Source organism: Pectinatus frisingensis (genome assembly GCF_015732285.1).
GTDB lineage: Bacteria > Bacillota > Negativicutes > Selenomonadales > Selenomonadaceae > Pectinatus > Pectinatus frisingensis.
Map to the genome: position 1 here is coordinate 57,672 of NZ_WIQU01000040.1, position 42,892 is coordinate 100,563.

Annotated in this window: 34 protein-coding genes, 1 tRNA gene, 1 pseudogene, 1 riboswitch and 1 other annotated feature; of the genes and pseudogenes, 21 read left to right on the top strand and 15 right to left on the bottom strand. The window is 38.9% G+C overall.

Annotated features, from left to right (window positions below):
• The first annotated feature begins 18 nt into the window (after positions 1–18).
• From glyQ to pheT, 5 genes are all read left to right on the top strand, one after another.
• Positions 19–897, top strand: a complete 879-nt coding sequence (gene glyQ, locus I6751_RS07095) for a glycine--tRNA ligase subunit alpha (protein ID WP_182187101.1) — start codon at positions 19–21, stop codon at positions 895–897.
• Positions 897–2,942 (top strand): glycine--tRNA ligase subunit beta, encoded by a 2,046-nt coding sequence (gene glyS / locus I6751_RS07100; RefSeq protein ID WP_196590991.1) that lies wholly within the window; start codon positions 897–899, stop codon positions 2,940–2,942. The genes glyQ and glyS overlap by 1 nt, the downstream gene beginning before the upstream one ends.
• Before the next feature lie 79 nt (positions 2,943–3,021).
• Positions 3,022–4,506 (top strand): amino acid permease, encoded by a 1,485-nt coding sequence (locus I6751_RS07105; protein ID WP_330998618.1) that lies wholly within the window; start codon positions 3,022–3,024, stop codon positions 4,504–4,506.
• 52 nt (positions 4,507–4,558) lie between these two features.
• Positions 4,559–4,760 (top strand) — a binding site (T-box leader).
• Positions 4,761–4,823: 63 nt separating this feature from the next.
• On the top strand, positions 4,824–5,852 hold the full coding sequence (gene pheS, locus I6751_RS07110) for a phenylalanine--tRNA ligase subunit alpha (protein ID WP_196590791.1): 1,029 nt from the start codon (positions 4,824–4,826) through the stop codon (positions 5,850–5,852).
• A gap of 26 nt (positions 5,853–5,878) precedes the next feature.
• On the top strand, positions 5,879–8,311 hold the full coding sequence (gene pheT / locus I6751_RS07115) for a phenylalanine--tRNA ligase subunit beta (RefSeq protein ID WP_196590790.1): 2,433 nt from the start codon (positions 5,879–5,881) through the stop codon (positions 8,309–8,311).
• A 93-nt stretch (positions 8,312–8,404) separates the two neighbouring features.
• On the opposite strand, the gene I6751_RS07120 is transcribed toward pheT, so the two are convergent.
• Positions 8,405–8,611 (bottom strand): SAP domain-containing protein, encoded by a 207-nt coding sequence (locus I6751_RS07120; protein WP_182187093.1) that lies wholly within the window; start codon positions 8,609–8,611, stop codon positions 8,405–8,407.
• 206 nt (positions 8,612–8,817) lie between these two features.
• Between I6751_RS07120 and I6751_RS07125 the strand changes: the two genes are divergently transcribed.
• Positions 8,818–9,531: a phosphatase gene (locus I6751_RS07125; RefSeq protein WP_196590789.1), complete on the top strand. Its 714-nt coding sequence runs from the start codon at positions 8,818–8,820 to the stop codon at positions 9,529–9,531.
• Here I6751_RS07125 and I6751_RS07130 read toward each other — a convergent pair.
• From I6751_RS07130 to I6751_RS07180, 11 genes are all read right to left on the bottom strand, one after another.
• A complete protein-coding gene (locus tag I6751_RS07130) occupies positions 9,528–10,199 on the bottom strand; it encodes an energy-coupling factor ABC transporter ATP-binding protein (RefSeq protein WP_196590788.1) in 672 nt (223 codons plus the stop codon). The genes I6751_RS07125 and I6751_RS07130 overlap by 4 nt on opposite strands.
• 1 nt (position 10,200) lies before the next feature.
• Positions 10,201–11,043, bottom strand: a complete 843-nt coding sequence (locus I6751_RS07135) for an energy-coupling factor transporter transmembrane component T (RefSeq protein WP_196590787.1) — start codon at positions 11,041–11,043, stop codon at positions 10,201–10,203.
• Positions 11,021–12,013, bottom strand: a complete 993-nt coding sequence (gene cbiM, locus I6751_RS07140) for a cobalt transporter CbiM (protein ID WP_196590786.1) — start codon at positions 12,011–12,013, stop codon at positions 11,021–11,023. Before cbiM ends, I6751_RS07135 begins: the two co-directional genes overlap by 23 nt.
• A gap of 137 nt (positions 12,014–12,150) precedes the next feature.
• Positions 12,151–12,366, bottom strand: a complete 216-nt coding sequence (locus tag I6751_RS07145) for a DUF2905 domain-containing protein (RefSeq protein WP_182187083.1) — start codon at positions 12,364–12,366, stop codon at positions 12,151–12,153.
• A gap of 27 nt (positions 12,367–12,393) precedes the next feature.
• Positions 12,394–14,826 carry a DNA gyrase subunit A gene (gene gyrA, locus I6751_RS07150; RefSeq protein ID WP_268233969.1) on the bottom strand — a complete coding sequence of 811 codons (2,433 nt, stop codon included), beginning with the start codon at positions 14,824–14,826 and terminating at the stop codon, positions 12,394–12,396.
• A 270-nt stretch (positions 14,827–15,096) separates the two neighbouring features.
• Positions 15,097–15,627, bottom strand: a complete 531-nt coding sequence (locus I6751_RS07155) for a beta-class carbonic anhydrase (RefSeq protein ID WP_182187081.1) — start codon at positions 15,625–15,627, stop codon at positions 15,097–15,099.
• A gap of 14 nt (positions 15,628–15,641) precedes the next feature.
• Entirely contained in the window at positions 15,642–16,115 is a 474-nt protein-coding gene (locus I6751_RS07160) for a YcxB family protein (protein WP_182187079.1), read from the bottom strand.
• 11 nt (positions 16,116–16,126) lie between these two features.
• Positions 16,127–16,645 (bottom strand): YcxB family protein, encoded by a 519-nt coding sequence (locus tag I6751_RS07165; RefSeq protein ID WP_182187077.1) that lies wholly within the window; start codon positions 16,643–16,645, stop codon positions 16,127–16,129.
• A 48-nt stretch (positions 16,646–16,693) separates the two neighbouring features.
• Positions 16,694–17,980: an adenylosuccinate synthase gene (locus tag I6751_RS07170; RefSeq protein ID WP_182187075.1), complete on the bottom strand. Its 1,287-nt coding sequence runs from the start codon at positions 17,978–17,980 to the stop codon at positions 16,694–16,696.
• A 98-nt stretch (positions 17,981–18,078) separates the two neighbouring features.
• Positions 18,079–19,371 (bottom strand): adenylosuccinate lyase, encoded by a 1,293-nt coding sequence (gene purB / locus I6751_RS07175; protein ID WP_196590785.1) that lies wholly within the window; start codon positions 19,369–19,371, stop codon positions 18,079–18,081.
• A gap of 261 nt (positions 19,372–19,632) precedes the next feature.
• The gene (locus I6751_RS07180; protein WP_196590784.1) at positions 19,633–20,820 is read right to left on the bottom strand and encodes an LCP family protein; all 1,188 of its coding nucleotides are present in this window, start codon (positions 20,818–20,820) and stop codon (positions 19,633–19,635) included.
• A 421-nt stretch (positions 20,821–21,241) separates the two neighbouring features.
• Here I6751_RS07180 and I6751_RS07185 point away from each other — a divergent pair, with 421 nt between their 5' ends.
• Positions 21,242–22,507, top strand: coding sequence for a diaminopimelate decarboxylase family protein (locus tag I6751_RS07185; protein WP_196590783.1), 1,266 nt, complete (start codon positions 21,242–21,244; stop codon positions 22,505–22,507).
• Positions 22,508–22,587: 80 nt separating this feature from the next.
• Here I6751_RS07185 and I6751_RS07190 read toward each other — a convergent pair.
• A tRNA-Pro gene (locus I6751_RS07190) sits at positions 22,588–22,664 on the bottom strand.
• Between the two features lie 126 nt (positions 22,665–22,790).
• Between I6751_RS07190 and I6751_RS07195 the strand changes: the two genes are divergently transcribed.
• From I6751_RS07195 to pflA, 10 genes are all read left to right on the top strand, one after another.
• Positions 22,791–23,573, top strand: coding sequence for a sulfite exporter TauE/SafE family protein (locus tag I6751_RS07195; protein WP_182187067.1), 783 nt, complete (start codon positions 22,791–22,793; stop codon positions 23,571–23,573).
• A 39-nt stretch (positions 23,574–23,612) separates the two neighbouring features.
• Positions 23,613–24,527, top strand: a complete 915-nt coding sequence (locus I6751_RS07200; protein ID WP_196590782.1) for a Ppx/GppA phosphatase family protein — start codon at positions 23,613–23,615, stop codon at positions 24,525–24,527.
• Positions 24,528–24,556: 29 nt separating this feature from the next.
• The gene (locus I6751_RS07205; protein WP_182187065.1) at positions 24,557–25,903 is read left to right on the top strand and encodes an amino acid permease; all 1,347 of its coding nucleotides are present in this window, start codon (positions 24,557–24,559) and stop codon (positions 25,901–25,903) included.
• Positions 25,904–26,160: 257 nt separating this feature from the next.
• Entirely contained in the window at positions 26,161–27,117 is a 957-nt protein-coding gene (locus I6751_RS07210; RefSeq protein WP_196590781.1) for a YybS family protein, read from the top strand.
• Positions 27,118–27,131: 14 nt separating this feature from the next.
• A complete protein-coding gene (locus I6751_RS07215) occupies positions 27,132–29,165 on the top strand; it encodes a DHH family phosphoesterase (RefSeq protein ID WP_196590780.1) in 2,034 nt (677 codons plus the stop codon).
• Positions 29,116–29,562, top strand: coding sequence for a 50S ribosomal protein L9 (gene rplI, locus I6751_RS07220; RefSeq protein ID WP_182188755.1), 447 nt, complete (start codon positions 29,116–29,118; stop codon positions 29,560–29,562). Before I6751_RS07215 ends, rplI begins: the two co-directional genes overlap by 50 nt.
• A gap of 147 nt (positions 29,563–29,709) precedes the next feature.
• Positions 29,710–31,659, top strand: coding sequence for a Lon family ATP-dependent protease (gene lonC, locus I6751_RS07225; RefSeq protein ID WP_196590779.1), 1,950 nt, complete (start codon positions 29,710–29,712; stop codon positions 31,657–31,659).
• Between the two features lie 46 nt (positions 31,660–31,705).
• Positions 31,706–33,049, top strand: coding sequence for a replicative DNA helicase (dnaB, locus tag I6751_RS07230; protein ID WP_196590778.1), 1,344 nt, complete (start codon positions 31,706–31,708; stop codon positions 33,047–33,049).
• A gap of 72 nt (positions 33,050–33,121) precedes the next feature.
• A riboswitch (ZMP/ZTP riboswitch) is annotated at positions 33,122–33,200 on the top strand.
• A 107-nt stretch (positions 33,201–33,307) separates the two neighbouring features.
• Complete coding sequence (gene pflB / locus I6751_RS07235) at positions 33,308–35,539, top strand: formate C-acetyltransferase (RefSeq protein WP_196590777.1); 2,232 nt, start codon at positions 33,308–33,310, stop codon at positions 35,537–35,539.
• 73 nt (positions 35,540–35,612) lie between these two features.
• The gene (pflA, locus tag I6751_RS07240) at positions 35,613–36,344 is read left to right on the top strand and encodes a pyruvate formate-lyase-activating protein (protein WP_196590776.1); all 732 of its coding nucleotides are present in this window, start codon (positions 35,613–35,615) and stop codon (positions 36,342–36,344) included.
• 215 nt (positions 36,345–36,559) lie between these two features.
• On the opposite strand, the gene I6751_RS07245 is transcribed toward pflA, so the two are convergent.
• The gene (locus tag I6751_RS07245) at positions 36,560–37,576 is read right to left on the bottom strand and encodes a LacI family DNA-binding transcriptional regulator (RefSeq protein ID WP_196590775.1); all 1,017 of its coding nucleotides are present in this window, start codon (positions 37,574–37,576) and stop codon (positions 36,560–36,562) included.
• Between the two features lie 444 nt (positions 37,577–38,020).
• Positions 38,021–38,308, bottom strand: coding sequence for a hypothetical protein (locus I6751_RS07250; protein ID WP_196599062.1), 288 nt, complete (start codon positions 38,306–38,308; stop codon positions 38,021–38,023).
• A gap of 322 nt (positions 38,309–38,630) precedes the next feature.
• Between I6751_RS07250 and I6751_RS07255 the strand changes: the two genes are divergently transcribed.
• From I6751_RS07255 to I6751_RS07270, 4 genes and pseudogenes are all read left to right on the top strand, one after another.
• Entirely contained in the window at positions 38,631–39,293 is a 663-nt protein-coding gene (locus tag I6751_RS07255) for a ribulose-phosphate 3-epimerase (protein ID WP_196590773.1), read from the top strand.
• A 30-nt stretch (positions 39,294–39,323) separates the two neighbouring features.
• Positions 39,324–39,770 carry a ribose 5-phosphate isomerase B gene (rpiB, locus tag I6751_RS07260; protein WP_196590772.1) on the top strand — a complete coding sequence of 149 codons (447 nt, stop codon included), beginning with the start codon at positions 39,324–39,326 and terminating at the stop codon, positions 39,768–39,770.
• Between the two features lie 18 nt (positions 39,771–39,788).
• Entirely contained in the window at positions 39,789–41,621 is a 1,833-nt protein-coding gene (locus I6751_RS07265; RefSeq protein ID WP_196590771.1) for a beta-glucoside-specific PTS transporter subunit IIABC, read from the top strand.
• Between the two features lie 317 nt (positions 41,622–41,938).
• Positions 41,939–42,892, top strand: a pseudogene (locus tag I6751_RS07270) (IS256 family transposase); the annotation flags it as partial.

The following is a 42,892-nucleotide window of genomic DNA, read 5'->3' on the forward strand; positions in this document are numbered from 1 at the left end:
AGAGGAGGTTTTTATTTTATGACATTTCAAGAAATTATTTTGGCTTTGCAAAATTTTTGGTCTGAGCAGGGCTGTATATTAATGCAGCCTTATGATGTAGAAAAAGGAGCCGGAACAATGAATCCGTCGACTTTTTTGCGCGTATTAGGACCTGAGCCATGGCATGTTGCCTATGTTGAACCATCACGCCGCCCGGCTGACGGACGTTATGGGGAAAATCCCAATAGGTTGTTCCAGCACCACCAGTTTCAGGTTATTATGAAACCATCACCTGATAATATTCAAGAACTTTATTTAGCCAGTTTAAAAAAACTTGGGGTTCATCCGGAAGACCATGATATTCGGTTTGTTGAAGATAATTGGGAATCACCGACTTTGGGTGCCTGGGGTCTTGGCTGGGAAGTCTGGCTGGATGGTATGGAAATAACACAGTTTACATATTTTCAACAAGTGGGCAGTGTGGATATAAGACCGGTGGCTTCAGAAATTACTTATGGATTGGAACGTCTGGCTATGTATATCCAAGGCAGGGAAAATGTTTTTGATATAGTTTGGTCAGGCGATTACACATACGGTGATGTATTTAAACAAAATGAATTCGAACAGTCTACGTATAATTTTGAATTAGCCGATACAAAGATGTTATTTGATTTATTTGACAAATATGAAAAAGAGGCTTTGCGTATAATTAAACTGGGATTTGTCCATCCTGCGTATGATTATGTTTTGAAATGCTCACATACATTTAATTTGCTTGATGCCAGAGGTGCAATCAGCGTATCTGAACGTACGGCATTTATCGGCAGAGTCAGGAATTTGTCACGGCAATGTGCAAAATGCTATCTAAAGCAGCGTGAGGAGCTTGGCTATCCAATGTTAAATCGAGGTGTTAAATGATGAGTAGGGATTTACTATTAGAAATAGGCACGGAGGAAGTTCCGGCACATTTTATGCCTGGGATTCTGCAGCAGCTTAAAGTAAAAGCAGCTGATAAGTTTGACCAGCTGCATATTGATGTGTCTGGAATAAGAACGCTGGGAACGCCGCGCCGTATTACTTTACTGATAAAAGGCATGGCGGAAAAACAGGCGGATATTTCTATAGAACACAAGGGACCGTCGACTAAAATAGCTTTTGATAAAGCGGGAAATCCGACTAAGGCTGCGGTAGGATTTGCCCGGGGCAAAAATATTCCGGTGGATAAATTGACGGTGAAAGACGGATATGTATACGCTGTCGTTCATGAGCAGGGAAAGGCAACAGCAAAATTACTGTCAGTGATTTTACCGGAACTTATAGAAAATTTAAATTTTCCTAAAACCATGCGTTGGGCTGATTTGGATTTTCATTTTGTCCGGCCGATTCGTTGGATCGTGGCATTGTTTGGTGATGAAATAATTAATTTTACTATTGCAAATGTGAAATCGGGTAATAAAACACGTGGACACAGGTTTTTAAGCGATGGTGAGCATATTATCCCTAATGCTTCAGAGTATGAAGAAGTATTGAAAAATCTCCATATTATAGTTGATCAAATTGAACGTCGGACAATGATCGAAAAGCAAATTAAAGAACTGGCGGAAAAAAATAATGGCATTGCGCAAATAACAGATGAATTGCTGGAAGAAGTCACCTATTTGGTTGAATATCCCACAGCGTTATGCGGCAGATTTGAGGATAAATATTTACAGCTGCCTAAGGAAGCTGTAATTACACCGATGCGTGAACATCAGCGGTATTTTCCGGTTGCAGATGCTGCTGGGAAGTTGTTGCCTTTATTTATTACGGTGCGAAATGGCGGCACTAAATCATTGCCAACAGTGCAGCATGGCAACGAACGTGTGCTGAGAGCAAGATTGGCTGATGCACAATTCTTTTTTGATGAAGACCGGAAAAAGAAATTAGCTGATTATCTCGAAAAATTAAAGGCTGTTGTTTTTCAGGAAGGACTTGGCAGTGTTTATGATAAAACCCTGCGCTTGGAACAGTTGGCACAATATTTGGGCAGGGCAGTTGATGCGACTCCGGTTGATTTGGATGCGGCCAAACGGGCAGCTTTTTTATCCAAGGCTGATCTTGTTACCGGAATGGTTTGCGAATTTACCGAACTGCAGGGAATTATGGGGCGTGAATATGCGCTGTTGGATGGTGAAAGTGGTGCTGTGGCAACGGCGATAGATGAGCAATACATGCCGCGATTTGCCGGGGATAGATTACCGGGAACAGTAGCCGGCCGACTGGTCAGCCTGTCCGATAAAATTGATAATATTACGGCAACTTTCAGCCGCGGTCTTGTTCCGACTGGGTCGCAGGATCCATTTGCCTTGCGCAGACAGGCGCTGGGAATTGTCAATATATTGATTGAGGGACAGATAAATATATCTTTGACAAAGTTCATTGATAAGGCAATGAGTCTGCTTGATATTAATTCTAATAAAAAAACCGGATTATTGAATAGTATTGTCGATTTTATAAAATCACGGTTTAATACTGTACTCACTGCGGATGGTATTTGTTACGATGTTATTGATGCTGTCAGTGGAACTATTGATGATATTTATGCAGCATATAAAAAAGCCAAGGTAATCAATACTAAGGTGCTCGAAGGAGACTTGTCGGCAGCAATACAGGCTTTCATCAGAGTCAGTAATATTGCAAAAACGGATAATTTGCAAATGGATGCGGCCTTGTTTACCTGTAGGGAAGAAAAAGCGCTTTATGACAGTTATATTACGGTAAAAAAAGCCGTCGCCGAATACAAGTATGATTATGCGGGAGTAATTGATGAGTTAACAAAATTAACGGCACCGATTGATATGTTTTTTGATAAGGTAATGGTAATGGATAAAGATGAAGTGATAAAAAATAATCGGTTGGGTTTGTTGAAAAATATAGATAATTTAGTTAAAAAAACAGCTGATTTCAGCAGGATAGTCCTTTAAATAGAAGATACAGCTACGCTTTTAAGGCCGTTTTTTCATTTTCCCCAACCTGAGATAAATTTACAGTCTGCATTATTCGGTGAATAGGATAAAAACGGCTGCTATTGATAAATATAGTGGTACAGGGCATGGCTATATCGGCTTAGTCCATGCCTATCGAATAATAAGAGAAGGAATAAAATATATGGAAGAAAAAAATTTACAACGTAATTTAAAGGCACGTCATGTCGAAATGATAGCATTGGGAGGAACGATCGGCGTAGGCTTGTTTATGGGGTCAGCCAGTACTATTCAGACAGCCGGGCCGTCAGTTTTGCTGTGTTATGGTGTGGCCGGACTGGTGATTTTTTTTGTAATGCGCATTATGGGGGAAATGCTGTATCTTGAGCCGGTGACAGGTTCTTTCGCTTCATATGGATATAAATATATTCACCCGTTTGCTGGTTATCTTACAGCATGGTGCTATTGGTTTTTGTGGGTGACTGTGGGCTTGTCGGAAATAACGGCAATCGGTATTTATGTAAAATATTGGTTTCCCTTTATGCCGCAGTGGATTTCAGCTTTTGGCGGCCTGCTTGTTGTGACACTTGCCAATATGGCGGCAGTAAAATATTATGGTGAATTTGAATTTTGGTTTTCTATTATAAAAATCACAACAATTGTTGTGATGATAGTCGTTGGGTTTGGTCTTATATTATTTGGTATAGGAAACGGGGGACAACCGATAGGGTTTTCCAATCTTTGGACTCATGGCGGTTTTTTCCCAAATGGATTTAGCGGAATGCTGGCAGCATTATGTATAGTGACGGCATCTTTCCAAGGGGTGGAGTTAATCGGGATAACTGCCGGTGAAGCTCAACATCCACGGGAAACATTGCAAAAAGCGATTAAGGGAATTGTTTGGCGTATACTCATTTTTTACATCGGGGCGATTTTTATCGTAATTACTATTTATCCTTGGAATCAACTGGGTATGCTGGGTAGTCCGTTTGTGACAATATTTGCTAAAATAGGTATAACGGCAGCGGCCGGTATAATAAACTTTGTTGTTTTGACCGCGGCCTTATCGGGATGCAACAGCGGTATTTACAGTGCCGGACGGATGCTGTATACTTTGTCGGAAAACAATCAGGCGCCTAAATGGCTGGGAAAATTGTCAAAAACCGGAGTGCCGCGTAATGCAATATTTATTACAATGGCACTATTGAGTTTAGGTGTTGTTTTGAATTACTTGATTCCGGATTCAAAATTATTTTTGTACATTTATAGCGCCAGTGTATTTCCTGGAATGATTGCGTGGTTTGTTTTAGCAATAGCACAGAAAAATTTCCGCAAAAGTTATGGTAAAAAAATAATGGATCAACATCCTTTCAAATCACCACTTTATCCTTACAGTAATTACTTTTGTCTGATATTTCTGGTCTTTGTGACGGTCGGTATGTGGATCAATGATGATACCAGAACATCATTGATTATTGGCTGGATCTTTTGTGGTATTCTGGCAGTTTATTATTACCTGCGTCTGTCGGGAAACAGTTCGGTTTTACCTGAGAAGCACAATTGATAATGAAGATATTTTATGCTATACTTATCGGTGCTTAAAATTATATATTGTTAAATTAATGATGAAAAAGAGAGTATGTTCATTCTTTTATACAGAGAATATCGTTTAGGCTGAGAGGGATATTAAAAGTATGGGCAGAAGTTCACTTTTGAGTTCCATTGTGAAGGTTTTCTGTGTAACTGTGGCGTTGGCTGCGTTAAAGTCATATTGAGTATCAATTAGGGTGGTACCGCGGATTTTACTTCGCCCCTTGCAGGGGCGGAGTTTTTTTATTTTTGGGTGGATTTAATCATTTGATTTTATCGGAGGTATTTATTGTGGAACAGGAATTAATACAAATTAAAGAAAAGGCATTGGCAGCCATAAAAGCAGCCGATGATTTGACAGTTCTTAATGAACAAAGAGTAAGATATCTTGGTAAAAAAGGTTCGCTCACGGCTATACTGCGCGGTATGGGAAAATTGGCACCGGAAGAACGGCCGCGAATCGGGCAGCTTGTCAATAAAGTGCGTGCAGATATTGAATCATTGATTGAAGAAAAGCAGACAGCATTGAAGGCGCGTGAACTTTCCGACAGATTGGCCACGGAAAAAATTGATGTGACTCTGCCTGGACGTAAACGGGAATTGGGTCATTTTCATCCGTTGACATTAACACTGAATAAATTAAAGGATATTTTCCGCAGCATGGGATATTCTATAGCGGAAGGACCGCAGATAGAAACAGATTATTTTAATTTTGAAGCATTGAACTTACCCAAAGATCATCCGGCACGTGATATGCAGGATTCATTTTATATTACTGATGAAATTCTTATGCGTACGCAGACTTCACCGGTGCAGGCCCGCACAATGCAGTCACACGAACCGAATAGTCCAATAAAGATAATAGCACCCGGCCGTGTATATCGTCGTGATGATTATGATGCGACTCATTCACCGATGTTTACTCAGGTGGAAGGATTATGCATTGACGAAAATATTAAATTCTCCGATTTGAAGGGAACTCTTACTATGGCCATGCAGCAATTGTTTAATGATGATCTTAAACTGCGTTTTCGTCCCAGTTTTTTCCCATTTACCGAACCAAGTGCTGAAGTAGATATAAGTTGTGTAATGTGTCATGGCAAAGGATGTCGGGTATGCAAGGGCACTGGCTGGCTGGAAATATTGGGAGCTGGAATGGTTCATCCGCGTGTATTGGAAATGAGCGGATATGATCCCAAAAAGGTCAGCGGGTTTGCTTTTGGTCTGGGAGTTGAACGCGTAGCTATGCTCGCTTACGGAATAGAAGACCTGAGGTTATTTTTTGATAATGATCTGCGATTTTTAAAACAATTTTGCTGATGTTGTTATAGGAGGAGAGTATTTGTATGCAAGTATCTATAAAATGGCTTAAGGATTATATCAATTTTACTCAAACACCGGAAAAATTGGCTGACATGCTTACAATGGCCGGGATACCGGTCGAAAGCATCATTGATCCTGGTGAAGGACTGCAAAAAGTAATAACCGGACGAATAGAAAAAATAGTACCGCATGAAAATTCTGATCACTTGCAGATTTGTACGCTAAATGTAGGAATGGCAGAAAATTTGATTATAGTGACCGGAGCAAAAAATGTCGCCGAGGGGCAAATAGTGCCGGTGGCAATGGTTGGGGCGCATTTACCCAATGGTATGAAAATTTCTAAAGGAAAATTGCGCGGTGTGATGTCGTGGGGCATGTTGTGTTCGGCCCAAGAGTTAAAACTGGATTTGGAAATGTTGCCGGAAAAACAAAAGATTGGTATATATATATTGCCAGATGACACACCGGTGGGAATAAATGTAAAAGATGTACTGGGGCTTAATGATGTCGTCTTAGAATTTGAACTGACAGCCAATCGCAGTGATTGCTTTAGCGTATATGGATTGGTGCGTGAAGTGGCAGCTTTAACCGGTAATCCGATAAAATGGCCGCTTATCACAGTACAGGAAGATGATCCGACGGCAATAAAAGACGTACTTTCCATTGATATAAAAGCTGCGGATTTATGTCAACGGTTTTCTGCCCGTATGTTTAAAAATGTAAAAGTGGGACCGTCACCGGAATGGATGCGACAGCGTTTGGATGGCGCGGGCATACGGTCGATAAATAATGTTGTAGATGTAACAAATTTTGTTATGATTGAATTGGGGCAGCCGCTGCATGCTTATGATTATAATATGGTGGAAGGGCATAAACTGACGGCCCGCCGGGCGATTAGAGGCGAATTGCTGCACACACTGGATGATACAACCCGCAAAGCCGGTGATAATATGCTGGTTATTGCTGATGAAGAAAAAGCAGCCGGATTGGCGGGGATAATGGGTGGCATGGAAACAGAGATAACCGCTGGAACTACTGATGTAATCTTGGAAGCCGCCAGATTCTACGGTCCTAATATTCGTCGCACAGCACGGGCCTGTGGTTTGTCCTCAGAAGCTTCGGGACGATTTGAACGTGGTACGGATATTGAAAATACCACTCGTGCTCTTGATCGTGCAGCTCAATTGCTGCAAAGCATGGGAGCCTGTACTGTATGTAAAGGTATTTTGGATGTTTATCCAACTAAAAAAAATCCGGTTACGGTGAATTTTACTGTTGAAGCGATAAATAGACATTTAGGGACAAACATCGGTAAACAAACCATGCTGGAGATTTTGCAGAAACTGGAAATAAATGCAGTTGACAGAGAAAAATACATCACAGTGGATGTTCCGTCCTGGCGTAATGATATAAATTGTATGCAGGATATTTCTGAGGAAATTGCCCGTATATATGGATTTGATAAAATAGATGCAACTTTACCGTCTGGTACTGCTTTACAGGGAAAGCAGTCGGAGCGGCAGGATTTTGTTGATAAAATCAAGCAGATCATGGTAAGCCAGGGCCTTTGTGAAACAGTGTCATTTAGTTTCACGCATCCGTCAGTTTTTGATAAATTAAATATGCCGGCAGATCATCATGCCCGTCAGGCAATTCCCATAATGAATCCGCTTACTGATGAATATCCACTAGTGCGGACTTGTCTGCTCAGTTCCGTAATGGAAAACCTGACACGTAACTTTTCTCGTAAGAATAATGATATAAAAATATTTGAAATTGGCACGGTATTTCAGCCTAAAACATTACCTGTCACCGAACAACCGCTTGAAAAATTAAAAATTGCTGGTGCTGTTTCCGGCAGAAGGGATGTTATTGGCTGGAACCAAGATGCGGAACCTGTCGACTTTTACGATGCAAAAGGTATTATTGAAATATTATTAGACAGATTATCGATAAAACATTATACAGTGGAAAACGGTGAGCATTTTGTTATGCATCCGGGCAAAACGGCATTTTTTAAAAAAGGCCGCGATACAATATTTATTGTAGGTGAGTTACATCCTTCAGTTGCAGCTGCATTTGATATTACAAAACCGGTTTATATTTTCACAGCTGATGTGGCAGCGCTGATGAAATATGCGGGCAGGGGATTAAAGAGTAAAACTTTACCCAAATATCCTGCAGTTACGCGAGATTTATCAATAATTGTAGATCGTGATACAGCTGCTGCGGCAGTTGAAAAGACGATAAATAAGGCGGCCGGACAATATTTGAGCAGGCTGGACTTGTTTGACGTATACGAAGGAAAACAGGTTGATAAGGACAAAAAAAGTATGACTTTTGCCCTAATTTTCCAAGCAAATGAAAAGACTCTTACCGACCAGGAAGTGGATGCTGGTTTCGCAGAAATTGTGACAGCGCTGCAAAAAAATTACAATGCTGCATTGCGTTCCTGATATAATGGGCATAAATAAAACGGCTTCACAAAATCTTTTGATTTTCGTGAAGCCGTTTTATTCAATAATATATATTATTGATGGTCTTATGGATTAAAGTTTTTTTGTATTGTGGGGTTTGGGTTTAATGCAGTCAGAGTGCCAGCAACAAACCGCATTATTGCATGACTCATTTGAACCATAACATTCTTGATTACCCTCAAGCTTTTGAATAGCGTGAATGACATCTCGTTTAGTACGTAATCGCTTTGTATCGATGCCCTTTTCAGCAGCAATAATTTTTATATCTCTGAGCAGCATAAGATTACCTCCCCGTTCGTACCCTATAAAAAATTATTATAACATTTATGCTTATTATACCATATCTGTGTGCAAAATATGTGTAAAATTGTTAATAAGTCTTTAATTATACAATAAAAGTTATCAGATTTGTGAACATTGACATCCAGTGATATCTATATCAGAATAAAAGCATAAAGAAATTAAATAAAAAAGGAGTAAACATAATGAAAGATGTGTTGGATATGCATATGCATACAATTATGAGCGGACATGCTTACAGCAGTCTGTCTGAAATGATTGCAGCAGGCAGGCAAAAAGGCCTGTCTATTATCGGAGTGACCGAACATGCACCGGCATTACCAGGAACTTGTCATGATATGTATTTTCATAATTTTAAAGTTATTGATCGAAATCAATGCGGTATGATGCTGATGATGGGGGCAGAAGTTAATGTAATGAGTTATGATGGCAGTGTTGATATGCCTGTGACAACATTAAAAAAACTTGATTATGCCATAATAAGTCTGCATGAACAATGTATAAAACCAGGAAATGTTGCAGATAACACCCGAGCACTTTTGCGGGCGATGGAAAATCCTTATGTCAGTATAATCGGACATCCGGATAATGGAATGTATCCGATTGACTTTTTGGCTGTGGTGCAGGCAGCAAAGAAAAATAATGTATTGCTGGAACTTAATAATAGTTCCTATAAGCCTGATAGTGGACGCATTCATTCACGGGAAAACGCATTGATAATGCTGGAGCTTTGTAAAAAATATGAAGTCAGTGTCATCATGGACAGTGATGCCCACATTGATGCTGATGTAGGAAATCATAAATACGTTTATGAGATTTTGCAGCAATCTGGTTTTCCAGAGGAGTTAGTGGTGAATACTGATGCGGATAAATTTAGACGGTATTTAAAGCACCATTAAACCAATTGGTGTTGTTCGTTGAATTGAATTATTCGGCTGTCTTTTATATTTAATAAATCCCGCTCGTGATTAGTTATAAGCATGGTTTTCCCGACAGCGGAGAAAGCAGAGATAAAATCTTTTATCCAAATCTGCGATTTCTCGTCGAGCCCATTTAATGGTTCATCCATCATCAAGACATCAGGATTGAGTGCTAAAACTGCCGCGATAGATACTTTTTTCTTTTCACCGCCGCTTAGATGATAAGGAGCCCTGTTTTTTAGATGGCTTATTTTTAAAAAGTCAAGCAGTTCGGTTACCCGTGCAGCTGTTGCAGATTCGGTAAAAGCCATTTGCCGTGGCCCAAAGGCAACTTCATCGTAAACAGTTGGGTTAAATAATTGGGTATCGGGATTTTGGAATACATAACCAATGCGTTTGTGGAATTTTTTGGCAGTCAGATTGTCCTTTAAGGACAAAGGGGTGATTGGCTGTCCGTCAAAAAAATATTTACCACTGGAAGGGAATATCAGGCCATTCAATAGTTTAAATAAAGTTGATTTGCCGCATCCGTTAGGTCCGGTAAGTAGGATGAATTCACCAGATTTAATTTCAAGAGAAATATCATGGAGGGCAGGAATCTTTTCATAACTGTAATTTATATGAGACAATTTTATTAGAGCGGTCATATTATAGATATCCCTCTGTAAAAAAATATATACTTGATAAGATAATAATTATCATAACATAGACAATATAGCGTATTTCCATATGGTGCTGCTGCGAAATATGGTATTCTCCGGTGAAGCAGCGACATAACATAGCATCATGGGTGGCTAATGCATATTCTTGTGATTTTATGAAAGTCATGCCCAAAATATTTCCCAGACTTTGATATTTTTGGTGGTTTTTTCCTACTGAACGCAGATGCAGTGCCGTAAGTAATTCCTGAGCGGTATGTCCCAGGAGTACAATATATTTGACGGTCAGATCAAGTATCATGATGAACAGGCCGGGGATATGCAGCCCGCCCAATGCTTTGGTAATACTGTAAAAAGGTGTGGATAATGCCAAAGCAGTGACTGCACCGGTGGTTAAAAAAACTTTGAATGGTAGTAAGAAAAAACTGCTTCGCTCAAAAAGCGCGGCCGGTAATATTATTAAAAGAGAGAATAAGGCGGCAAATGCGGCCGGTTTTAATATTCTGAGAATAGTACAGCCGGTTAAACTGCACAGATAAATCAAGAATCCGGAAAGTACAATAGATAAGAATAATAGTTGATGTGATAAAGATATAAATAAAATTAGCAGGATTGTAAGAAAAATTTTAAACGAAGCGGTAAAAAAAACATCAGTATGGGCGGTAGAATTTTCTCGCAATGCTGTTAATTTAGTAATAACACTTAAAATTGTTTTGCTGAGAAAATTTTCATTATCGTTGACCGGTTGATAATCATCATTATCACCAAGCCATGCCGGCATATTGGTCAATAGCTTTCCAGAGTGGTCATCAGACGGCTTTATTTGTATCATTATGTGATCCTATTAGTTTAAAAATTATTATCAAGGCAGCTGTACCGATGACAGCAGATAAAATGTAACCGATGATGTCGGGCATGCCGGTCATCGTATAGTCTGGCAGCAAAGCGTGATAGTTGAAACCATTAGCAATTTTATCAGGAATATAACCCAGTACAGTTCCTAATGATGTATCTCCGGCTATTTCATCGGCACCCCATTCACCCCAGGCTGTACCATCAGCTAAAAGCCCCAAGGGTGATGCAATTACAAGAACGATCATCAATACGAAAACAGGATTAGTTTTAATCTTTTGTCCATTGTGTATTATACCGGGAGATACTTTGACGATGAATTCGTAAATTGCCAAAGTGAAAATTGCTTCAGCAACACCGGCCACCAGCAAATGGGCAAGCATCATTGCCGGAACTGCTACTGATATAGGGTATGGACAGTATAGTGCATGACCGGCAGCATCGGTAAACAACAGTGGTTGTATGCCGAATTCAACGGCGGCAGCAAAGGCAGCAATATTGATACCGATGTATGAGCCGATGACAATGGCGGTTTTCTCTCCCAAAGAAGTTGGCAGGATATTTTTTATCAACCGGAAAATATAATAACCGCTGAAAGGAAGCAAAAAAGCCATATTGAAACAATTTACGGCAAATGATATGATGCCACCGTCACCAAAAATTACGGCTTGTATAAGCAAAGCTACGCTTATGGCAATACAAGCGGCATAAGGACCAAGCAAAATAGCTACGAGAGTGCCTCCCACGGCATGTGCTGTGGTGCCGCCGGGGATAGGCAGGTTAAACATCATTAATAAAAAAGAAAAGGCGGCGCCGACACCGATAAGCGGTAGTTTATTCTTGGGCAATTCTTCTTTTACCTTTTTAATCGAGTAATACCATATGGGAATCATTATTGCCGTGAAGACACCACAGGTAGAAGGACTCAGATAATTGTCAGGAATATGCATGGATAATCGCCCCTTTAATAAATATGAATTATATAACAGCAATTTATAATAAACTATACGAGTATTCTATCATATTTTTATTGATAAGAACAGTAAGTAAATGCCCGGCAGTATGTTTTCACACTGCCGGGCACTGTTCAATGCTTTGAGAATAAATTTAAAATAATAGTTAATAATATACTTATGAGTATTGAGGAAGCCAGAGGAAAATATATACCGAACCCCTTGCTTTCCCACTTGAAATCACCGGGAAGTTTACCAAGCGGCAGAAACTTTCCGCCAAAATGAAATATCAGTCCGGCGATAATCAATATCAGACCGGCATATATCATCAGTTTTCCTAGATCATTCATCAGGATGCTCCTTTAAAATAACGAAAATCAAGCATCATTTTCAGAATCAAATACAGCCATGGCTGCGACACTGTCATTAGCTTCTGTTTTCATTAGTTTTACTCCCTGGGTATTACGGCTGATCACGGAAATTCCATTGATTTCAGAACGAATGACGATACCTTCATTTGTTATCAACATAAATTCCTGGTCTTGGCGGACCACTTTTATACCGATGACTTCGCCGGTTTTTGCAGTAACCTTAATATTGATTATACCTTTACCCCCACGGGTTTGACGACGATATTCCGTAACGGAAGTGCGCTTTCCATAGCCGTTTTGTGTTACTGTGAGGACTTCGGCACCGCTGTGAACATTATCCATGCCGATGACGGCATCATCGGGGCGTAAAGAAATGCCTTTGACACCGCGTGTGTTGCGTCCCATAGAACGTACATCGCTTTCCTTAAAGGAAATAGCATAGCCTTTTTTAGTACCCAAAATCACCTGGCGATCGCCGTCGGTCAGCTTTACTGCAATTAATTCGTCATCATCGTCGAGGGATAATGCAATAAGACCAGTCTTTTTCCGGGCCGTATCATATTCACTGAGAACAGTTTTTTTGATGATACCATTTTTAGTAGTCATAAATAAATATTTATGGTCATCAAAAGTATCTATGGGGATGACAGCCGTTATTTTTTCACCTGGTTCGACCGGCAGAAGATTTATTACGGCAGTTCCCTTAGCAGTCCGGCCTGATTCAGGAATTTCATAACCCATTAATTGATATACGCGGCCACGGTTGGTAAAGAAAAGGATTTTTCTATGCGTAGAGGTTATTATCATATTTTCTACAAAATCTTCTTCTTTGGTCCCCATGCCTGTTACACCGCGCCCACCGCGCTTTTGACTCCTGTAAACAGCTACAGGCTGGCGTTTAACGTAGTTATTATGCGTCATAGTTACTACGATATCTTCCTCGGCAATTAAATCGGCCAGATTGATTTCCGAAAGGTCCTGAGTTATCTGAGTACGGCGTTTGTCATTAAACTTATGTTTTACTTCAATAAGTTCTTCCTTAATAATATTGAGGATTTTCTGTTCATCGGCTAAAATATCTTTTAATTCTTCGATTGTTTGTAAAACCTGTTTATATTCTTCTTCAATTTTTTCCTGTTCTAAACCGGTTAAACGCTGCAGCCGTAAATCCAGAATTGCCTGGGCTTGTTTGTCACTGAGACCATAATTAGCTGTTAAACTTTCCTTGGCAATATCGGCTGTACGGGAATTTCTGATAGTGGAGATAACTGCGTCTAAATTTTCAAGGGCTATGGTCAGTCCTTCCAATATATGAGCACGGGCTTTTGCCTTGTCAAGGTCGAATTGTGTCCGCCGACGGACAACACTTTCTTGATGCTTGATGTAATAATTAAGTATTTGTGTTAAAGTCAGTATCCGTGGATGTCCATCTACCAAAGCCAGCATTATCACGCCGAAAGTATCTTGCAATTGAGTATGACGGTAAAGCTGGTTTAAAATTACGTCGGGGTTGATATCACGGCGCAGGTCAATGACAACGCTCATGCCGTTGCGATCAGATTCATCATTTAATCCGGTAATTCCCTCTATGGTTTTATCACGGACTAATTGCGCTATTTTTTCCACCAACCTGGCTTTATTTACCTGATAGGGCAATTCTGTGACAATTATGCGTGATTTACCATTGGGTTTTTCTTCGATATGGGTGCAGGCTCGCATTTTTACCGCACCACGGCCTGTTGTATAGGCGGAAATGATTCCCTCAGTACCCATAATCAATCCGCCGGTAGGAAAATCAGGTCCCTTGATAGCGGTCATCAATTCTGCAATAGTCACATCAGGATTATCGATCATCATCAAGATGCCGTCAATAACTTCACCTAAATTGTGTGGTGGAATGTTAGTCGCCATGCCCACAGCAATGCCGGCAGAGCCATTAACTAAAAGATTTGGCATTTTGGAAGGCAGTACAGTAGGTTCTTTTAAGGATTCATCATAGTTAGGCATGAAATCGACAGTGTCCTTATCAATGTCGGACAGCATTATTTCGGCTATTTTAGACATACGGACTTCAGTATAACGCATTGCCGCCGCCGAATCACCATCGACGGAACCAAAATTACCATGTCCGTCAGCCAGCATATAACGATAGGAAAAGTTTTGTGCCATGCGTACTATTGTTTCATATACCGAAGTGTCACCATGCGGATGATACTTACCTAAAACTTCCCCGACAATACGTGCTGATTTTTTGTAAGGTTTATTCGATGCCATACCTGCTTCCTGCATGGCGTACAGTATACGACGGTGAACCGGTTTTAATCCATCGCGCACATCAGGCAGCGCTCTCGTAACGATAACACTCATAGCGTAATCGATATAAGAGGTTTTCATCTCTTCCTCAAGTTTAACAGGAATGACCTTGCCTAAATTTCCCAGTTGGTTAGATCCTCCCTGATCTTGATTTGGAGTCTCGTTATTTTTATCAAAATCGTCTGCCACTTTCTCACCTCAAATGTATAATAAACGGCAGAATAGCCGCTTGAGAGCATAAATATTCACATATATATTACCATTTTTCGAACTAAAAGTCCAATTTTGGCAAATGATCAGGTAAAACATTATTAAAAAGCCCGCTGCACTATCAGACTACGATTGTCCTCAAAATAGATACAGTGGGTTTTTATAGGATTTTATTTGATATTAATATTATTTTATTAAATCAATTTTTCCGGTGTCCGGGTCAATGATAAGGCCATGCACAGGTATATCATCGGGTAAATACTTACTGGCCTTGATATTGGCAACTGATTCCGTAACATTCTGGCAGGATGTGTGGAATGCATCGGCCCAGTTTCTTAAATCCGGCAAAATATCATTGATAATATTATCGTTAATGCCATGGATGCGCATATGATCGACAAGACCTTGTGAAGTGGTTTTCTCCATACCGCATTGATAATGTCCGATAACTACTATTTCTTTTACTTGGAGTTCATAAACACAAATCATAAGACTTTTTATTACATCATTAAAATCACTGCCTACAGTATTACCGGCTGTCTTTATGATTTTCACAGTACCGCGCTCTATTCCCGCGGCCGGTTCCAAAAAATTAACTAAACGCGTGTCCATACAGGTAACAATTGCTGCATGGTATTGGGGAAATTTGCTGATAGGTGTATGGGAAGATTTCATGAATGCCTTATTGGCAGTTAAGATTTTATCGACAATACTCATATACCGATACCCCTTTATGTGGCTTTTATTGACAAATGATCTGTCATAAAATTATAAAATTTGGTGACATTGCCTTTAGAAAAACCTTTTTTTTCAATTATAAATGAACCTTTATTTTTTTTCAGGAACAGATAAAAACAAGTATCTCGTTCAACTATTTTACTTATGGTGTTATATGGTATTTTTTCTCGTTTAGTGTCTGTTTCTATAAACATGTGATGTTCATAAAAACGTATTTTCAAGGATTTTCCGCTGCGTTTGACTAGAATAAGCATACTGATATAGCTGGCAACAAAATACATCAGAAACATTGCCAGGACAAACAAGCCGATACGTTCTATGGAATGGCTGTTCCTGTATTCAAGAATACTTACAAGTACGAGAAGCAGGGCATATAACCATATCTGTTTATGAAGGTTTACATAACTAATAAATTCGCGGCAAAGTTTACGATTAAAGCGGGTCTCCGTAATAAAATTTTCATTCATTGTCATTAGTCCTAATCATTAATTTTGGTTTGGCCAAGTCTTGTACGCAAAAATAGGGTGAAATCAGCGGGGGTACCTTCTGTAAAAGTGTCTTTGGCAATTACATACATGATCGAATCAAGTTCCCTTGTCCAGATAAAAAAGTATTGGCTGGTTTGATGATATTTTTTTATATCCGTATAGTTCAATTTAATTATTTCATGATTCTTATTGACGACGATGCCGGTATCACTAAAAGTCATTTTAATGATGCAGTCACCGTCTTTTTTATAGAAATTTTTGCCGATAAACCATGGTGCAGTTCCGAGTGCAGCGATAAGGAATATACCGGGAATAAAAGCAACGTCAGCCCAAAATGCCTGAATGAAGGAATAACCATTTATGATGTAAAGTGGACATATAGCAGTCAAAATAATACCTAAGACGAAAAATAATTGAAAAACGATGTTGTGCCATATCAGATATCTGGCAGCAGCAAAACAAAGCTGTTTGGTAAGACGGGTTTCAGTAGAGAAGTTAGTATTCATCATTTTGCTAAAAAACGGCACTGTATAAAAATATGCAATGCCGTTTTATCCTTAAAATATATTGTGAGCACAGACAATTGTTTGATCACGGTTAGGACCAACTGACACAAAACCGATTTTTACATCAGTGACTTCGGACAGTCGTTTTAGGTATATTTGCGCTTCTTTAGGCAAATCTTCGTATTTCCTGATAGCGCACGTATCGGTGTTCCATCCGGCAAAAGTTTCATATACCGGTTCTATTTTACCGAGAATACGCAGGTTGGCGGGCATTTCGTCAATTATTTTGCCATTATATTTATAAGCTACACACATTTTTATTTCATCAAAATGATCCAGAATATCTAACCGGGTGATGGCAAGATAATCCAGACTGCCTAGATATCCGGCGTATTTTACAACACATGCATCGAGCCAGCCGGTACGACGGGGACGCCCTGTAACGGTGCCAAATTCATGACCTACATTGCGGATTTTATTGCCAATCTCATTGAGTTGTTCTGTTGGGAATGGACCTTCACCAACGCGGGTACAGTAAGCCTTTACAACACCGACCGTAGTGTTGATGTTTCTTGGACCGATTCCGGCACCCACGCATACGCCACCGGCAATCGGATGTGAAGCGGTAACATAAGGGTATGTACCATAGTCGATATCAAGCATTGTGGCTTGGGCTCCTTCAAACAGGACTTTTTTGCCGTCCCGGACTGCTTTGTTAAGATATGAAGGAGTATCGATTATAAAGGGACGAAGTTTATCCGCATAGCCGCGGTATTCCTTTAATATTTTTTCATAACTGAGTGGCTGTTGTCCGTAAAGTATCTCCAGTTCACGGTTCTTGGTTTCAAGATTAGTTTTTAGTTTAGCGGCAAATACTTCATCATCGATGAGATCACACATGCGGATACCGATTCTTCTGTCACGGTCCATATAGCAAGGACCAATACCACGCTTAGTGGTGCCGATCTTGGCATGGCCGCGGTTGTCTTCTTCCAAACCATCCATTAAACGATGATAAGGCATAACCACTTGTGCCCGATTGGAAATCAGATAGTCGGCAATTTCTATGCCTTCTTTTTTTAGGTTTTCTATTTCGGATAGAAGCACTTCGGGATCAAAAACGACACCATCACCAATGATACATTTTTTCCCCTTGTATAATATACCTGAAGGCATGAGGCGTAATTTAAATTCTTTGCCGCCGACGCTTACAGTATGTCCGGCATTGCTGCCGCCTTGATAACGCACAACGATATCAGATTGTTCAGCAAGATAATCAACAATTTTGCCTTTTCCCTCGTCACCCCATTGTGTGCCTGTAACAACGACTGTTGACATATAGAATCCCTCTTTCTATAGCAGTAAAACTGCAGGTTTAAAATTCATTCAAATAGTCATTCATGGTAGAATAGTTTGGATAAATTAAAGTGTTGGTATTAAATGCCAAAGCGGCTCAATATCATATCAACATGACGCAGGAACCATTTATAATCAAAACAGCTGTCCACTTCTTCTTTGGTGAGGTAATGCATAATATCAGGATCTTTTTCTATGTTGGAGCGAAAATCTTCGCCTTCCAGCCAACGGCGCATTGCATTGCGCTGCACCCATTTGTAAGCATCTTCGCGCAGGACACCCTTATTTACAATTGCCAGCATGATACGCTGACTGTAGATAAGACCACCGGTTTTATTCATGTTTTTCATCATATTATCAGGGTAGATGAGTAATTTATCTATTATGTTAGTAAATTTGCGTAAGCAATAATCAACGATAATTGTACTGTCAGGCAGTATTACACGTTCAACGGAAGAATGAGAAATATCGCGTTCGTGCCATAATGTTATATCTTCCATTGATGCTAATGCATTGCCGCGGACCAGCCGGGCCAGACCTGAGATTCTTTCGCAGGTTATAGGATTGCGTTTATGCGGCATGGCAGAAGATCCCTTTTGACCGGGACTGAAATATTCTTCAGCTTCGCGAATATCGGTGCGCTGCCAATTACGAATTTCTGTAGCAAATCTTTCTAAAGAGCTGGCAGTAATGGCAAGCATTGTCATATATTCGGCATGACGGTCACGTTGTACCACCTGTGTAGCCAGCGGTACAGGTGTAAGCCCCAGCTTTTTGCACACCAATTCTTCAATGCGGGGATCAATATTAGAATATGTACCTACAGCACCTGATAATTTACCCACCGATACAATCTTGCGGGCATGTTCGATACGTTCTAAGTCGCGGCCCAGTTCCGAATACCAAAGAGCAAATTTCAGTCCTAAAGTCATCGGTTCGGCATGGATGCCGTGAGTGCGGCCGATACAGGGCGTATGACGATGTTCATCGGCACGGCGTAATAAGACTTCACGCAATTTTTTGATATCTTCAATAATTATGTCAGCTGATTTTTTCATCATAATACCAAGTGCGGTATCTTTTACATCACTTGAAGTAAGTCCCTTGTGGATATATTTGGAATCATCACCTACGTATTCAGCAACGTTGGTAAGGAAAGCAATAATGTCATGATTGGTAACTTTTTCAATCTCTTTTACGCGTGGCAGATCAAATTTTGCCTTGGCTCGAATATTTTTGGCTGCTTCCTTAGGAATTTCTCCGAGATCAGCCATTGCCTCACAAGCTGCTATTTCCACGTCAAGCATCACTTCAAATTCATGTTGAAGTGTCCAGATATGTCCCATTTCTGGGTTGGTATAACGTTCAATCATTTGGCAGGGTTCCTCCTATGACAAAAAAATATACGGGGACTTTATCCCCGTATATCATAGCATTGACCGACTACCATGTCAATTTTAAACTGGCAGGCCGGCTAAATTGTCCAAACAGATGGTGCCTCAGAGCGGAATCGNTTAACCGCTTGACGAAGGCGCCGATACTCTTATTTATAGAACTATCAGTTACGAGCAAAAATGATTTTATCATAATTGAAAATAAAATGCAAGCATTTTATTGATTTTTTTACTAATTGATTAGTTTTTACCAATCGACTGATTGCCACGAGAAGGTGCAGTCCCGGCTGGTGAATTTTGTTGAGTATGGTCTGCTGCGTCCTGACCGGCAGAAGGTTCTTTTAATTCACTTTTAGGGATAGTAGAAGTTTTGTCGGATTTTTTTAATTTATTTTCATCACCGGTTGATTTGGTGATATGCGGTGTATCCGGTAAACGGCCTATTGCCGGATCATCTGCCGGAATTTCCCGAGCCGTTGATGGGATGGAATCTTTATATTCACTGTTGGTCCGTTCCATAGATGCACGCATGGATGGTGTCATGTCGATATCAAGTGTATCAGCCAGGGCACTGCGCAATTTAGTTATATCTGGTATCCAGTAACTTATGCCATCAATATACATAGGAATACCAGGAACCATTTCGGATTTTAATCCATTGTTTTGGGCTTCGCGCAGGGAACCAAAAAAAGCAAGTAACTGACGTATTGACATGTCGGTTTTTACTGTTTCAAATATTTCGGCGACGATTGCCGGTATACGTGGAATGATCGATGGGGAAAGTACTTTATCCATAACGGCTTTCATAAATTTTTGCTGCCGTTTTATCCGGCCGATATCCCCTTCTTCATCACGATAACGTACGTAGGTGATAGCTGTTTTTCCGTCCATATGCTGCATGCCGGGAGATAAATCGATATGCAGGCCACCGTTGTCATCCCAGGGATCGTTATATATCATACGCTTTTCTACATCGATATCGACACCGCCGATGGCGTCGATTATTTTTTGAAAACTTTCCATATTGATTATTACGTAATGATCCATCGGAACATCCAAAAATTGTTCCACTGTTTGACGGGTAAGGTTATGGCCACCGTAAGCATAAGCCGCATTTATCTTGTCCCAACCATGACCTTGGATCTTGACACGTGTGTCACGCGGAATAGATAGTAAGGCAGCCTGTTTTTTCTTGGGATCGATAGTTGCAACCATCAGTGTATCACTTCTGCCAACATCACCGTCTCTTGAATCAACGCCCATTATCATGACCGTTGCCTTGTCGGATGCTACAAGCATACCATCTTGCTTAGCCGCTTTAGGTGTATCATCAAAAAAGCCTGCAAAAACAGCGCCGCAGGCAGCAGCAGCGGCAAATACCAGCAGTAATATAATTAAGGGGGAATACTTCCTTTTCTTTCTTTGCATATCAATACTCCAATAATCATGTAATTTGTGTGAATTAATCAAACACAGTGATAAAAAATGTTGTTCTTATTATAAATTCTGTTTTTATTTAACGCAATATATTTAATTATTAATTGAAAAAATTTTTGCCAATTAACATTACGATATTGGGATAAATTTACAATATGACAATTTCATTGTGCTGCTACTGTCATTTTAAATTGACAGTTTTTTTTGCACAATGTTATAATTATCAACACATCGGTATGACGGAACCGTCATATGCAGCCGTTTTTATGAGGCTGCTGCTCGTACGGCGGATCCCGGTGTTTTGTGATTGTTGTATATAAAAGGTGCAGTTTAACTAAAGTGAGTTGCTGCCGCAGGTAAAACAGACCGAGTAATTGCTTCAGTAAAGATTATTAAAATGGAGGAACATTTAATGGCAAAAAAAAATTTCCCATTAACAGCGGAGAAACTCGAAGAAATTATAAAAAAATATCCAACGCCATTTCATATCTATGATGAAAGAGCGATTCGTTTGAATATTAGACGGTTGTTCAAAGCTTTTGACTGGGCACCGGGATTTCGCGAATATTATGCAGTAAAGGCAGCACCAAATCCACGGCTGCTGCAAATACTAAGACAAGAAGGCGCTGGTGCTGACTGCAGTTCTTTACCTGAACTGATATTGGCTGATAAAGCGGGGATCACCGGTGAGAGTATTATGTTGACATCTAACGATACTCCGGCAGATGAATTTCAAAAAGCTATCGAACTCGGGGCAATAATAAATTTAGATGATATTTCACATATTGAGTACTTGGAAAAAAATGCCGGACTGCCAAAAGTGATTTCGTTTCGTTATAATCCGGGTCCTGTAATTGAGGGCAATGACATAATCGGAAAACCGGAAGAAGCAAAGTATGGTTTGACGAAAGAACAATTGTTTGCCGCTTATAAAATAATGAAGGAAAAGGGATTGAAAAGATTTGGCCTGCATACGATGGTAATTTCCAATGAACTGCATGACGGTGCATTTATTGCCACGGCTGAAATGATGTTTAAGCTGGCTGTAGAATTGAAGGAAAAACTGGGTATAGCAATGGAATTTATCAATTTGGGCGGCGGTATAGGCATTCCTTATAGACCAGAAGAGAAGAAAGTAAATATTGAAGCTGTAAGCCAAGGCATTAAAAAAGCTTATGAAAAAATATTGATTCCCGCCGGATTAGTACAGACACAGATAGCTTTTGAATCAGGCCGGGCAATAACGGGTCCGTACGGTTATTTGGTGGCTACTGTCCTGCATGAAAAAAAGACATATAAGGATTATATTGGTCTTGACGCATCAATGGCCAATTTAATGCGTCCGGGAATGTATGGCGCATATCATCATATGACTGTTGTCGGTAAGGAAAATGAACCATGTACATGCACATATGACGTAACAGGCTCACTTTGTGAAAACTGTGACAAGTTTGCTATTAACCGTAAATTGCCGCCAATATCCATTGGTGATAAGGTTATTATTTATGATACGGGGGCACATGGGCATTCAATGGGATTTAATTATAATGGCAAACTGCGCAGTGCTGAATTATTAATCAGAACTGACGGAATGGTTGAACTGATCCGCCGGGCAGAGACGATAGATGATTATTTTGCTACACTGACAGGTTTTTCCGGCAGTATAATGGACAAATAAATTCATGAATGAAAAACCCTCCTGCCAATTGACAAGAGGGTAAAACAAAAAACTGCGCTTACAGCATTATATTTAAAAATTGGTCGGAGCAGCAGGATTCGAACCTGCGACCCCCTGGTCCCAAGCCAGGTGCTCTACCAAACTGAGCCATGCCCCGAACGTTAAATAGTATATTAAATTTATAGATGCTTGTCAATGTATTTTTCAAATTAATTTTAACAAAATTTATTTTAAAGGAAATATACTGTTGGGAGCAAATTAGTAAATAGAGTATATTTAATAAATGATATGGGGGCAGTATTTTATTTTGGATGATCTCAATACAATATTATTTTTGATATGCGGTGGATTTATTGCCAGCTTTGTTGATGCAATAGCCGGTGGTGGAGGGATAATATCGCTGCCTGTACTTTTACTTACGGGTATTGATCCTGTTGCGGCCATGGCAACTAATAAAATGGCATCGGTTATGGGGTCTTTTACAAGTGCTGTGACTTATATGCGAAGCGGAAAAGTGACGACGGGACTTATAAAGTACTTATTTCCTTTGTCTTTAGTGGGGTCTTTTTGTGGGGTGATTGTGGTACGGCAAATACCGGCTGATTTTTTACGACCACTTGTAGTGGTTTTGTTGGTGCTGATCACCATTTACACGTTGTGCCGCAAAAATTGGGGGCAATCGGTTTCTTATAATGGTGTGACGAAAAAAATCCTTCTTGTCAGTACTTCGCTGGCTTTTATATTAGGGTTCTATGATGGTTTTTTTGGACCGGGAGCAGGGTCATTTTTGATGTTTGCATTTCTTTATATAGGACTTGATTTTGTTGGGGCGGCAGCAAATGCGCGAGTGCTGAATTTTGCCAGTAATTTCGCAGCAATGATTACCTTTGTTTATTTTGGTCAAGTTTATTTTCATTATGCTGTCCCAATGGGGATAGCAATGATAGCCGGGGCATACTGTGGTACTAAAGCGGCACTGTCGCGCGGAGCGGTTTATGTAAAGCCGTTGTTTGTTATTATGACGATTTCTTTGATTGGCAAGCAAGTATGGGATTTGTTTAAATAATGAATTAGTATATGATGATAACGCCTGGGGGAGAATAAAATGCTGTATGCAGTGATTGATATTGGCTCAAGTACGATAAGAATGGCAATATATAATATTGAGTATGGAAAAATTGAGATGCTTACGAAAAAAAAGCATTTAATAGGGCTGGCAGGTTATGTTAAAAATAATTTGATGCAGCAGCAGGGTATAGATAAAGCTTGTGACAGTTTGAATGAATTTCGTGATTTTTTGGTTGATTTTCATATAAAAAATGTTTCAGCGTTTGCTACTGCAGCAATTCGTAATGTAAAAAACAGCCGGGCTGTGGTCGATGAACTGCAAAAACGTACCGGAATAGCAATACGGGTGATAACCGGTGATGAGGAAGCTGCTTTTGATTTTATTGGTGTAATGCATGGAGTGGATGTTCCGACAGGACTGATTATTGATGTGGGCGGTGGCAGTACGGAGCTTATTTATTATATAGATAAAAATATAGAGAAAAAAATTAGTTTGCCATTAGGGGCACTTTCCTTACACACTGATTTTGTTGAAGATTTTTTACCGAGCAGTGCGGAAGTCAATGATATGGAAAGATATGTGACAGATGCCTTAAAGAAGGCGGATGGTTTTACAGTACCACCTGCTCCGTATATTTGCGGGATAGGCGGTACAATAAAAAGCATGCGGATTTTATATAACCATCTGTTTCAATGTAACGATGACAATATGATGTTAAAAACGGCAGATTTTATTACGATGATAAAAAAATATATGCGGGATACAGCTGTGCAGGAAAAAGATATAATAATGCTTTTGAAATCTGTGCCGGATAGACTGCAGACAATTGTACCGGGGATGGTAATTATAGACATTATCTGCCGGTATTTTCAGGCAGAACAACTGACGTATAGTGATACGGGAATGCGGGAAGGTTATATTTATGACCAGATCATCAGTGCCGAACAGTAATTTTATTAAGAGAAGGATTGATAAATTCGATGGAGGAAAATAATTTACAACGAGGTTTGAAGGAACGTCACATTCAAATGATAGCTTTAGGATGTGCTATCGGTACAGGGTTGTTTTATGGTTCGGCCAGTACTATTCAATTAGTCGGCCCGGCGGTAATGATATCCTATCTAATAGGCGGCATATTTATTTATTTTGTGGTCAGAGCATTAGGGGAAATGTCTGTTGATAATCCGGTTTCGGGATCATTCAGTACATATGCCTATGATTACTGGGGAGATTTTGCTGGTTTTTTGTCCGGCTGGAATTATTGGTTTAATTATGTAGCTGTATCAATGGTTGAAGTTTCAGTAATTGGTATTTACATGAATCACTGGTTCCCCGATTTACCGATGTGGATATCGGGGGCAGTTTTATTTATACTGGTAAATATCATAAATCTGACAAATGTCCGGTCTTTCGGAGAAATAGAGTTTTGGGGAGCGATAATAAAAGTCGCAGCAATAGTGTTAATGATAATTTTTGGTGTACTCATGATATTTTTTGGCGTCGGTGTCGGTGCGCCTATAGGGTTGCATAATTTATTTGACAATGGGGGCTTTTTGCCTAAGGGATTGTGGGGGATGATGTTGTCTTTTGTCGTTGTCACTTTTTCCTTTGGTGGTACGGAATTAATTGGCATAACGGCTGGAGAAGCCGAAACACCGAAAAAAACTATTCCTAAGGCAATAAATCTTATTATTGGACGTATTTTATTATTCTATGTCGGTTCAATGTTTGTTCTGGTAACTATTTATCCTTGGGATAAAGTGGGGTTAAATGGCAGCCCGTTTGTGGAAATTTTCTCTGCTATCGGGTTTCCTGCAGCGGCATCAGTTTTAAATATAATAGTTTTAACCGGTGTGTTTTCTGCTTATAATAGTTGTTTATACAGCAACGCCAGAATGCTGCATGGTTTGGCTATACAGCATAATGCACCGGCTTTTTTGGGGAAACTTTCCAGAAATGGAGTCCCGTGGACGGCGGTATTGTTTTCGTCTTTTTTTGTCGGTATAGCTGTGGTTATTACGTATTTCGCTCCTAAAGAGGTATTTAATTATGTAATGTCAATTGCGACTATCGCTGCATTGATAAACTGGATAATGATATTATATACACAGATTAAATTTAGGCAGAAAATTGGCAGTCGGGTAAATGATTTGTCATATAAAATGCCGCTTTTCCCTTGGCTGAATTATGCCGGCATAATCTATTTTCTTGCTATTGGCATAACAATGGCTATTATGCCCGATTATCGTTTAGCGGTTTATCTTTGCCCAATTTGGCTCTTGATTATTTATATTGGCTATAAAATAAAAAAAGTGCGCACAAGTTGACTACATAAAGTTGGTCTGGTACTGACACTGTCAGTGTATATGGAAAAATCGTTATGATCGAAGGCTAAAAATTCATGTCGTATTATGATAATGATAACTTAAGAGGAATATGGTTCGTTTTTTGCATAAGTTTCAAAAGTATATTATAATAAATGTTTGAATATACGGCATAGTTTTATTTATAAAGATTACTGATAGTTTGATGATCTTATGTGGATTTATTATCCCTCATATTTTCATCCCGAGAGGAATGTATAATGATAAATCGTACGACACGCCCGCTTGTTGAAAGTGCCATGCTGACAGCTGTTACCATCATCATGGCGATAATGGGCACGGCCCTGCCGATGTTCTTTTTTTTGCTGTATATATTGCCGATACCTATTGCAGTAAATATTTTTCGTCACGGGTTGCGTTGGGGCGTTATTTCTATAGCGGCTTCTGCCTTGATAGCTGGCAGTGTTTTTGGCATTTATTCGGCAGTTACAGTTATAACTGTGACGATTTTTGTAAGTCCGGCATTGGGCATTGGCTTTCGCCGTTTCTCACCAACAAAGAATTTGATAATAACTATAGCAGCATCATTGATTTCAATAGCACTTGCCCTTGGCGCAGCGTTTCTAATTATGGGAGTGAATTTTCTGACAGATTTTCAAACCGCATTGAACACGGCAACACAGGCATCAATTGAGATTTATAAGACAATGGGTTTGACGGATGCTGATATTCAATCTCAGTCCGGGCAAATAGAAAAAATTGTCAAGCTTATTATGCTGTCGTTGCCAGCGGGAATTGCACTGTCAGCAGTGGGCAGTGCCTTTGTCAATTTTATTTTGACGCAGCGTCTTTTGAAAAGATTAGGAGAAAGAACACTGGCCGGTCTGCCTGCTTTTGCACAATGGCATATGCCGATAATATTTTTGTTTTTATTCGGATTTTCTTTGGTAGGAATGTACTGGGGAAGTACCCGGGACATAAGTTTATTATATAATGTGTCATTTAATATAAATTATTTTTCATCCATGTTTTGTCGGTTACAAGGGTTGTCACTGTTATACTGTGCATTACAGCACTTTAAATTACCTACCGCACCTAAAATAATGATAATGGTTCTTGTCATATTTACACCCTTTATGGAAATTTTCATGTATGTCGGCCTGTTTGATATGATTTTTGATTATAGGGCGCGCTTTGCTAAAGGGCGTAATATTTAATAAGGAGTATAGTTATGCCGCGCAGATTATCTTCATGGATAGATATTTGTATTACACTGGTTATTATTGCCGGGTTATTGCTTACTATTTTGTGCTACAATGTGTATTTGGCCGTGGCCGGTTTGATGTTATTGATTTGTCTGCTGTTGTTTCTGAGGGAACGCAATAATGACCGCCAAAAATCACTGGCTGATTACTATCAAAATGTGATAAAAAATGTTAATGAACTGTCAAATCTGGCATTGGAACATTTACCGCAGGTGATTTTAATAGTTGACCGTGACAGTCGCTTGGAATGGCATAACAATGAATTGGAAAGATGGCTGGGGAAAAAACCGGAACTGGGGACGGTGATTCACGAATTCTGGCCAAGCCTGAGTCTTGAACCGTTTTGGGGACAAATTGGTGAAACCGTTTTTAATAATGATAACAAATTTTATTTGCTAAAGTATCGGCCTGTATCTACTAACACAGATTTAAACGGACTAATGGCACTTTATATAACCGATGTGACAAAACCAGAAGAATTTAAGCGTACTACAGCAGCACATATGGTGCTGTTCGGTTATATCCAGATAGATAATTATAACGATGCTATGCAGGGATTAAGCGAAGCACAGCGTACTTCAATTTTGTTTGAGGCCAATAGTATACTCGATAAATGGGCACATTCATTAAATGGATTTTTGCGGCGTTTAGATGATGATCTTTATGTTATACTTATTGAGCACCATATGCTGGAATTGGCCGTATCCAGTAAATTTGATGTTCTAGATCGTGTGCGGGCTATGCGCGGACCTAATAAGTTTCCCATAACACTTAGCATCAGCTTAGTCGAAGCACGAGAAGATATGACGATGGAAGATCTCGGTGCTCTGGCTCAGTCAAATCTTGACTTGGTGTTAGGACGCGGTGGAGATCAGGTCGCGGTTAATATAGATGGTAAAGTTAAGTTCTTTGGTGGTAAGACAAAAGCAATTGAAAAACATACACGGGTAAAATCACGCATTGTAGCTCATGCTATGCGTGAAATAATTGAAAAAGCTGATGTCGTATTTGTAATGGGGCATCATAATGAAGATTTTGACAGCCTGGGTGCAGCTATAGGGGTTGCAGCTATGGCAAAATTTATGAAAAAACAGGTTCATATCATTTTAAGTGATATGAATGAAGGAATAGATAAGTTTACGGATTTAATAAAAGATAGTGCCGACTATGCAGGTGTATTCATAACTGAAGAAGAGGCTTTGAAAATCATAGCGGTAAATCCGGTACTATTCGTGGTCGACACACATATACCACATCTTGTGGCTGGACAGGAATTGTTAAATGATATTAAAAATGTTGTAGTTATCGATCATCATCGCCGCTCGGAAAACGTAATAAAAAATTCCCTGTTGATATATATTGAACCTTCATCATCATCCACGAGTGAACTCGTAACAGAACTGCTGATGTATTTCAGCGATGATCCGCTGATTTCCAATATAGACGCCACAGCCCTATATGCAGGAATTCTTGTCGATACAAAAAATTTTAAGATTCAAACTGGGGTGCGGACTTTTGATGCAGTTGCTTATTTGCGACGCAATGGTGCTGATCCGCAAATGGTAAGCCAGCTTTTCCGCACTGATTATACTACTAATCTGGCTAAAGCCAGAGCAGTGTCACAATCGAAATTTTTTGATGGCGGACTAGTAATTTCCATATGCCCGGATGATGCTCCTAATATACAAATAATTTCGGCTCAGATAGCGGATTATTTACTTAGCATTGATCAGGCACGAATGAGTTTGGTATTTTTTCATCTGCCGCCTAATACTGTGGGAATATGTGCTCGTTCGCTTGGTGAACTCAATGTGCAAATTCTCATGGAGGCATTTGGCGGCGGGGGGCATTTGAATGTTGCCGGAGCCCAGGTCAAAGATGGTAATCTTGAAGAAATAAAGGCTAAGGCTGTTGAATTAGCACAAAAAATAATAGAAGAGGTTGATAATGATGAAAATAATCCTCGAACAGGATCTGAAAAAAGTAGGCAAAAAAGGTGATATTATTGAGGTATCAGAAGGTTACGCCAGAAATTTCCTTTTGCCGAAAAATATTGCGATTGAAGCCACTGCTGCAAATATGAATGTGGCCAAAGCCCAAAAAGCTTCTAAGCAGAGGAAACAGCAGCAAGCTGCGGATGAAGCCCGCTTAATGGCAGCACAGCTTGAAAAGGTAGAAATCAGTATTCCTGTGCGTACCGGTGAAAATGGGAAGCTGTTTGGCTCGGTTACGGGTAAAGATATTGCAGATGTATTAAAAAAGGACTTTAACATTGACATGGATAAACGCAAAATTGAAATAAAGGGTGATATTAAAAGTGCGGGTGATTATACAGCAGTGATAAAAATTCATCCGACGATAACGGCCAATATAAAGGTTCATATAGTTACTAAATAAAAATCACAGTCAGAATATCCGCTGTCATATTGACAATGAGAGCGGATATTTTTATCGAAATGATGAAAAAAATATTGCTGTGGTTGTGAGGTTCAAAGCATCATAAAAACTTCATTCAGAAAATTAAATTTTGATAAAGGAAAGATTATGTCATTAAAAAAATTTTGGCAAAAACATTTCAGCAAAAAAAATGCAGATTTTTCGCAGACGATGCAGGAAGAAAAAGCCGGAAAATTATCTGCTATAAACACTACCGCTAAAGATGTTGATGCTGTGTATAATATACTTGTTGATATAATGGGATCGGAAAAGTTGGTATTAAAAGCAGGCAAGCTTGATGCCATTAATTTACTGCGTTCTAAAAAATACAATGAACGAGTGTTGGCACTGCAAAAAATTGTCTATGAGGATCCAACACTGGATACCTTGCCGTCTGACAAGGAAATTCCGGAAATTTTGGGGGCGATGACGGAAAAGATTGCCGATATAATTGCACGGCGCAATATGGAGGACAAGATTGAAAAACGTATTGCAGAAAAAATAGAAGAAAATCATCAAGATTATGTGGAAGATATTCGTATGCAGGTGCTTAAGGAGGAGCAAACTGATGAAGATTCACCACAGTCTAAGGCAAAATATGATGCACTTAATTCACTGGAGAAAATACATCTTACTCAGTCGGTGATGGAGCTTCTTCGTCCGCAATCACTTGAGGAAATAATTGGTCAGGAACGAGCGGTCAATGCATTAAAAGCAAAACTAAGTTCACCATATCCACAGCATTTGATACTCTATGGACCACCAGGAGTAGGTAAAACCACTGCGGCCCGTTTAGTTCTGGATGCAGCTTGCAAGGAAAAATATACACCTTTCACCGAAGAGGCTCCCTTTATAGAAACTGACGGTACTACACTGCGCTGGGATCCACGTGATATGACTAATCCCTTGCTGGGTTCAGTACACGATCCTATTTATCAGGGGGCACGTAAAGATTTAGCTGACAGTGGCATACCTGAACCTAAACCGGGGCTGGTTACAGATGCGCATGGTGGTATTTTATTCATCGATGAAATCGGTGAGATGGATGAGATGCTGCAAAATAAGTTATTGAAAGTATTAGAAGACAAGCGGGCTTATTTTGAATCGGCTTATTATGATCCAACAGATCCGGCTGTTCCCAAATATGTACGTAAATTATTTGAGGAAGGAGCTCCGGCTGACTTTGTCTTAATTGGAGCGACTACCAGAGATGCGGCTTATATCAATCCGGCATTACGGTCGCGTTGTGCTGAGATTTATTTTGAACCACTTACTCCTAAGCATATCGAAAAAATAGTAAAAAATGCTGCTGATAAATTGAAAGTGACGTTGTCTGATAATGTTGCGGCAACGATAAGTGAGTATACTATAGAAGGCCGCAAGGCAATTAATATTTTAGCAGATGCCTACAGTCTGGCACTGCAGAAAAATGCTGATGCAGTTAAAGATATTGTCATAACTATGGAGGATATTTATCATGTTGCACAAGTTAGCCGCTTATCGCCATTTATCACAAAAAAAGCCTCTGATGAACCGCAGGTAGGAAAAATATTTGGCCTTGGGGTAGCGGGCTTTATCGGGTCCGTTATTGAAATTGAAGCAGTAGCATTTCCCTGCCTGAAAAAAGGTCGCGGTACTGTGCGGTTTAATGATACGGCAGGAAGTATGGCAAAGGATTCGGTATTTAATGCAGCTGCTGTTGTACGTAAATTGACCGGTAAGGATGTACATGATTATGATATTCATATTAATGTGATCGGCGGCGGCAATATTGATGGACCTTCTGCTGGAACTGCGATATTAACAGTTTTGATATCAGCATTAACCGGTAAAAAAATTCGGCAGGATACTGCTGTTACCGGTGAAATATCAATACAAGGAAAAGTCAGACCGGTTGGCGGAGTTTTTGAAAAAGCTTACGGAGCAAAGCAGGCAGGAATGACCAGACTGGTCATTCCCAAGGAAAATGAAAAAGATATTCCGCCTGATCTGCTGGGATTGGAAATTTATACTATTGAGACGGCACAGGATGCTTTGGATCAACTGCTGGTTGATTAGTGAAAGACATAGATAGTGATGAAATCGATTGGAAGGAGTGTACAGATTGATAGATAGAGTTCCCCCACAAAATATTGAGGCTGAACAGTCAGTATTAGGGGCGATGATGATCTCCCGTGATGCTATAGCAGAAGCAACGCAAATTCTTATCGACACTGATTTTTACAGGGAAGCACATCGCATAACTTTTGCAACGATGTTGGAAATTTTTAATCGTAATGATCCAGTAGATCTAATAACAGTAACGGAACAGCTTAGAAAGTCAAATCAATTGGAAAAGGTCGGCGGTATTACATTTTTGACGGCTTTGTCCAATAATGTACCCACAGCGGCCAATATTACCTACCACGCTAAGATAGTCAAGGAAAAGGCGCAGCTGCGGGCATTGATAAATACAGCTACTTCGATTGCAGCCATGGGTTATGAAGATGATGAAGCAGTTGATACGGTACTTGATAAGTCGGAAAAAATGATCCTGGATGTGGCTTCCAATCGTACTGTGGGTGATTTTATACCGATAAAAACAATTTTATTGGATACTTTCAGTAAGATCGAACAGATGCACGAAGCTAAAGGCGGGATAACGGGATTATCGACTGGGTTTAAAGACCTTGACAAGCTCACATCAGGGTTTCAACCGTCTGACTTAATATTGGTAGCTGCCCGTCCGAGTATGGGGAAGACGGCATTTACGTTGAATATAGCTACTCATGCGGCTGTGCGGAAAAAAGAACCGGTGGCTTTTTTTTCCTTAGAAATGTCCAAGGAACAATTGGTACAGCGAATGTTATGCTCGGAAGGAGCTATTGATTCCCAGCGACTGCGTACCGGCGGTCTTTTAGATGATGATTGGCAGCGCTTGATAAGCGCTGCTGATCGCTTATCTTCAGCACCGATATTTATTGATGATACGCCAGGGATAAGTATAATGGAACTTCGCTCTAAGGCTCGCCGTCTGAAATTGGAAAAGGGACTTTCCCTGTTGATAATTGATTATTTGCAATTAATGCAAGGGCGCAGTGCCGGGAAAGGTGATAACCGTCAGCAGGAAATTTCGGAAATTTCACGCTCGCTGAAGGCACTGGCACGTGAACTGAATGTTCCGGTAGTTGCCTTGTCACAGCTCAGCCGCAGTGTTGAAGCCCGACAGATAAAAAAACCGATGCTTAGTGATTTGCGTGAATCCGGTTCATTAGAACAAGATGCCGATATAGTGATGTTTTTGTACCGGGAAGATTACTACGATCCCGATACAGAGAACAAGAATATCACTGATGTAATTATTGCTAAACACCGTAACGGACCGGTCGATACAATACAACTGTATTTCCAGAAGGAATTTACCCGTTTTGGCAACCTGGCTCATGATCAGATGCCGCAGCAGCAATAAATAAACGTCAGATAAAAATTCTATTGACAGGATAGACAGAATTTTTTATAATGATTTTGTCAATACGATATATAGCAGATACAGAACTGGCGGAATTGTGGGTTACCACAGGGGACTGTATCGCTTTAAGCCGGCCGCCTGGGCATAAATACATTTGCTCAGGCGGCTTTTTGTCGTTTTGAGAATGTGTTTTTAAATGATCTTCAGTTATTGACTGTTTTATTATTCGAAAAAACACTTATTCTTAGGAGGGCACAAATGGTTAATTATTGGGCGGATTTTGCAAAGGGTGACTGGCAGAATAAAATTGATGTAAGAAATTTTATTCAAAAAAATTATACTCCCTATGAGGGAAATGCGGACTTCCTTGCAGATAAAACAAAAAGAACAATTGCTGTATGGGAAAAATGTAGAGAATTATTAACAAAAGAACGTGAAAAAAATGGTGTACTTGATATTGATACTGAGAAAGTATCCGCGATTACTTCACATGCACCGGGTTATATTGATAGAGAAAACGAAGTAATTGTTGGGTTGCAGCTTGACCGGCCTTTGAGGCGGGGCGTTATAGTCAATGGAGGCTTGCGTATGGCTGTGCAAGCTTGCAAAGAATATGGTTATGAACTGGCTCCACAAATAAAAGAAATTTATTCTAAACATGTCAGAACGCATAATGATACAGTATTTTCCTTATATACACCGGAAATGCGTAAAGCTCGTTCCCTGGGATTACTTACAGGTTTGCCCGATGCCTATGGACGCGGCAGAATAATAGGTGATTATCGCCGGATTGCACTTTATGGAATGGATAGATTAATAGAACAAAAAGAGAAAGATTTTGCAACTTTATTTGCCGGGAAAATGTCGGAAGAAATAATTCGCTCACGAGATGAAACAGCCCAGCAGATTGCAGCATTACATGAGATTAAGGCAATGGCAGCGCAATATGGATTTGATATAAGCCGACCTGCCGATACTGCGTCAGAAGCCGTACAATGGATATATTTTGGTTATTTAGCGGCAGTTAAAGAGCAAAATGGTGCAGCAATGTCAATTGGTAGAATCTCAACCTTTATTGATATTTATATTGAACGTGATTTGGCACGCGGTATACTATCAGAAATCACTGCCCAGGAAATTATTGATCAGTTAGTTATAAAACTGCGTCTGGTTCGTATGTTGCGTACCCCAGAATATAATGAACTGTTTGCCGGGGATCCGATATGGATTACCGAATCCATCGGTGGTATGGGAGAAGATGGACGTACATTGGTGACAAAGACATCTATGCGTATGCTGCATACACTTGATAATTTGGGGGCGGCTCCCGAGCCCAATATGACAGTTCTATGGTCAAAAAGACTGCCACAGGAATTCAAGCGGTTTGCAACAGCTGTGTCAATTAACACAAGTGCTGTACAATATGAAAATGATGAAATAATGCGGCCAGTATTTGGGGATGATTATGGAATTACCTGCTGTGTGTCAGCAATGAAATTGGGAAAAATGATGCAGTTTTTTGGAGCCAGGGCAAATTTGGCCAAAGCTTTATTGTTGTCCATTAATGGTGGTAAAGATGAGAAAACTAATAAACAACTTGCGCCTGAAATGGCATTACCGCAGGGAGAATATCTTGACTATAAAGATGTAAGGGAAAAGTATTCACAAGTTTTGGAATGGCTGGCAGGACTTTATGTAAATACGATGAATGTAATTCATTACTCACATGATCGACATGCCTACGAAGCCGCGCAGATGGCATTGCATGACAGTGAAATTGAACGACTTATGGCTTTTGGTGTAGCAGGGCTTTCTGTGGCAGTAGATTCATTAAGTGCCATAAAATATGCTAAAGTCAAACCTGTACGCAATGCGGACGGAGTGGCTGTTGATTTTAAAATTGAGGGGGAATTCCCCCAATATGGCAATAATGACCCACGAGTAGATGTTTTTGCCAGAGAAATTACTCATGAATTTATTACAGCACTAAAAAAACATCCGGCCTATCGTAATGCCAAGCACACACTTTCTGTGCTAACGATAACATCAAATGTAATGTATGGTAAGAAAACTGGGACAACGCCTGATGGTAGAAAAGCTGGTGAAGCATTGGCACCGGGGGCTAATCCTATGCACAAACGCGATAGATCAGGAGCATTAGCTGCCATGAAATCAGTAGCTAATATATCCTATGATGACTGTCGAGATGGTATATCGTATACTTTTTCCATAATTCCGGAGGCATTAGGAAAAACATCTGCAGTACGTGAGAAAAATCTTATGGCATTGCTTGATGGATACAGTGACTGCAATGCACACCATATTAATGTAAATGTGCTTGACCGTTCTGTACTGGAAGATGCAATGCGGCATCCTGAACTATATCCACAGCTTACCATTCGTGTTTCGGGCTATGCAGTTAATTTTATCAGGCTTGACCGTGAACATCAGCAAGAGATTATTGACCGCACTTTTTATGAAACCATATAAAAATTTTGTCGGTAATTATAATTTCAAGATATGACTATATGAAATAGTGGCGTATTGTAAAAGGAGAAATATAGTGAAGGGGTATTATCATTCAAAAGAAACATTTGGAACAGTTGATGGTACTGGTATACGTTATGTACTCTTTTTAGCAGGCTGTAAACTGCAGTGTATTTTTTGCCATAATCCTGATACGTGGCAGCACAGTGAAAAAATGATAGACAGCAAAGCCGTTTTACATGAAGTGAACGAATATCGCAATTTTTATGAAGCTTCTGGCGGAGGAATCACAGTCAGTGGGGGAGAGCCACTTTTACAGCCGGATTTTGTTGCGGAACTTTTTTCCCTATGTCATAATAATAAGATTGATACTACTTTGGATACAGCTGGTTTTTGTTCTAAAATAGCTCTTTTAAAAGTACTGCCTTATACTGATCATGTACTTTTTTCATTAAAAGCGGCTACAATACCTTTGCACAGAAAGTTGACAGCAGGGTATTCCAATAGGAAAATAATAGAAAATCTGCAGATTGTTGCCAAAAGGAAACCAGTGACACTCCGTTATGTTATATTACCGGAAATTACTGATACCCAGATTGAAATGACGGCATTGGTCAACCTGATTCATTCACTGCGGGCAGTGAATTTAAAGGTGGATTTATTACCGTATCATAAAATGGGAATAGAAAAATGGAATGCATTAAAAATGCCTTATTTGCTGAAAGATCTAGAACCACCCAGTGCGGCAGCGATTGTGCAGGCGAAAAATAAATTACAATCTGCGGGCATATGTATGGCAGCCTCTTGAATATTACTATTAAATTTTATATTGTCTTTTAGCATTCACACAAAACTTGAAGAACTATCAATTATTGTTATTTTTGATACTTCAAAGTGATTGGCAAGTTCATTTATTGAAACTTTATTGCCTTAGTTAAAATGCAAAATATGTCATCAAGTAATTATGTTTAAATTTTCCACCTTATTCAAATATGTCATTGTACTATTTATAGATATAATAAATTATGTTGTTGCTCTTTTAATCAGAGAAACAGGTATTATAATATGTTTTGGCCGATTGCTTTTATTATGATTACGCATCAAATCATATAAAAGTTCTGCTGCTTTTTCTGCTAATACTTTTGTGTCCTGAAAAATAGTTGTAATTGCAGGGTAGCAGTATTCAGAAACTGATATTGCATCAAAACCGACTAATTTTACTTCCTGTGGAACTCTAATATTGTTTTGCAAAAGTGCAGTCAATGCCCCATAAGCTCGCCAATCATTTGTAGCAAAAATGCCATCAAATTCAATCCCCTTTGAAATAGTATAATTAATAGCATCACGCGCTTCCTCGAAATTTGATCTCGTCCCTGGAAGTCGAATTATACGTTCTGCATTAAAAGCAATAGAATGTTTTTTTAATGCAGCCTTATATCCATCAAATCTTTGTTGATTAACGGAAATCGATTTATCTTTTGTCAATAATAATATTTTTTTGGCGCCGCTGTTTATAAGTTCTTCTGTTGCCAATACACCACCAATATAATGATCAGATTCTACATAATATGCACCATTTTCAAAATTTGGTTTTCTATCAATACAAACTATTGGAATATCCTGCCTAACGACATCAGTAGGAATATTGGGTAATCCAGATATGCATATAATACCATCAACTAACTTTGCATCTAGTATTCGTAAATAGGCCATCTCTTTTTGCGGATTTTGGCTTGTGTTGCAGATAAAAACGGAGTACCCTATGGAAAAAAAGAATTTCTCTATCCCTAAAACAATTTCTGAAAATAGTTCATTAGTTATATAGGGAACGATTACCCCAATTGTCTTTGATTTTTTCTCGCGCAAACTTTTAGCTGCCATGTTAAGACGATACCCTGAATCTTTAATAACTTGCATGACTTTTTTTCTGGTTATTTCTGAAAATCGTCCATTATTATTAATGACTCGTGATACTGTGGCTACAGATACGCCAGCCATTTTGGCCACTTCTTTTATTGAAATTTGTTTTTCGTTTTTCATTAAACTGCTCCCTATCTATTTTAAATAGTGTAACATAAAATTCGTGGTAGCGAAAGTAAAAAACATTGCATATCAGAAATAATGGTGTTATAATAAAATCGTGAAAAAGAGAAAACGATTACTCACTAATACTGTTCTTTTTTGAGGATATTGTAATATTAATATTTAATAATTAGATATTAATATTAGTGTTTTTTATCTTTTTGAGTAATCGATTACTCAAAAAGATAAAATAATATATATAATATGTCAAGTTCACAAAAATAAAAATAGCATACTTAATGAACTCTTTTGAAGTTTTTAAAAAAGATGTTAATTCAGATATCAAATTTGGTTTAATCTGGAAGAAGAGTAGAGCTGATGTTTGGGCAACAATCCCAAAATCATTGGTGGGTATTAGGGGTAATACCCTTAAGAGTTTTTAGATTGCAGCATTTGCAGATTTTATTTCTTTAGTGTAGGTAGTAATAGAACTGAATAAAAAGTAATAACAATCGTTGAGGTTTTATATAAACAGCCATTTAAGTGACAAAAATTATGGGTGGCCTGTTGCAAAAGCTTAGCTGTATTTTCTGGATTAGAAAAGTGGTTATGTTCTTTTTCACATATATACTTTACAAGTGTATCTATTGGCATATTAACAATCTCTTCTGTAGAAGGAGAATCGGTAAGCCTCGAAAATGTCATTGCATTAAAATTATTGGAAAAGGGGTGCTGATCTTTCTTAAGCATAGAAAACTCACTAAACTTGAGGAAAATATTAGAAATCATGTAAGACTTATTTTTACTAAAAGTTTTTACCAGATGGAGATGATAGCGTATTAAATTCAAGGCAAGAAATTGATTGCTATGTTACGGTTTAATGATAATATTGTCAACGCGAGAAAAATCAACAATTACAAAAACATTAGTGTAATTATTTTTACCGAGGTAATAAAAAATTTCTTATTGTTGATAATAATTTTTGGAATTGTACAATATATGACTGTATTAAAAAACATCAGAAAATGGTAGATATTTGCTTACAAAATTTATTATATGAGGAAATGATATTATGGATAAAATATTTTGCCCGTCAATGATGTGTGCTAACTATGAAAATTTAGATAAAGAAATTCATTTGTTAGAATTCGCTGGAGTTGATATTTTTCACATTGACATTATGGATGGACAATTTGTCCCTAACTTTGGTATGGGGTTACAAGATACTGAATTAATTTGTAGAACCGCCAAAAAACCTGTAGATGTCCATTTGATGATAAAAAATCCATGCAACCACATTAAAAAATTCATCGATATGGGCATTTCAATTATTTATATTCATCCTGAATCAGACCGCCAACCGATAAAAACTTTACAACAAATTAATGCCAGCAATGTAAAATCAGGCATTGCGATCAATCCTGAAATAGCGGTGGATGTGATAAAACCACTTTTATCATTAATTGACTATGTATTAGTTATGACTGTAACTCCAGGACTTTCTGGACAGAAATACCTTCCTTTTGTTGATGAAAAAATAGATGACTTGCTTGCATTAAAAAATTCTCAATCGGAAAAATATCACTATACAATTATAATTGACGGGGCATGTTCACCAGAAAAAATTAGACAGCTTAGTAAAAGGGGTATTACTGGTTTTGTTTTAGGTAGTTCAGCCTTGTTTGGAAAAAATTTATCATATGAAAAAACATTATCCCAATTAAGATTGTTATAAAACATTTTTAAAGGAGTTGGGTTTACTATCATGAAAATTGCAATAGGAAATGACCACGTCGCCTATAAAATGAAACAAGAAATTGTAGAATATTTGACACAAAATGGTTATGATGTATTAAACTTCGGTACTGATAGCACTGAACGTTGTGATTACCCGGTATACGGTGAAAAAGTTGCACATGCAGTTGTAAATAAACAAGTATCTGCCGGCATATTGATTTGCGGAACAGGTATTGGTATTTCACTGGCGGCCAACAAAGTAAAGGGCATACGTGCTGCCGTTTGCAGTGAACCATATTCAGCTAAATTATCTAAGCAACATAATAATACAAACATATTAGCATTTGGGGCCAGAGTCATTGGTATTGAAACGGCAAAAATGATTATTGACGAATGGCTCAATGCAAAATTCGAAGGTGGTAGACACCAAAAACGTATCGATATGATTTCTGAAATTGAGAGTAAAAATTTGTGAATTCAGGGGGATGATTCCATGGATAAAGAGTTACTTGCAAAAAGTATTTTTAAACTTATTGGCGGTAAAAACAATATAGAGTCTTATACTCATTGTGCTACCCGATTAAGATTTAAGCTTAAAAATGAAAAAAAGGCACAAAAAGCTGCTATAGAAAACCTTGATGGAGTAATGGCAGTTGTAATTGCTGGTGGACAATTTCAAATAATTATAGGCACACAAGTTCCTGATGTTTATGAACACTTAAGTAAATTAGTTGGTGATTTAGCAGATAACAATTCATCAAGCACATTTGGAGGTAATTTATTAAGCAAACTTTTTTCAATTATTGCCGGTATATTTACTCCATTATTGCCCCTGTTGGCCGGTGCAGGCGTTCTGCGCGGATGCTTAATTTTATCTACACAACTGGGTATATTAAACAATAGTACTAGTACTTATAAAATTCTATTTACAGCTGCTGACGCAGTATTTTATTTTTTGCCAGTTTTTTTAGCATTTTCCGCAGGGAAAAAATTCAATGTTAATCCATTTATTTCTGCAGTTATTGGTGCTGCACTGATTGATCCGAATATTTTGGGTATGATTAAAAATGGAAACGGCACTACAGTTGACTTTTTTGGCTTGCCAGTAATGTTGATGAATTATTCTTCAACCGTAATACCAGCTATCTTAGCAGTATGGTTTTATTCATATATTGAGAAATATCTGAAGAAGTATATTCCCGAAGCACTGCAATTAGTTTTTCTACCTATAGCATCCTTTATTATAGTTGTACCAATAACATTATTGCTATTTGGTCCATTTGGAGTGTATGCAGGTAATTTCATTGCTTCTGGAATCAATACATTACTAACAGCCAGTGGATTAATTACAGGAGCATTAATTGGTGGTATATGGAATATATTTGTTGTTTTTGGTTTACAATGGGCAGTCAATCCTATAATGATAAATAATATTGGAACATTGGGTTTTGATTTTATCGTTCCACTTACTGGTGCTGCCAATTTTGGGCAGGCCGGTGCCGCTATGGGGGTGTACTTAAAAACTAAAAATAAAAAGACAAAAACTTTAGCTGGTTCTGCACTATTATCAATATTTTTTGCTGGAATAACTGAACCGACAATATATGGTATTTCAATTCCTTTGAAGAAACCATTCATAGCTTCAATTATTGGCGGTGCAGCAGGTGGCGCTTTTATGGGAGCATTCCACGTAAAAGCTATAGCCTTTGTATTCGGAGGATTAACAACGTTACCAGCATTTATTGGAGAAACTTTTATTTATTACGCCATTGGGTTAGCAATTTGTTTTATTGTGTCAACTATTGCAACCATGTCTATGGGATTTGATGAAAAATCATCTGAAAACAATACAGCTACTAAAATTACTTTAGAAAAAAATTTAAGCATTGGTTCTCCCTTGAAAGGTGAAATAATAAAATTATCTGATGTTAATGATCAAACTTTTGCCACTGCTGTACTAGGTAAGGGTATAGCAATAAAACCCGTTGAAGGTAAAATATATGCCCCTGTAAATGGGAAGATCAGTGCCTTATTCCCAACTAATCATGCTATTGGTATTCTATCTGACGATGGTGTAGAAATCTTAATTCATATTGGAATTAATACAGTAAATTTAGCAGGTAAGTATTTCAAGGCATTAGTTCAAGAAAACACACTAATTAAAGCTGGTGATCCCCTTATTGAATTTGATTTAAATGCAATAAAAGAATCTGGTTATGATACAACCACAATAATCACCATTTCAAATACACTCTCTTACAATGATGTTATTCCTACACAACAGACAACCGTCAATGTAATGGATAAAGTTATTACAATTGTATAACTATTATAATAACTTTATAGTGCATTCGGACTATAGATTTAATTAAACACTATATTTTATACATAAGGGGGTGCAAATAAAAATTAGACTATGCATAAAGGCCTATATTCAAATTATTTTTTCCTACTAAGAAAAAATTTAATGGATCTGTAAATGATTTTGTGCTTTTTGCTAGTTAAGATAAAGCAGATTTTACTCTATCGGCGGAAAAAACAGACAGTTGCAAGAGATTGTAACTAATTATGTGTAAATAGAATAAATGAACTATTCCTCCTGGATTAGTGTTAGAATAAATATTAATTCAGGAGGATTTTATTATGGACAGACAAAGAAAACTTTCCCCAGAACGTAAAGAATTTCTTCAGAAACTGCTGAGTGCATATCAGCCGGAAGATACGCAGGATGTTCAGAACATGCTCAAGGATCTCTTTGGAGATACGCTCAAACTTTGCTGGAAGCTGAGATGGATGAACAGCTTGGTTACTCCAAGTACGATTATAAAAACAAGGATACGGATGACAGCCGGAACGGTTATAGCAAGAAAACCGTAACGTCCACGATGGGAAATATTCTTCTCGACATTCCTCGTGATCGGAAAGGTGAATTCCATCCGCAGGCTGTGAAGAAGAATCAAACAGATGTTTCCAATATTGAGGACCATCTGGATGGTTCCCGTGAGGTCCTTGGCCTTTGGATTGGCGGCAACGAAAGTGCAAAATACTGGGTTGGCGTCCTGAACGAAATCAGGAACCGCGGAACGGAAGATATCTTTATTGTCTCTGTTGACGGTTTGACCGCTAAACGGCTACGGTAACCTCGCGTTTATCCTGAGGCAGAAGTGCAACGCTGCATAGTCCACCAGATCCGTTATACGACCAAATTCATCTATTACAAAGATATGAAACCATTTGTCCAAGATCTGAAGGCAATTTACCAGGCGCCTACCCTGGAGCAAGCGGAGGTGGCCTTGGACGCCTTGGAAGAAAAATGGAACAATAAATATCCTCTTCCGTTCAGTCATGGCGGAATAACTGGCCGCAGCTATCCACTTACTTCAAATATCCATTGGAAATGAGAAAGATGATTTATACGACGAACCAGATTGAAAATTTCAATCGTCAACTGCGAAAAGTCTCTAAGAGCCGGACGATTTTCCCTACGGATGATTCGCTGTTTAAGCTGCTCTATCTGGTGACCATAGAGATTACCAAGAAGTGGAACGGACGCAACCGTGACTGGAATAAAATTATTTCCCAGCTTTGCATTTATTT

What these genes read in the sequence shown, in the direction of transcription:
- glyQ (WP_182187101.1), top strand. Translation starts at nt 19, where the DNA reads ATGACATTTCAAGAAATTATTTTGGCTTTGCAAAATTTTTGGTCTGAG.
- glyS (WP_196590991.1), top strand. Translation starts at nt 897, where the DNA reads ATGAGTAGGGATTTACTATTAGAAATAGGCACGGAGGAAGTTCCGGCA.
- pheT (WP_196590790.1), top strand. Translation starts at nt 5,879, where the DNA reads ATGCAAGTATCTATAAAATGGCTTAAGGATTATATCAATTTTACTCAA.
- I6751_RS07120 (WP_182187093.1), bottom strand. Translation starts at nt 8,611, where the DNA reads ATGCTGCTCAGAGATATAAAAATTATTGCTGCTGAAAAGGGCATCGAT.
- I6751_RS07125 (WP_196590789.1), top strand. Translation starts at nt 8,818, where the DNA reads ATGAAAGATGTGTTGGATATGCATATGCATACAATTATGAGCGGACAT.
- I6751_RS07130 (WP_196590788.1), bottom strand. Translation starts at nt 10,199, where the DNA reads ATGACCGCTCTAATAAAATTGTCTCATATAAATTACAGTTATGAAAAG.
- I6751_RS07135 (WP_196590787.1), bottom strand. Translation starts at nt 11,043, where the DNA reads ATGATACAAATAAAGCCGTCTGATGACCACTCTGGAAAGCTATTGACC.
- cbiM (WP_196590786.1), bottom strand. Translation starts at nt 12,013, where the DNA reads ATGCATATTCCTGACAATTATCTGAGTCCTTCTACCTGTGGTGTCTTC.
- I6751_RS07145 (WP_182187083.1), bottom strand. Translation starts at nt 12,366, where the DNA reads ATGAATGATCTAGGAAAACTGATGATATATGCCGGTCTGATATTGATT.
- I6751_RS07155 (WP_182187081.1), bottom strand. Translation starts at nt 15,627, where the DNA reads ATGAGTATTGTCGATAAAATCTTAACTGCCAATAAGGCATTCATGAAA.
- I6751_RS07160 (WP_182187079.1), bottom strand. Translation starts at nt 16,115, where the DNA reads ATGAATGAAAATTTTATTACGGAGACCCGCTTTAATCGTAAACTTTGC.
- I6751_RS07165 (WP_182187077.1), bottom strand. Translation starts at nt 16,645, where the DNA reads ATGATGAATACTAACTTCTCTACTGAAACCCGTCTTACCAAACAGCTT.
- I6751_RS07170 (WP_182187075.1), bottom strand. Translation starts at nt 17,980, where the DNA reads ATGTCAACAGTCGTTGTTACAGGCACACAATGGGGTGACGAGGGAAAA.
- purB (WP_196590785.1), bottom strand. Translation starts at nt 19,371, where the DNA reads ATGATTGAACGTTATACCAACCCAGAAATGGGACATATCTGGACACTT.
- I6751_RS07180 (WP_196590784.1), bottom strand. Translation starts at nt 20,820, where the DNA reads ATGCAAAGAAAGAAAAGGAAGTATTCCCCCTTAATTATATTACTGCTG.
- I6751_RS07185 (WP_196590783.1), top strand. Translation starts at nt 21,242, where the DNA reads ATGGCAAAAAAAAATTTCCCATTAACAGCGGAGAAACTCGAAGAAATT.
- I6751_RS07195 (WP_182187067.1), top strand. Translation starts at nt 22,791, where the DNA reads ATGATATGGGGGCAGTATTTTATTTTGGATGATCTCAATACAATATTA.
- I6751_RS07200 (WP_196590782.1), top strand. Translation starts at nt 23,613, where the DNA reads ATGCTGTATGCAGTGATTGATATTGGCTCAAGTACGATAAGAATGGCA.
- I6751_RS07205 (WP_182187065.1), top strand. Translation starts at nt 24,557, where the DNA reads ATGGAGGAAAATAATTTACAACGAGGTTTGAAGGAACGTCACATTCAA.
- I6751_RS07210 (WP_196590781.1), top strand. Translation starts at nt 26,161, where the DNA reads ATGATAAATCGTACGACACGCCCGCTTGTTGAAAGTGCCATGCTGACA.
- I6751_RS07215 (WP_196590780.1), top strand. Translation starts at nt 27,132, where the DNA reads ATGCCGCGCAGATTATCTTCATGGATAGATATTTGTATTACACTGGTT.
- rplI (WP_182188755.1), top strand. Translation starts at nt 29,116, where the DNA reads ATGAAAATAATCCTCGAACAGGATCTGAAAAAAGTAGGCAAAAAAGGT.
- lonC (WP_196590779.1), top strand. Translation starts at nt 29,710, where the DNA reads ATGTCATTAAAAAAATTTTGGCAAAAACATTTCAGCAAAAAAAATGCA.
- pflB (WP_196590777.1), top strand. Translation starts at nt 33,308, where the DNA reads ATGGTTAATTATTGGGCGGATTTTGCAAAGGGTGACTGGCAGAATAAA.
- I6751_RS07245 (WP_196590775.1), bottom strand. Translation starts at nt 37,576, where the DNA reads ATGAAAAACGAAAAACAAATTTCAATAAAAGAAGTGGCCAAAATGGCT.
- I6751_RS07250 (WP_196599062.1), bottom strand. Translation starts at nt 38,308, where the DNA reads ATGCTTAAGAAAGATCAGCACCCCTTTTCCAATAATTTTAATGCAATG.
- I6751_RS07255 (WP_196590773.1), top strand. Translation starts at nt 38,631, where the DNA reads ATGGATAAAATATTTTGCCCGTCAATGATGTGTGCTAACTATGAAAAT.
- rpiB (WP_196590772.1), top strand. Translation starts at nt 39,324, where the DNA reads ATGAAAATTGCAATAGGAAATGACCACGTCGCCTATAAAATGAAACAA.
- I6751_RS07265 (WP_196590771.1), top strand. Translation starts at nt 39,789, where the DNA reads ATGGATAAAGAGTTACTTGCAAAAAGTATTTTTAAACTTATTGGCGGT.